We start from the raw sequence: 55,873 nt of genomic DNA on the forward strand, positions 1-55,873 counted from the left end.
GCCAGAAGGCGTCGAGCCGGCCCTTGCCGGTGTGGGGTCCCCCCGGGGACCGGATCAGTCGGTGCCGAACTCCATCGCGGCGCGGTCCAGCAGCTCGTCGTCGCCGGAGACCTCGCCGCGGGAGGCGATGGCCTGCGCGCCGCCCTCCGGCATGGCGCCGATCAGCCCGGTCGAGGCGGCCTGGGCGGCACCGATGGCGGGGTTGGCGGTGCCGATCAGACCGAGCCCGGCGTACTGCTCCAGCTTGGCGCGGGAGTCGGCGATGTCGAGGTTGCGCATGGTGAGCTGGCCGATCCGGTCCACCGGGCCGAACGCGGAGTCCTCGGTGCGCTCCATCGACAGCTTGTCCGGGTGGTAGCTGAACGCCGGGCCCGTGGTGTCGAGGATCGAGTAGTCCTCACCGCGCCGCAGCCGCAGCGTGACCTCGCCGGTGACCGCCGAGCCGACCCAGCGCTGCAGCGACTCCCGGATCATCAGCGACTGCGGGTCCAGCCAGCGGCCCTCGTACATCAGCCGGCCCAGGCGCCGTCCCTCGGCGTGGTACTGGGCGAGGGTGTCCTCGTTGTGGATCGCGTTGACGAGGCGCTCGTACGCCGCGTGCAGCAGGGCCATGCCGGGGGCCTCGTAGATGCCGCGGCTCTTCGCCTCGATGATCCGGTTCTCGATCTGGTCGGACATGCCCATGCCGTGCCGGCCGCCGATGGCGTTGGCCTCCATCACCAGGTCGACCGGGGAGGCGAACTCCTTGCCGTTGACCGTCACGGGGCGGCCCTGGTCGAAGCCGATCGTGACATCCTCGGCGGCGATCTCGACCGACGGGTCCCAGAACCGTACGCCCATGATCGGCTCCACGGTCTCCACGCCGGTGTCGAGGTGCTCCAGCGTCTTGGCCTCGTGGGTGGCGCCCCAGATGTTGGCGTCGGTGGAGTACGCCTTCTCCGTGGAGTCCCGGTAGGGGAGGTCGTGGGCGATGAGCCACTCCGACATCTCCTTGCGGCCGCCGAGCTCGGTGACGAAGTCGGCGTCCAGCCACGGCTTGTAGATCCGCAGCTGCGGGTTGGCGAGCAGACCGTACCGGTAGAACCGCTCGATGTCGTTGCCCTTGAACGTGGAGCCGTCGCCCCAGATCTGGACGTCGTCCTCGAGCATCGCCCGGACGAGGAGCGTGCCCGTGACGGCACGGCCGAGCGGCGTGGTGTTGAAGTAGGCACGCCCGCCCGAGCGGATGTGGAACGCCCCGCAGGTGAGCGCGGCCAGGCCCTCCTCGACCAGCGCCGCGCGGCAGTCGACCAGACGCGCGATCTCGGCGCCGTAGGCCTTGGCGCGGTCGGGCACCGAGGCGATGTCGGGCTCGTCGTACTGGCCGATGTCGGCGGTGTACGTGCAGGGGACGGCGCCCTTGTCACGCATCCACGCGACCGCGACCGAGGTGTCGAGGCCGCCCGAGAAGGCGATACCGACGCGCTCGCCGGTGGGGAGGGAGGTGAGGACCTTGGACATAGGAAGAGTATGCATGATTACGCATGACCATGCAAAGCCCGGTGGTCACCGCACTGCCGGCCCGGTGGTCACCGGGCCGGCATCGCGACGTACTGGTACTCCAGGAACTCCTCGATGCCCACCGTTCCGCCCTCGCGGCCCAGTCCCGACTGCTTGACGCCGCCGAAGGGCGCGGCCGGGTCGGAGACGAGGCCGGTGTTGAGGCCGACCATGCCGACCTCCAGGCGTTCGCTGACGCGCAGGGCGCGCTCGAGGCCCTCGGTGAAGACGTACCCGACGAGACCCCAGGGGGTGTCGTTGGCGCGGCGTACGACCTCGTCCTCGTCATCGAAGGTGAGGATCGCCGCCACGGGACCGAAGATCTCCGTGCCCATCAGGCGGCTGTCCGGACTGACGCCGGTGAGCACCGTGGGCGGGTAGAAGCGGCCGGGGCCCTCGGGCGTACGGCCGCCGACGAGCACCCGGGCGCCGCGCTCCACCGCGTCGGAGACCAGTTCCTCGACCTTGGCGCGTCCGGCGGCGTCGATGAGCGGGCCGACGTCGACGCCGTCCCGGGTGCCGGGGCCCACGACGAGCGAGCCCATCCGGGCGGCCAGGCGCCGCGCGAACTCCCCGGCCACGGACCGGTGGACGAAGAAGCGGTTCGCGGCGGTGCACGCCTCGCCCATGTTGCGCATCTTCGCGACCATCGCGCCGTCCACGGCCGCGTCCAGGTCCGCGTCGCCGAAGACGATGAACGGCGCGTTGCCGCCCAGTTCCATCGAGGCGCGGACGACGGTGTCGGCGCACTGGGCGAGCAGGAGCCGGCCGACCCGCGTGGAGCCGGTGAAGGACAGCTTGCGGATCAGTCCGCCGCGCAGCAGCGGCTCGCACACCTCCCCGGCCCGGGAGGTGGTGACGACGTTCAGCACGCCGTCCGGCAGTCCCGCCTCCTTGAGGATCGCGGCCAGGGCCAGGCTGGAGAGCGGGGTCTGCGGGGCGGGCTTGAGCACCATCGTGCAGCCGGCCGCGACCGCCGGGCCGATCTTGCGGGTGCCCATGGCCAGCGGGAAGTTCCAGGGAGTGATCAGCAGGCAGGGACCGACCGGGCGCCGGGAGAGCAGCATGCGGTTGCGTCCGTCGGGGAGGACACCGTGGCCACCGCCGACGCGGACGGCCTCCTCGGAGAACCAGCGGAAGAACTCGGCCGCGTACGCCACCTCTCCCCTGGCCTGAGCCAGCGGCTTGCCCATCTCGGACGTCATCAGGCTGGCGAGCTCGTCGGTGCGGTCGAGCACGATCTCGTACGCGCGGCGCAGGATCTCGCTGCGCGCCCGTGGTGCCGTACGGGCCCACTCCTCCTGGGCCTGGACCGCCGCGTCCTGGGCGAGCCGGGCGTCCTTCGGGCCGGCGTCGGCTACATGGCGGAGGATCTCGCCGGTCGCCGGGTCGTCGACGGGCATGGTGGCGCCGTCCGCGGCGTCCGCCCAGGCACCGCCGATGAACAACTGGGTCGGGGTGTCGGTCATGGGGTTCCTCCTGGTGCCCGGCCGGTGGGCCGGGCTCGGTCTCCGTGGGCCGGCGTGCGGTCGCCAGGTGCTGGTGTGGGGTGTGCCGGTGTGTGGTGAGTCGTGTGCGGTGTGCGGTGTGCGGTGTGCGGTGTGCGGTGTGCCGGTGTGCCGGTGTGCGGTCGTCGTTGCTCGGTACGGGCGCCACGACCCGTGCGGGCGCCGTGGTCCGTGCGCGGGCGCCGTGGTCCGTGCGGGCGCGTTGAACCGCTGCCGCCGTGGGCGGACGGCGGCAGCGGTTCAACGCGCCCGCCGTCACCGGTCCGCCGCCCCCGACGTACCGGCCTCGACCGCCGCGGCCCATGCCCGGAGCCCGTCGTCGACGGCCGACTCGTCGATCACCAGCGCCGGGATCATCCGGACCACCTGGTTCCAGGCACCGCAGAGCAGCAACAGCAGGCCCTCGTCGACGGCGGCCCGCTGGACGCGGGCGGCGGTCTCGGGGTCCGGGTCGCCGTCCTCGGTGACGAACTCACTCGCCAGCATCAGCCCCATCCCCCGTACGTCCCCGATGGCCGGCGTGCGGGCCGCCACCGCCTCCAGCCCGCCGCGCAGTCGCGCCCCCATGGCCTCGGCGTTCTCCACGAGCTTCTCGTCGCGTACGACGTCGAGCGTGGCGCAGGCCGCCGCGCACGCCACCGCGTTGGCGCCGTACGTGCCGCCCTGCGAGCCCGGCCACGCCTTGCGCATGAGTTCCTCGGGGGCGGCGATGCCGGACAGCGGAAAGCCGCTGGCCAGGCCCTTGGCGGTGATGAGGATGTCGGGCGTGACACCGAAGTGCCCGTGGCCCCAGAACCGGCCGGTGCGGCCCACACCGGTCTGCACCTCGTCGAGGATCAGCAGGAAACCGTGGCGGTCCGCGCGCTCCCGCAGGCCCTCCATGAAGGCGCGGGTCGCGGGTACGTACCCGCCCTCGCCGAGCACCGGTTCGACGATGACGGCGGCGGTGTCGGCGGGAGAGGAGATGGTCTGGAGGGTGTAGTCGAGTTCCCGGAGGGCGAATCGGGTGGCGGTCTCCTCGTCCCAGCCGTAGCGGAAGGCCGTCGGGAACGGGGTGACGACTACACCGCTCATCAGCGGTGAGAAGCCGGACCGGAAGCGGGTGCCGGAGGTGGTCATCGAGGCGGCGGCCACGGTCCGGCCGTGGAATCCGCCGTGGCAGACCAGGACGTTCGGCCGGCCGGTGGCCTGGCGGGCCAGTCGCAGCGCCGCTTCCACGGCCTCGCTGCCGGAGTTCATGAAGAACAGGCTGTCCAGGCCGTCCGGCAGCACCTCGCCGAGCTTGTCGACGAGGTGCCGCAGCGGCTGGTGCATGACGGTCGTGTACTGGCCGTGCACCAGCGTGCCCACCTGTTCCCGGGCGGCGGCGACGACCCTCGGGTGACAGTGCCCGGTGCTGGTGACGCCGATGCCGGCGGTGAAGTCGAGATAGCGGCGGCCGTCCTCACCATGGAGGTGGACGCCCTCCCCCCGGACCGCCACGACGGGCGTGGCCTGGCGAAGGTGCGGCGACAGTGCGGTCATGCTCGTCTCCCGGCCTGATCGTCGGTCTGCTGCTCCCCCGAGCCTTCCCGGGGCGCGGGGCCCGGCAACGCGTGATGTGTCCGGCCGGGCCGCGGTATCCGGACGTTGTGTCAACCATTCGGGTCCCGCCGCGCGCCCGGGAAGTGCCACGGCCGCCGTCCGAGCGCTCTTGCGCAGGTCAGTGACGCTTGTCAGAGTGACGCCAGGCGCGCGAGGAGGCACTGTGGGCGAGAAGCGGCACCCGGGCCCGGTGGGACATTCCCTCACCGTGGCCGACGTGCTGGCCCTGCCCGTCCTCGCCGCGGGAGAACCGCGGGTGGTCACCGGCCTGGATCACATCGGCCGGCCGGTCCGCTGGGTGCACATCACCGAGCTGACGGACCCGGCCTCCTTCCTCAAGGGCGGTGAACTCGTCCTCACCACCGGCATGCCCCTGCCCGACGACCCCACCGCTGTACGCCGCTACGTCGACGAACTCTCCGCGGTCGGTGCCGCGGCCCTGGTCATCGAACTCGTACGCCGCTATCACCGGCCGCCCGACGCCCTCGTCGACGCCTGCCGGACCCGTGGCCTGCCTCTGGTCACGCTCGCCAAGGACGTCAACTTCCTGGAGGTCACCCAGGTCGTCCACACCCTGATCCTCGGCAACCAGGCGGACGCGATGCGCAGGACCCAGCGCGTCCACGAGGCGTTCACCGCCCTCACCCTGCGCGGCGCCGGTCCGCAGGACGTGCTGCGTGCCGCGGCGGAGATGTGCGGCCGCACGGTCGTGCTGGAGAGCCTGGTCCACCGGGCGCTGCTCTGCGAGCCCTTGGGCGCTGCGACGGAAGCGGCGCTCACCGACTGGGAACAGCGCTCCCGGGCCACCCCGCCGGCCGACCGTACGGGGCTCTTCGGCCCCGAGGGCTGGCTCGTGGCCCCGGTGGAGTACCAGGGTGAGGACTGGGGGCGGGTGGTCATGCTGCCCGGTCCGCCCAGCGCGTCCGGCACGTCCGCGTCCGAGGTCTTCGGCCCCGAGGACGTCACCGTGCTGGAGAGGACCGCGATGGCTCTCACCATCGCTCGCCTCACCCACCCCACTTCCTGGGAACGCACCGCACACCGCAACGCCCTGCGGGACCTCGTCGAGCAGCGGCACCGCTCCCCCGCGGACGCGCGCGCCCGGGTGGCGGCACTGGGGCTGCCGACGGAGCGCGCCCGTTTCGTCGCCGTCCTCGCGGACGTGCCGGCGGAAGAGGACACCGTGAGGGCCGAGACCCGCATCGCCGAGGAGCTGGGGCCGACGGGGGCCCAGGCGCTCGTCGGCCGCCTCGCGCCCACCCGCCTCGGAGTCCTGCTGGCGCTGCGCCCGTCCGGGCCCTGGCGGCAGGCCGTGGAGCGGCTGAGCCGCACCGCCCGGGACGCGGTACCGGGCACGACCATGAGCGTCGGCTCCCCGGCCTCGGACCTCGCGGACGTCGCCCGTTCGTTCCGCGAGGCGGCCCGGGTGGCCGAGGCCACCGAGCCCGGTCAGCCCCTCCCACCGGACCGCTCCTTCCACGAACGGTCCGACATCGGCCTGCGCCGCCTGCTCTTCGCGCTCCGCGACGACCCCCGGGTCCAGGACTACGCGGAACGGCAGCTGGGCCCGCTCCTCGACCACGACGCCCGGCACGGCACCGACCTCCTGGCCACCCTGCGCGGCTACCTGGACGCCGCCGGCAACAAGACCGTCGCCGCGCGCGCCGGCGGCCTGTCCCGGGAGACCGTCTACCAACGACTGCGCACGATCGAACGGTTGCTCGGCCGCGACCTCGAATCCGGCGGGCAGCGCACCGAAGTCCACGTGGCGCTGCACGCACTCGACGCCCTGCGCGGCCGCTGACCGCTCACCGCCCTCCACGTCGCCCGTTCACCCAGCCGAGCAGGACCATCGAGCACACCGCCGCGAACGCGCACCACGTCGAGACGAACTCCAGCCGCCACAGGGCCCAGCAGATCGGCGCGCCCGCGCCGGTCAGGTACCCGAGCACGCGCAGGCCCCGGTCGCCGGACAGCAGCAGGGAGCCGACCGTGGCCACCAGGTAGCCCACGACCAGCGGCCCGGCGTGGGGCAGGTCCACCGCGTAGCCGACGGTGTGGCCGCGGATCTCCGCCCGCACGGGGCGCGTGGCGAGTACGTACGAGAGCACCGTCGCCGTCGCGGCTCCGGCGGCGAGCGGCACGGCGAGTCGACGCCGTGCGGACCGCGGCGCGGCGCACAGCACGCCCGCCGGCACCCACAGGGCCAGCAGTGGGAGGGCCATCACCGTCCAGGCCAGGGTGGCCTGACCGGTCCCTCCGTCCGAGGCCCAGACGGCCGCCTCGACCATCTGATGGGCTCCGAGCAGCAGGGGCAGCGCGGCCAGCGGAAGGTCACGGCCCCGTCGGGTCCGCGCCACGCAGGCCACGCCGACGGTGGCGACCGCGACGCCCGCGACGAGGTCGGCCTCCGCGCTCCAGCACATCCTCGCGTCCTCGGGTCGGCCGACGGGCCCCCATCCTCACCGATCCGGCGGGACACGACCGTGTCGACACGGCCGCGCCTCCGAGAGTCGCCCCGCCTGCCCGCCGTCCCTCCGGCCGGCCACCCCGGAACGAGCGGTGCCACCCGGGAGTCACCGGGTGGCACCGCTCGTAGAACTGCCGGCGGATCAGGCGTCGGCGGTGGCTCCCTGGTCGAACGCGGCGTGCAGCCGCCGCGTGTGGTCGACACGGCGTTCCGGGCCGGTGAGGGTCACCGTCGCCGTCAGGAGCGCGTCGGTACTGGACGCGGCGAGCCGCAGTTCCAGGTCGCCCGGCTCGACGACACGGTGGCCGTCGCGCCCGGTGAAGGAGGCCAGGTCGGCCGGGACCGTGACGCGCACGCGGCGTCCCTCGCCGGGGGCCAGCGGCACCCGCGTGTAGCCGACGAGGCGCTGTACCGGCTGGACGACGGTGGCGACCGGGTCGTGCAGGTAGAGCTGGACGACCTCGGTTCCGTGCCGTTCACCCGTGTTGCGGACGGTGAGTTCCAGCTGGAACTCGCCGTCGGTGGGCGCCTCCTCGGTGTCCACCGTGAGGTCGCTCCAGGCGAACGTCGTGTAGGTGAGGCCGTGCCCGAAACCGAAGGCCGGTGTCGGGTCGATGTTGGACACCTCGCTCGCGTGGGCGAGCCGCGCTCCGAGATAGGTGGTCGGCTGGGAGCCCGCCCCGCGCGGCACGCTGACGGGCAGCCTGCCGGTGGGGCTGGTGCGCCCGCTGAGCACACCGGCGATGGCGGCGGTGCCCTCCTCACCGGGGAAGAACGACTGCACGATCGCGGCGGACTCGGCCACGGCGCGGCCCAGGGCGTAGGGCCGCCCGGCGAGCAGCACCGTCACCACCGGCTTTCGGGTGTCCAGCAGCGCGTCGAGGAGCTGCTGCTGGGCGCCGGGCAGGGCCAGCGACTCGACGTCGCAGCCCTCTCCACTGGTGCCGCGGCCGAACAGTCCGGCGCGGTCGCCCAGGACGGCGACGACGACATCCGCGTCGCGGGCGGCCCGGACGGCCTCGGGGATGCCGAAGACGTCCCCGTCGTCGACCCCCGTGCCGCGCACGAGAGTGATCTCGGCGTCGGGGAACTCGGCTGCCAGGGTGTCGCGCAGGGTGGGCAGTTCGATGCCGACCGGGTTCTCGGGGTGGTGGACGCCGATGTGCTGGGGGAAGGAGTAGCAGCCCAGCACGGCGGTGGCCTCGTCCGCGTTGGGGCCGACCAGGGCGATGCGGCGCGGCCGGTCCAGGGGCAGGGTGCCGTCGTTGCTCAGCAGCACCACCGCTTCCTCGGCGACCTCGCGGGCCAGCTCGCGGTTGTCCGGGCCGTCGAGGTCGATCCTGCCGCGCAGGGCGTCCGGGTCGTCCAGGTCGACGCCGTCGAGCGCGGGCGGCAGCGGGTCCCAGTCCGGGTCGAGCAGCCCGAGCGCCGCCTTCTGGGTGAGTACCCGGCGCAGGGCGCGGTCGATCACCGTCTCCGGCACGCGGCCGTCGGCGACCGCTTCGACCAGGGTCGCCCCGAACGTCTTGACCGTGGGTAGTTCGACGTCCACGCCCGCCCGCAGCGCGGCGCCGGCGGCGCCCGCCCAGTCGGCGGCGATGCCGTGCAGCGTCTTGAGGAAGGCGATGCCGAAGTAGTCGGCGACGACGGTGCCGTCGAAGCCCCATGTGTCGCGCAGCAGCCCGGTGAGGAGGTCCTCGTCGGCGGCGGCGGGCATGCCGTCGATGTCGGTGTAGGCGTGCATCACCGATCGGGCGCCGCCCTCGCGGATCGCCATCTCGAAGGGGGGCAGCAGAACGTCGGCCCGCTCCCGGGGGCCCACGGAGGAGGGCGCGAGATTACGTCCGGCGCGGGAGGCCGAGTAGCCGACGAAGTGCTTGAGGGTGGCGACGACACCGGCGTCCTCCAGGCCCCGCACATAGGCGGTGCCGATGGTGCCGACGAGGTACGGGTCCTCGCCGATCGTCTCCTCCACCCGGCCCCAGCGGGCGTCGCGCACCACGTCCAGGACGGGTGCGAGACCCTGGTGGACTCCGACGGCCCGCATGTCGCGGCCGATGGCGAGGGCCATGCGGGCGACCAGGTCCGGGTCGAAGGTGGCGCCCCAGGACAGCGGGACGGGGTAGGCGGTCGCTCCCCAGGTGGCGAAGCCGGCCAGGCACTCCTCGTGCGCGACGGCGGGGATGCCGAAGCGGTTCTCGGAGGCGATGCGGGCCTGGGTGCGCATGAGGGAGAGCGCGCCGAGCGCCGGGTCGACGGGGGCGGTGCCGAAGGGGCGGGTGAGTTGGCCCAGTCCGGTGGGCAGGAGGGCGTCGAGGTCGACGGCCTCCTCCATGTCGTGCTGATGGGGGGCGACGTCTCCGCCCTCGTTGGACGCGCCGACCCACACGCCGTACAGCTGGGCGATCTTCTCCTCGGGGGTCATCGCCTCGATCAGCGCGGACACCCGGTCGGTGAGGGATCGGTCGGGGTCGTTCCAGAGGGGGACTTCGGGGGTGGTCTCTACGGCCACGTTGGCGGTCACTTTCCTCCGGCACCCATCAGGCCCTGGACCAGGGCGCGACGGGCGAACAGGTAGACGAGCAGGATGGGCACCATGGACAGCACCACGGCTCCCAGCAGACCGGGGATGTCGATGCCGTGGGCGGTCTGGAAGTTGTACAGGCCCAGGGTGACCACCTTGGTGGACTCGGACTGGGTCAGGACGAGCGGGAACAGGAAGCCGTTCCACGCCTGGAGCGCGGAGAACACCACGATGGTGGACAGTCCGCCGCGGGACAGCGGCAGGACGAGCTGGAAGAACACGCGGCGCGGGCTGGCGCCGTCCATCGCCATGGCCTCGTACAGCTCCTGCGAGATGTCACGCATCGCGCCGCTGAGGATCAGGGCGGACATCGGCAGGCAGAACGCGGCCGTGGGCAGGATGACGCCGAGGAGGTTGTCGTACAGCCCGGCTTCGCTGATCAGGTAGAACATCGGCACGATCACGGCCTGGGCCGGGATGGCGAGGCCGAGCAGGAACAGCCGGAAGATCGCCGACGTGGTCCTGCCGCGGCTGCGGACGATCGCGTAGGCGAGCGGCGGGACCAGCAGCAGCACGATGCCGATCACGGAGGCGGTGACGAGCAGGGTGTTGAGGAAGTACTGGCCGAAGCCCGAGTCGAAGGCACCGGTGAAGTTGTCCAGCGTGAAGCTGTCCGGGAACGAGACCGGGCCGTTCTCGGCGTAGTCCTGGCGGGTGCGCAGGGTCGCGGAGAGCATCACGTACAGCGGCAGGCCGACCAGGAGGAGCCAGAAGAGCGAGCCGGCGCCGGCCAGGTAGTTCGGTCGGCGTCTCATGACACACCCTCCGCTGAGCCGCGCATCTTGTCGTAGCCGGAGACCCGGACGACGATCAGCGAGATGATCGTGGCGGCGACGACCAGGGCAAGGGCGATCGCGGAGCCGGTGCCGTAGTCGAAGCTCTTGAACGCCTTGTCGTACATGTAGTAGGCGCTGATGGTGGTGTCGGTGCCGGGGCCGCCCTGGGTCAGGATGAGGACCGTCTCGAACGTGGTCAGACCGCCGACGATCATCAGGATCCCCGAGGTGACCATGGAGGTGCGCAGCTGCGGCAGCGTGATGTGGAAGAACTGCCGGTAGCGGCCCGCCCCGTCGATCTCCGCGGCCTGGTACAGCACCGGCGGGATCGCGCGGGCGGCACCCTGGTAGATCAGCGTGTGGAACGGGGTGAACTGCCAGGTGCTGACGAACGCCAGTACCCCGATGGCCGTGGCCTGTTCACCGAACAGGTTGCCGTCGCCGAACAGCCAGGTGGCCTCGGCCGGGATGCCGAAGTTCGGGTCGAGCAGCGCCCGCCACAGCACGGAGACGGCCGTCGCGGACAGCAGCAGGGGGATGAAGTAGATGACCGACAGGACGGCGCGGTTGCGCTGGTGACCGGCGGCCCAGACGCCGAGCAGGATGCTCAGCGGGGTCTGGAGGACCACGCCGAGCGCGGTCAGCAGCAGGGTCAGCCAGATGCTCTTGAGCATGACCGGGTCATCGATGAGGCGCGACCAGTTGTCGGTGCCGACGAACTCGGGCGAGCTGAGCCCGTCCCAGCTCATGAAGGACAGCACCGCCACCATGATCAGCGGGACGATCGCGAAGAGGGCGAAGAAGACCGCGGCGGGCAGCGCCCAGGCGAAGCTCGGGCGGCCTATCTTCGTTGCGGACGAGGCGGGCGGCCGCCGCCGGGACCCCTTGCGGGGTTCGGCGGGCGGCCGGGCGCTCGTGGTCTGTGTGGTCATGAGCCGTTCGTCACTCGGTCGGGAGGGCCTGCATGGCCTTGATGAAGCCGTCCGTGTCGAGCTGTCCGTTGAAGAACTGCTGGATGGCCTTGTGCATGTCCGAGCTCGCCTTCTGCGGGAACGCCTGGTCCCAGGAGAGCTGGAACGACGGGGCGTCGGAGACGAGGTCGTACTGGAAGCGCGAGTACTCGGGGGTGCCCGAGGTGTCGATGAACTTGTCGGTGTTGGTCGTGGTCGGCAGGTTGCCGATCTCCAGCTGCGCCTTGACGAAGTCGTCGGAGTACATGAGCTTCAGGAACTCGGCGACGGCCTCGGGGTGCTTGGTCTTCTTCATCACCGAGTAGTAGTTGTTGGTGTTGCCGGCGACGTTGCCCGGGTCGCCCTTGCCTCCCTCGACGGCCGGGAAGGCGGTGTAGCCGAGGTCCTTCTCGGCGAAGTCCGGGTGGTCCGTCAGCTGCTGGGAGTAGTACCAGGAGCCCATCAGCTCGAAGCCGGCCTTGCCCGAGGCCACCAGCTGGACCGAGCCGCCGTTGGTGTACTTGACGGAGTCGTAGTTCTTGCCGAAGGCGCCGGCGTCGACGAGCTCCCGGATCTTGTCCAGGGCCTGCTTGCTCTCCGCGCTCTCCCAGGCGGCCTTGTCGCCCCCGACCGCCTTCGCGAACAGCTCCGGACCGGCTATGCGGTCGTAGAGGTACTGGAACCACATCTGGGTGGGCCAGACGTCGCCGCCGCCGAGCGCGATCGGCGTGACGCCCTCGTCCTTGAGCTTCTCCACCGCGGCGAGCAGTTCGTCCCAGGTCTTCGGCGGCTGGACGCCGGCCTTGCCGAGGACCGCCTTGTTGTGGAAGAGCAGGACCGGCTGGGTGCCGCGCATCGGGATGCCGTACGGCTTGCCGTCGACGACCGCGCTCTCGAAGACGTTCGGCAGGAACTTCTTCTCCAGGTCCGGGTTCTTCTTGATGAAGTCGTCGAGCGGCAGCAGCAGGTCGGCCTTGACGAACGGCTTGATGCTGCCGCCGCCCCAGTTGAAGAAGACGTCCGGGGCCTGGGGGGTGTTGATGATCGTCTGTAGCTTCTTCTGGTAGTCCGCACCCGGGATGGTGTCGAGGACGACCTTGACGTCGGACGTCTTGTTGAACGTGTCGACGAGCTTCTTCTCGACCTTGTTGGTGGCGTCCCCGTAGACCAGGACATGGATCTTGCCGTCGTCGGACGACGCCCCGCCGCTCCCGTCACCGCAGGCGGACAGGCTCAGCGCCATGGCGAGCGTCGCACCGGTGGCGACCAGTCTGGGCAAGCGCGCACGTGTCTTCATCGTTCGCCTTTCGAAAGTTTCGGCATCATCACCGAAAGTCCATGCTGGTCGGACAGTAAAGTCAGTCGGGATTTCCGGTCAATGGTCGTGCGGGTGCCGACTCAAAACGTTATCGATCGGATGGCCTATCCTTCCTGCATGCACGATGAAGTTGAGGTGGGAGCGAGGGTCACCCTGGCCGAGGTGGCGAAAGAAGCAGGGGTCTCCCCTCCGACAGTTTCGAAGGTCCTCAACGGTCGTTCGGACGTCTCCAGCACCACCCGCGTCAAGGTGGAGCGGCTGCTGGAGGCCCATGGCTACCGTCGCCGTACCTCGAACCCGTCACGCTCCCCGCTCGTCGAACTCGTCTTCCACGAGCTGGACAGCGTCTGGGCGATGGAACTCGTCCGGGGTGTGGAGGACGCCGCCAAGGCGAACCGGGCGACCGTCGTGCTCACCAGGAGCGGCACCCGGCACGCACCCGCGCCCGACTGGATCGAGGGGGTGCTCCGGCGCAGGCCACTGGGCGTGGTGCTGGTCTTCTCGTCACTCCCCGCCGAGATGAAACACCGGCTCCGGTCGCGGGACATTCCCTTCGTCATCGTCGACCCGGCCGGCGACCCGGACCCCGACGTGCCGTCCGTGGGCTCCGCCAACTGGGCCGGAGGCCTCGCCGCGACGCGTCATCTCACCGACCACGGGCACGAACGCGTCGCGATCATCACCGGGTTCGAGGACATGCTGTGCTCACTGGCCCGTCTCGACGGGTACCGGTCGGCGATGACCATGGCGGGCCTGACGATCGACCAGCGCCTCGTCCGCTTCGGCGACTTCGACGTGCAGAGCGGTTTCGAACACGGCATGGACCTGCTGGACGGCCCGGACAGACCGACGGCGATCTTCGCGGGCAGTGATCTGCACGCCCTCGGCGTGCTGGAGGCGGCCCGGGTCAGGGGCCTGCGCGTACCCGAGGACCTCTCGGTCGTCGGCTACGACGACGTACCGCTGGCCCAGTGGTCGAGCCCGCCGCTGACCACGGTCCACCAGCCGCTGCGGCACATGGCCGAGGAAGCGACCCGCATGCTCTTCCGCCCGGACGGCCCGGGCCGCGCCGCCCAGCGCATCGAACTGGCCACGCACCTCGTCGTACGGCAGAGCACGGCGCCACCGGGAGGAGTCGCCGCCGGCGCGTGACGACGACCCGCCGGTCACTGCCGCCGCTGTCGGTGGATGGCTCCCGGGCCGATCACGGCACCGCGCAGTGCGCCACCGCACGGTGCGCCACCACGCCGTCACGCCGTCACGCCGTCACGCGGACCGTGAGCGGCCCGGACCGGTCCGGGAGGCCACAGCGAGCCATCCGGCCGACGCGCCGACCGCGTACCAGAACAGGTCGGGTGCGTTGAAGGTGGAACCGAGGACCAGGCGGGCGACGGCGCTGTGCCGGGACAGCTCCGCCGGCACCCCACTGAGCTGCGAGAACTCCACCACCCAGCTGAACGCCAGGGCGACCGCGCCGGCTTTCCACGCTGTCATCCGCGGCGCCCCCAGGACGACGAGGGCGACGATCAGCAGGGTGTACAGGGCGTCTCCGCCGTACTTGGCCACGTCTCCCGCCGCCACGGCCCTGAGCCCCAGCCCCGCCCCCACGGTCGCCAGGGCGGCCGCAGCCGCCGCGAGGCGGATCCGGTTCCCTTCGCTGTCGACACCCGCACCGGTCTTGGGAGGAGAGGCCATGCGGTCATTCTGCGGGACCGGCTCCGCTCCGCTCCTCGGCGGGGCGGGTGCGGCCCGTCCTTGTCATGGCGTACGGCGTCATGGCGTACGGCGTCATGGCCTGCGGCGCGGACCTCGCTCCACGCGAGAGAGCGGCGGGGACGGACAACCCAGCTTCGTTCCTCGGTCCTTGTGCGGGAGGCGTCAGCCCTTGCGCGGGGAGGTGCGCGGGGAGGCGTCGTGTTCGCGGAGAACCTCGATGACCTCGTCGTCGCTCACCTGCTCGAAGTCCTCGTACCAGTGGCCGACCGCCCGGAAGTCCGGCGGCCGGTGCGGACAGACCACGTCATCGGCCTCCGATTCCATCTCGGCGGCGGTCTCGGGGGCGCTGACGGGAACGGCGAGGACCAGCCGCGCGGTACGCAGACGGCGCAGGTGCCGCAGGGCGGCGCGGGCGGTGGCGCCGGTGGCCAGTCCGTCGTCGACCAGGATCACGGTCCGGCCCTCGACCCGGGGCGGCGGCCGGTCGCCCCGGTACAGCAGCGCGCGACGGTGCAGTTCGGTGCGCTCGCGGGCCACGTCCGGGAGGAGGCGGTCCTCGTCCAGGCCGAGCATGTCGAGCGCCCGCCGGTCGAACAGCGGCGGGTCGTCGCCCACGATCGCGCCGATGCCCGTCTCGGGTCGGCCGGGAAGGCCGATCTTCCGTACGACCAGCACGTCCAGCGGCACTCCGAGCGCCCGGGCGACCTGGGCGGCCACGGGGACGCCGCCCCGGGGCAGCGCGAGCAGGAAGGGGTCGGGGAGGTCGCCGCCGGAAGCCCGTTCCATGAGGCGGGCGGCGAGTTCCTGGCCGGCTTCCCGGCGGTCGTGGAATCGCATGAGCGGGTATCCGCCTTTCTCACGAGGGAGAGGGGCCTCGGACGGGGTTGCGTGACCGACCGGAGCGCTCGTCGTCCGCCCGCTCGGTCAGGTGGTCACGGAACCAGCCGGCGGCGGCCTCGGTGACCTGATCCAGGGCACCGGGTTCGGGGAAGAGGTGCGTGGCCCCGGCTACGACGTGAGTCCGGTGAGGTACGGACAGTCTCCCCGCGGCTTCGCGGTTGAGATCGAGCACCACCGGGTCGCTGCCGCCGACGACGAGCAGGACCGGGGCCACGACCATCGGCAGCACGTCGCCGGCGAGATCCGGCCGTCCACCCCGCGACACCACCGCCGCGACCTGCTTCGGCCGCTCCGCCGCGGCCACCAGGGCGGCCGCCGCGCCGGTACTCGCCCCGAACAGACCCACGGGGAGGTCCGCGGTGTCCGGGCGACGCTCCAGCCAGTCGACGGCATCCACGAGTCGCCGGGCCAGCAGCGCGATGTCGAAGCGATGCCCGGCCGTGGCCACGTCCTCGCGCTCCTCGTCCCCGGTCAGCAGGTCCAGCAGCAACGTGCCGAAGGCCGCCCGGCGCAGTCCGGTGGCGACCTCCCGGTTACGGGGACTGAGGCGCGAACTGCCGCTTCCGTGCGCGAACAGGACGAGTCCCCGCGCCCCACCAGGGACGATCAGGTCCCCGTCCAGCGTCACGTCGCCCGAGGGGACCAGTACGGATTCGGAGATCACGCGTGTTCATCTCCCCTGGTGCTGTCCGATGGCCGCTCACGGGTACCCGGTCGAACGACAGGACACACCGGGACACACCGGATATGTGGGAAGCACCGGACTGCCCCGACGCTCGACCCCGCCCCGTTCCCGTCCCCGTCCCCGTCCCCGTCCCCGTCCCCGGCTTCCGGTGTAGCGGCGGAACTCCGGGTACTCGCCCCTTGCCCAGCTACCGGCTCTCTCGGCCGGAACGCACCATGAGGAAGGACGCCCACCTCATGCAGCATGACGAGATGATCGGAAAAGTTCAGGCGCTCGCTCAGTTGCCCGACCGGGGTTCTGCCGAACAGGCGACGCGGGCCGTACTGGAGACACTGGCCGAGCGGCTGCCGTCAGGGCTCGCGGATCACACGGCCGCCCAACTGCCTCCCCCGTTGGCCACCACCATGCGACAGGTGACGGGCTCCTTCCCCGACGGTCACTCGGACACGTCGGCCGAACGATTCGACCTCACCGTCTTCGCCGGCCGGATCGCGGGCCGCGCGGCGACGGACGAGGACCAGGCCCTGCGCGAGGCCGCCGCCGTGCTGGAGGTGCTCGACGCCGCCCTCACTCCGGAGTTGACGGAGAAGGTGGCCGGGGCGCTGCCCGCGGACATCCGCGAACTCCTGCCCGTGGGCCGCACCGTGGACGGCGACTGAACCGCGACCGCGCCACCGCGCCCGGCGCCCGGCCCGGCTCCTGAGCCGTCACCGGGTCCTCGTGCGACGTCGAGGTCTTCCGGACGGGCTTGGTGCAGGAACCCCCTTCCTAGGAAGACCTCGACGCCTACCCGGCCACCGACGCGGGGTGAGCTGCCACCTCCGGTGTGACACAGCGCTGGGGCATTCAGCGACCGATGACGTCCAGCTCGGTCAAGTCCTCCTGAGAGAGGGAGAGTCCCGCGCCGGAGATGTTCTCGCGCAGGTGAGCTGTCGATGACGTGCCGGCGATGAGCAGGATGTTCGGTGATCGCCGCAGCAGCCAGGCCAGTGCGACGGACATCGGCGACGCCTCCAGTCGAGCGGCTACCGCCGAGAGCGCCGAGGACTGAAGCGGGGTAAAGCCGCCGAGGGGGAAGAAGGGCACGTACGCGACGCCTTCGGTTGCGAGCCGGTCGATGAGCTGGTCGTCGTGGCGGTGGGCGAGGTTGTACATGTTCTGCACGCACACGATCGGCGCGATGCTCTGTGCCTCGGTGACCTGCTCCCCGGTGGCGTTGCTGACCCCGAGATGGCGGATCAGGCCCTGCTGCTGCAGTTCCACGAGCGTCTCGAACGCCTCGGCGAGCGAGCCGGGCTGAGGACCTTCGGCGTTGCCGAGTCTGAGGTTGACCAGGTCGAGCACGTCGAGCCGGAGGGACTTGAGATTGTCGTGGACCTGGCGGCGCAGATCTTCGGGTCGCCGGGCCGCGGGCCAGCCACCCTGTTCGTCGCGGGTCGCGCCCACCTTGGTCACGATGTGCAGCGACTCGGGATAGGGGCGCAGCGCCTCACGGATCAACTCGTTGGTGACGCGTGGCCCGTAGGCGTCGCTGGTGTCGATGTGTGTGATACCGAGGTCGACCGCTTCACGCAGAACGGCCAGGGCACCCTCGCGATCGGCAGGCGGCCCCATGACCCACGGGCCGGCCAGTTGCATGGCGCCGTAGCCGAACCGGGTGACGGTCAGGTCACCCAGAGGCCAGGTACCGCCGGGAAGGGAGAGGGAGGGTGTGCTCATTTGTCGCCTTTCGTCGTGCGCTTGGGGGTGGCGTCTGCTGCCTCCCTGCCTCAGCATTGGAGAGAAACTCCCTGCTGGGAAGTAGGCACCTGAGAGTGCGTAACCCACCCATCCGTGAGAGGTGCGACCAGTGACGACGATGAAGGCAGCCCAGAAGAGGGCTCAGGCCAAGGTGGAGTACAACGCGTTTCTGGCAGGGTGCCCCAGCCGACAACTGCTCGACCGCATCTCGGACAAGTGGGTCATCCTGATCCTGTGCGCGCTGGGGGGCGACAACAGCCCCGGCCAGTCCGGTGCAGCACACGCAGACGCTCCGAAGGCGATGCGTTACTCCGAGATCTCTCGCCTTCTGGCCGGGGTCAGCCAGAAGATGCTGACCCAGACGCTACGGTCGCTGGAGCACGATGGTGTGCTCACCCGTACCGTGACGCCAACCGTCCCTGTCACCGTCTCCTACGAGCTGACCGACCTCGGCCTCTCGCTCCATCACATGACGCGCGGGCTCAGAGACTGGGCGCAGACGCACATGGCCGAGGTCCTCGCAAACCGCGAGAACTACGACGCTCGCACCTCCTGACGCCTCACATCCGACCGTCCAGCAGCGCTACGTTCCCGGCCTCACACCCTCAACTCCGAAGAGCCGGTGCACGCGAACGACGACTCATCCGACCAGGGCTAGGACCTGCGGTTTTCCATGATTCCGGCCTTCGAGGTCAGCACGGAACCAGCACGGGGCCCGTGGCGTGTCGACTCGGTGCCGGCCGACCTGCGTCGCAGCGTGCTCCCCTGCCCCGACGGCCTCCAAACACGGTTACCCAGTGTCACCAACAACCCGAGCCGACAGGGATAAGCCAACCGCCCGTGCCGTAGATCTGGCGTTGGGCGAGGACCTGGCCGCATCGGGTCATCGTGGCGAGCAGGGCGGTGGCCGGCTGTTTCGTGGTGCGAGAGCCGCGGAGTGTCTTGCCGTCGACGGCGATCACCTTTCGTCCGAGGGCCGGGACCTGGCGTTCCCGGAGGAAGTGACCGATGGCCTGGCCCAGGGCATCGCCGTCCGCGGCGGCCAGGAGGAGGCGGAAAGACCGTGTCCTACGTGGTGAGGCATCGTTGAACTCAGTCATCTGGTTACGGTGCCCTGATCGAGGGCCTGTCGAGGCATCCGTCACCCGTGGACAGCCCTGCTCACCGATGCGGCCTGCGCCGTCCTGTCCGGCGCCGCCTCGATCACAGCGATCGGCGAGTGGATTGCCGATCCCCGCAGCGTGTTCTGGCCCTGCTCGGATTCCCGCCCGACCCGCTGACCGGCCTGATCCACCCGCCCCACGCCACGACCAAGGTATCCGTAAGAGCGGTCCCTCCCCAGCGACGCTCTAATCCTGGTCTCAGGTTGATCGGGGACAATGAGCGGCAAAAACATCGACTGGAAGAGGGCGGGCCGGCGTGCGGATCATGATCGCGGATGATGAAGCGGCCATCCGTGAGTCGCTGGAGCGGGTGCTCCAGGTCGAGGGTTACGACACCAGCACCGTCGCCAACGGTTTCGCCGTGCTCGACGGGGTCGTTGGGGCCGGCGGTGACACGCTGGATCTGCTGATCCTCGACGTGATGATGCCTCGCCTCGGCGGGTTGGAGACCTGCCGGCGGTTGCGGGCCGCGGGTCGGGATCTGCCGGTGCTGATGCTGACCGCCCGTGACCAGGTCTCCGACCGGGTCACGGGGCTGGACGCGGGCGCCGACGACTACCTTCCCAAGCCGTTCGCCACCGAGGAGTTGCTGGCCCGGGTGCGGGCCCTGCTGCGCCGGCGCACGCCGGCCGACGGGGAGTCGCAGATCCTGTCGTTCGCCGACGTCCGGCTCGATCCCGACAGGTTCGAGGCGTGGCGGGGCGGGCGGCCGCTGCGCCTGACCCGGACCGAGTTCTCCCTCCTGCAGGTCCTCATGAGCAACGCGACCCGGGTCGTGACCCGCGACGCGCTGTTCGAGGCGATCTGGGGCTTCGACATGAGCGCCACCGCCAACAACCTCCAGGTATACGTGAGTTACCTGCGCCGCAAGCTGGAGGCCGAGAGTGAGCCGCGATTGATCTACACGCTGCGCGGCCTGGGATACACGTTGCGGGAGACTCCTCCGTGAGCAGGCCCGCCGGCCGGAAAGCGCGCCGACTGACCCGATGGTGGCGCCGGAGGTCCCTGCGGACCAGGCTGACGGTGATCGCGGCGACGGCCATCGCGGTCAGCGTGTTCGTGGCCTTCCAGGTGGCCAGCGAGCTACTGGACTGGGAGCTGCGGGACACCGCCGAGAATCAGCTACGCGCCGACTCCCGCATCCTGGCGGCGAACGCGCAGCGCGCCGGTCTGGCGCAGGTCCAGCTACCGCCGTATCCCGGATCCGGTCGGCTGGTGCGGGTCATCCTGCCCGACGGCTCGACCCGGACGCCGGCCGGCCAACCCGCGCTGCCCCCCGTCAGCGAGCACGCCGGCCGCGTGGCGCAGGGCGCGTCGGCCGACCTGATGGAGTCGAACGACAGCGAAGAGGGCTACCTCATCTACACGCTGCGGGCGGGCGACGGCGCGGTCCAGGTGGCCCAGGTCGCCGACGACAGCCCGATCAACCAGTTCGGGTTCGGCATGCTGCTGATCGGGCTGTTCTGCGTGGCCGGCGGCGCCCTTGTCGGGCGGACCGTGGCGCGGACCGGGCTGGCACCGATCGACCGGCTGACCGCCGCCGCGGTACGTGTCGCGCACACCCGGGATCTCGACGCCGACATCCCGGACGAGGGCGGTGGGGAGATCCGGCGGCTGATCCAGTCGATCAACGACATGCTCGCCGCGCTCCGGGACTCCCGGCGGGCCCAGCAGCTGCTCGCCGAGGACGCCGCCCACGAGCTCAAGACCCCGCTCACCAGCCTGCGCCTCAACGTCGAGCTGCTGATCCGGCTCGATCGGCGCGGCACCCTGGACAGCGCACTACCGGCGGAGAGCCGGACCCGGCTGCTGACCGATCTCGGCGCCCAGGTGGCCGAATTGAGCACCCTTGTCGCCGAGCTGACCGACCTGGCGCGCGGTGACGTCAGCGACGAGAACACCGAGCTGCTCGACCTCGCCGACGTGGTGGCGGCCGCCGCGACCCGGGCACGTTCCCGCACGCCCGACATCGAGGTCGCGCTCGACGTGACCTCCGTGTGGGTGAGCGGGCGTCCCGCTGCCCTCCAGCGGGCGGTGCTCAACCTCATCGACAACGCCGGCAAGTGGTCCCCCGCGGACCAGCCGGTCCAGGTCCGGCTCCGTGCCGAGGACGCGTCGGTGGTGCTCGAGGTCGACGACGCCGGGCCGGGCATCGACGCCGCCGACGTACCGCGGGTGTTCGACCGGTTCTACCGTGCCGACAGCGCCCGGGCGTTGCCGGGATCCGGTCTGGGGCTGTCGATCGTGCAGCGGGTCGTCGACGCCCACGGCGGCCGGGCCACCGTCGCCCGCTCCGCACGCGGTGGCGCGCTGCTTCGCTTCGACCTTCCGGCCGCTGCCCCACCCGCCCCGCCCGCGCGGCTCACCGGCGGGGAGGACACCGCGGCGTGCTGACCCGCCCCGGCGGCGCGGCGCGGGACAAGGGACGGCGGCCCTCGGCCATGGCCCCCCGCGGCTCACCACCGGGGCAGGACACCGCGACGCGCCGACCCCAACCCCGGCGCGTGGCGCAGGACCAGAGGGCGGCGGCCGTCGGGCCCACGAAAAGGATCCGGGACGGGCCTGGGTCCCCGTCCCGGATCTCGTCCGTGCCGCCGCGCTCACCGTTGCAGCGCGGGCTCCTCCTTACCGGCGAGCGGCTGTTGACCGTCCGGCAGCTTTGCCGCTGGACGGGACAGCCGGCTCGGCCACCACATCCGGCGGCCGATCAGCAAGGTAAGAGCGGGCACCAGGACCGACCGCACCAGCAGGGCGTCGAGCAGCACGCCGAAGGCCACCAGGAACCCGACCTCGACCAGCATCACCAGCGGAAGTGTGACGAGGACCCCGAACGTGGCCGCCAGGACCAGGCCTGCCGAGGTGATGACGCCACCGGTGGCCGAGAGGGCTTTGAGCATGCCCTCTCTGGTGCCGAGACGCACGGTCTCCTCCCGGGCCCGGCTGGCCAGGAAGATGTTGTAGTCGACGCCGAGCGCCACCAGGAACAGGAACGCCAGCAGCGGCACCGAATAGTCGATGCCCTTGAACCCGAGGATCGTGTCGAAGACGAACACGCTGCCGCCGAAGGCCGCGGCGAATGAGACGATGACGGTGGACATCAGGACCAGCGGGGCCAGGACCGCGCGCAGCAGCAGCCCGAGGACGATCAGGACGACGACGAGCACCAGCGGGATCACCAGCTTCTCGTCACGCCTGGTGGTCACCTCGGTGTCGAGGTTCTCCGCACTCGGCCCGCCGACGATCGCCTCCGCCCCGCTCACCGCGTGCACGGCGGTGCGCACCCGCTTGATCGTGTCGTACTCCGCGGCGGTGTCCGGCGCGTCCTTCGGGAACACGGAGATGTTGGCCCAGCCACCGACGGTCTCCTCCGGGACGGCCAGGGCCACACCGCGAGTGTCCTCGACGACGTCGAGCACCCGCTCCTGGTGCGCCGGCCGCGTGAAGATCGTCATCGGCTGGCCGCCGAGCTCCGGGAAGTGCTCGCGCACAACGGTGAAGCCGGTGACCGACTCCGGCGCGGACAGGAACTGGTCCTGCTCCCGCAGGGCGCCGGTGTTGTCCGCCAGCCCCAGGGCGAGCACGCCGAGCACTCCGAACGAGCCGAGCGTCGCCACCCACCGGCGGCGGCTGACGGCGGTGCCGAGCCGTCCCCACAGCCCCGGCTTCTCCTCCACGACCGTGCTGAACCGCGGGATGGCCGGCCAGAAGATCCGCCTGCCGAGCACCACGAGCACCGCCGGGAACAGCGTCAGCATGGCCACCAGCGCGCACAGGATGCCGGCCGCACCGATCGGGCCCAACCCGCTGGTGCTGTTCAGGTCCGCGACGAGCAGACACAGCAGGCCGGCGACCACGGTGGCCGCGGACGCGACGATGGCCGGCGCCGCGCCGCGCAGCGCGTGGACCATCGCGACCCGGACGTTCTCATGGTGGCGCAGTGCCTCCCGATATCGGGCGATGAGCAACAGCGCGTAGTCCGTTCCCACGCCGAACACCAGGATCGTCAGCAGCGCCGAGTTCTGGTCGTTGACCACGATGCCGGAGCCCTTGACGAGCAGGTAGACGGTCCCCATCGAGGTCAGTGCGGCCGCGCCGACGGCCACCAGCGGGATGATCCACAACACCGGGCTGCGGTAGGTGAGGATCAGCAGGAGCGTGACGACGGCAATGGTGGTGAGGAGGACCTGCTCGTCGATGCCGTCGAAGACGGCATCCATGTCACCGTCGATCGCGCCCGGTCCCGTCACCTCGAGTTCCAGACCGGAGGGGCGGTCCTTCGCGGCGTCACGCAACGGGCCGACGATCTCCTCCGGTGGGCCGTAGGCCGTGCTCACATCGAGGGTGAACGTCATCGCCTCGCGGTCGGTGGAGAGGCTCGTCGGTGAGCCCTCGTCGTCCTCGCCGGCCGCCTCCGTCGTCTTCGGCGGGTACCGTTTGGCAAGGGTGTCGTAGTGGCGCTCGACCGTCGCGCGGTCGGCGGCGGTCATGCCGCCGGCCCGGTGGTACACGAAGACGAACGTGCTGTCCTCACCACCGGGGAGACTGTCGTCCAGCGCCGCCACCCTGGTGGACTCGGCACCGGCCGGCAGGGTGTCCACGGCGCTGTCGGTGGTGACCGAACTCAACTTCCCGCTCAGCGGCACCATGCCCGCAGCCAGCACCAGCCACAGGCCGATCACCAACCATGGCACCCACCGGCCTGCCAACCGACCGGCCGGCGCTTTCCCGGACGGCGCTGTGTTGACTGCCATCACTAGCCTCCTACATGCGAGTTGCATCGCTCATCTGGATGCGCACTTCCTACTGAGCGAACCTGAGACGACCGTTAATGGGCTGCTCAGGCCGGTTGGCAGAACCATGTGCCCAGCGCGCGCGCCCGTGTGATGGCGTGGGACTGCTCCCACGGACAGGTGATGCCTGACCTGGTTTGCTGAGAGGCGGCCTGAAGTGTTCAAGCCGTAGCCGAAGGGGTTCCACGAAGGACGTCGTGCGGGTCGCGCGCAGCCGCGGGCCGGCGTCTCGCCAGAACAGATCGCCCCCGACTTCGGCGTCCACCCGATCACGCTGTCCAGGTGGCTGCGGCGCGCCACGCAGAGGAGGGCGCCGGGTGCGGCATATCCGTCGCAGGCGAACCTGCCGTCATGATGATGTACCCGCTCGTCCGCGAGATGGCCACCACCGCAGCCCTTCAGCTTGACTCTGTCGGGGATCTTGGAGTTTCCCGGTGCGACAGCATGATCGACGGGCATGCTCGGGTAGTTCCTCCGATCGATGCAGCTGTCGAGGTGCCCGTTGTCCCTCCGCCCCCGTTCCGGTGAGCATGTCCCGCCTCTGACCGCGCAGGTCGCGCAGGCGAGCAACACGGGTGGCACGACGGCGATATGGGTAGGTGACCGCCTCGATGGGCTGTGGTGCGACGAGGATTTCGCCGACTGGTACCCGCGGGACGGGCGTCCGGGTCTCTCGCCTGCTCAGCTGGCCACAGTCTGTGTGCTGCAGTTCCTGCTCGGCCTGTCGGACCGGCAGGCCGCCGAGGCGGTCCGCTGCCGCATCGACTTCGAGTACGCCATGGCCATGGAGCTGGACGATCCCGGTTCGTCCACCACATCGACAAGGCCGGAGACCGGCCCCGCATGGGCCTGTTCTTCCGTGCCCGCGCCTGGAGCGGCGAACCAGAACTGCGCGAACCGGACAAGTGCACCCAGTGGAAGTTCTGGGACCCCGTCACGCTGCCCGACAACCTCGTCCCCTACACCCGGGTGGCCATCGGAAAGATCCAGAACGGGGAGCTGTACAGCGAGACGGGATGGCCCGCATGACCGGCACACCGAGCGGCGCACACCGCCGTGTATCCACTGCAACCACGGCCGGCCGTCAGGACACCCACCTCGTGGTGATCCGCGGCAACTCGGCGTCAGGCAAGTCAAGCGTGGCCCAGGGCTTGCGAGATCACTACGGCCGCGGTATCGCGATCATCGGCCAGGACGTGATCCGCAGGAACGTGCTCAGGGAACACGACACCGCGCGCGGCGCCAACATCGCCCTGCTGGGCAGGATCGCACGCGACGCACTGAACGCCGGCTTTCACGTGGTGCTGGAGGGGATCCTGTACGCCGACCGCTACGGCCACATGATCACGTCTCTGGTACGCGACCACCGCGGCATCTCGAGCTGCTACTACCTGGACGTACCGCTGGAGGCAACGCTGGCCCGGCACGCCTCGAAGGCGGATGCCGCCTACCTGGAGCAAGTCACCGACGACCACCTCACCTCCTGGTACCGCGAGCTGGATCTGCTGCCCGGCGGTCTGGAGACCGTGGTCCCGGCCGACAGCACGCTGCAGGACACCATCGCGCGCATCCTGCGCGAAACCGACCTGGCCTCTGCCTCCCCCATCCCACCGCCGCAGTGCAAGCCGTCGCAGGGAGACTCGATGAGCAGTCCGGTGTTGATGTCCGATCCGCGGGTCGCCGCGGTCCCTGTGCGCGAGTGCGGGGAGCCGCTCGTCGACGTGCGTGACCACGGCTTCCGCGTCGATCCCCGCAAGCAGGATCCGTTGGGCGCGTTCGCCCACGTCCGGGAGGGCGTACTGGCCCGGCTGGAGCACGCCCGCTCGCTCCTGCCCGCCGGCACCGACCTTCTGTTCATCGAGGGCTACCGGCCGCCGGCCCTACAGCAGCGCTACTTCACCGAGTACCGGGACGAGTTGGCCGCCGCTCACCCCGACTGGGCAGCTGAGCAGCTGCACCAGGCCGCCAGCCGGTACGTGTCGCCGCCGGAGATCGCGCCCCACTCCGCGGGCGCGGCCGTGGACGTAACCCTCGTCGACCAGGACGGCCACGAACTCGACCTCGGCACCCGCGTCAATGCCTCCCCCGAGGAGAGCGACGGGGCCTGCTTCACTCAAGCCCCGAACCTCAGTGATCGCGCGCGCCACCACCGCACGCTGCTGCTCAACGCTATGGAGAACGCAGGTTTCACGAACTATGGAACCGAGTTCTGGCACTTCTCGGTAGCGGATCGGTACGGCGCGCTGATGCGGCAGGAGCCGCACGCGCGCTACGGACCGATCGAACTGCCCTAGCGAGCCGGCATCCTCGTCCACTTTCTCGCCACCCACGCCGGTCCGGAACCACAGGAGCGCGGCCACCGCACCCTGGCGCGCCTGCGATCCCAAGGCCGCAACGGACGGACCGCATCGAACGGAGGCACGTGTGCCTGACGACACCCAGCAGGCGATCCCAGCCGTCCCGAGTCCGGCGACCGGAGACGAACCACAAGAGCACCACATGCACCTGCTCGGGCGGTACTACCGCCAAGTGGAAGCAGGCCGCAAGACGATCGAAGTGAGGGTGGCCACCCCGCAGAAGCGCGCCGTCGCAGTCGGTGCCACGGTCGTCTTCCACGACCGGGACACCGGGCGGGAACTCGATGTCATCGTGCAGCGGATCACCCCGTACCACTCCTTCGAGGATCTGCTCAGCTCGGAGGACACCGTGCGCATCGACCCGGACGGGCCGCCCGGAGAGCTGCTCGCCCACCTCCGCAGCATCTACTCGCCGGCCAAGGAAGCCCTCGGCGTTCTCGCCCTCGCATTCGACCACCGCCCGGCCCGGCCCGGCCGCCCCATGCCGATGACGGCCGAGGAGTACGCGCAGACCGTCCCCCACCATACGGTGTACGGCTGCCTCTACATCCGCGACGAGCACGACCGGCCCGTCCAGCTCCGCTCGGTCTACGGCTCAAGACTCTGGCAGTTCCCGGGTGGCAACCTGGACGCCCCAGGTGAGGACCCGCTGCAGACCGCACGGCGAGAGGCGATCGAGGAGACGAGCCTCGAACTCGGCCTGGACACACCGAAGCTGCTCCTGACGCACTTCCTGCACGCCGGGCCGCGCCTGCCGCTGAACAAGGTGGGGCTCATCTTCGACGGAGGCCGGCTGACCGCCAGCCAGCTCGGCCGGATCCGCCTCGATCCCGCCGAGCACGACATGTGGGCCGTCCACGACCTCGCCACCTGGCAGGAGCTGATGGCACCGCGCGCCTTCGCCCGCCTCGACGCCATCGAACGAGCCCGGCGCGGCGAAGGCCCCGCCTACCTGATCACGCACACCTGACCCCCAGCACACCCACCAGGAGGCAGCCGTGCACGCCGAGGATGCTGGTAGTTCCGGCTATCAGAAGTTGCGCAATAGGTGCCCCGCGGGCGGCTCGTAGTGCCCGAGCTGCCCTTGTGTGCGACGGGTGGGAGTGGCACCTGCCCGGCCCCGGGCACGCTGCCGCGATTCACACGATTCGCAGGAGCAGGGTGGCGGCGCAGTGCTCGGCGATGGCCATGGTGGTGAGATTGGGGTTGGCGGAGGGGAGGGACGGCATCACCGAGGCGTCGATGACGTACAGGTTCTCGAGGCCGTGGACGGCACCGGTGGCTGACACGACCGCTTCGGGGTCGTCCGCCTGGCCCATGCGGCAGGTGCCCACCGGATGCTGGTAGGTGGCCAGGGTCTGCCGCAGCGCCTGCAGTAGCTGCTCGTCACTGGCGGAGGGCCCAGGGGTGGTTTCCTCGCCCAGCAAGCCCTGAAGCGGCGGGGTGTGCGCCAGGCGGCGGGCCACTCGCATTCCCTTCACCAGGCGTTCGCCGTCCCGTGGGTCGCTGAGGTAGCCCGGGTCGATGAGGGGCGACTGCCGGGGGGGCGGTTGAGCGCAGCAGCAGCCGGCCGCGGGAGTGGGGTCGCAGTAGCCCGACGAACAGGGTGAGCACGGCGTTCCCGTCCTCACCGGTCTCCGGGCCCAGGGGGAAGATGTGCAGGTCCGTCTCGCCTCCCGCAGTGGAGGAGCAGGTGAGGAACATCTGCAGGACGGCGGCGTGGGGGTCGGGCAGGTCGGTATCCGCGGGGAAGGAGAGGGTGACGGTCGGATGGTCGTGGAGGTGGGCGCCCACGCCCGGAAGGTCGGCCACGACGGGGATGCCGAGGTCGCGCAGGTGCCCGGCCGACCCGATCCCCGAGCGCAGGAGCAGAGGCGGGCTGCCGTAAGAACCGGCCGCGAGAACGACCTGCCGCGCCGCAGTAGGGACGCCTGCTCGTCCGCGAGCCGGACCCCGACCGCCCGGCCCCGCTCCACCACGACACGGTCCACGAGGGTTTGCGCCGGATGGTGAGGTTACGGCGCCCGCGAGCTTCAGGAACGGGCATGTCGGTGACGGTGAGCTCGTCAGGGGCGACGGGTCCGGACAGGAGGATGGCGTGCATGGTCTTGGGCATGACGGTGTTTTTCTTCCGGTGCTCGGGTGGCGTCAGGTTCCCTCGGGCCGCCGGCTGCGGGGAGCCGAGCCGAGTGCCAGGTCGTAGGAGTCGGTGACCAGGTTCTCGACGAGGGCGGCGGTGATGCCCGGGCCGGCGCCCACGGAGACCCAGTGCGTCTTGTCGAGGTAGCGCCCGGCGGTGATCGAGGGATGCGAGACCCGAAGGCTCCGTCCGTGTTCCGGATCGGCCTTGACCGTGATGATCCGCTCGTCGGGGTCGTCCGTGACGATCAGGAAGACCTTCCCGGCGACCTTGTAGACATCGAGCTTCTCGGTGAACGGGCGCCCGCTGCTGGTGCCGGGCAGTGCCTCGGCCGCGCGGCGTGCCGCCTGCTGCAGCCGCACCCCGGTGAGGGTCATCGCTGGGTCCGGTCATGCCCGGCGAACGTTGCCGGGTCCACCGGCTGCTGCGCCTTCGGGAGATTGGCGACCACCAGCAGATAGGAATCGGTCACCAGCTCCTCGACGAGACCGCGGTCGAGGGAGCCGCCGCCCTCCAGGGTGATCCAGTGCTTCTTGTTCATGTGGTAGCCGGGAGTGATCTCGGAGTGCTGCTCGCGCAGCGCCGCCGCCTCGTCGGGGGCGGACTTGACGATCACCATCGGCTCCCCGGTGACGTCGGTGATCAGCATGAAGACCTTGCCACGCACCTTGTGCACGTCCCACTCCGGACCGAAGGGGTGCTCCAGTGCTGTGCCGGGCAGGCCCTCGGCGCACTCGGCGGCCATCTGCTGCAGCTTCTTGCCGTTCATGATGTTCAGCTCCTTGCTCCCTGCGCGACGGGGCCCAGTGCTCGGCCAACCGTCGGCTCCGCTTTCCCGGCCCTTCTTTCGCAGACGCTCACGAGGAGGCCCCTGCTGCGCCGCAGAGGGGCGCACCCGCGGCCTGACACCCCAACGATTACCAGCCACCACGTGAACGATCAGGGTTCGCCAGGCCGGGCGATGCGCTCAGACGATTTCTTCAGCTGAGCCGAAGTCCATGTCCATGGGCCGAATGAAGGACCATGTGGAGTGGATGACGCGCCACTGCGAATCCTCCTCCTTCTGGTAGAGCTCGATGCAGTTGTACTTCATGTCGATGAGGTTGGTGTCCGCGTACACCTGGAAGGTCAGCAACGCCATGTCGTCGCCGAACTGCACGCGCGGGCTGCGCATGTCGTAGGCATCAGCGTGAAGCTTCCCGTCCAGCTCGTCCAGGAACCCATCGATGCTTTCGTGGTCCTCCACCCGCTGCCGCCTTCCTGTCCGACGCCCGGGCGGCCACCGGTTCGATCAGGTCCTCCATGCGGCACTGGAGGATGTCCAGCAGCGCCATCAGCGTGGTCAGGCTCAGCCGTTCCGGACGCTCGACCACCAGCCGGTAGACCTGGCTGGCCGACAGGTCGATTCCGCGTTCAGCCAACAAGGGCCGCAGATCGGTGGTGGAGAACATGCCGCGGGTGGCCATGACCTCCCGCAGATGCCATCTGTAGTCCAGCTTCGTCGTCACGTCGTCTCCCTACTGTTCCTGGTGCAGGGCCTTGTCCAAGACCTTGCGCATCATCGTGTTCATGAAGTCCCCGCTCACCCCCGTGCAGAGCGCCGTCGTCGAGGCGTAGCGGTGACCGACCTGCCGTTGGACGAACGCCGGGTCGGCGCCGTCCTCAATCCGATGGGTGACGTGGCCGTGCCGCAGACAGTGCGGCACAAGATCGGAGTCCAGCCCAAGGGCGTCGCGGTACTCCGCGAAGCGGTCCTCGATCTCCCGGCTCTGCAGCCGGCCAGCGCGCTCGGTGGGCCACAGGGCCGCGCCAGCCGCGGCACGGTGGCGGGGTCGGATGTCGGTGACGTAGTCGTCGACCGCCTCCACGGCCCAGGGCATCACGCTCAGGACGGTCCGCCGACGGGGCGCAGAGCCCTTGGAGCGGGTTCCGGTGCACGATCCGACGACCGCGGCCGAGGAGTAGTACCCAGCGCGGCTACGGTGGTCGAGGGGCCCGGTACTGCGTCCCCCGTCGGTACCGGGCCCTTTCGCGCGCCGTCAGGCCCGGCCGCGGAGGCGCGCCCACATGGATGAGCGGGGCTGGGATACCGCTACGACGGCTTGTCCGAACGCTTCGAGGGCCGTCTCAAGCCGGGTGGTGTTCTTGATGTCACCGACGGCCGCAAGAAGTTCGTTCGTCGTCTCGACGACACGCTCCCACGGATGACCACCGCGTTCGGCGTACGTCGGCACTGCCCATGCCTACGCCACCACCATCGTCGACCACCTCTCAGTGGGCGCCCGGGCCGCGATTCCTCGCGACCCGTACGACTTCCTCGCGGAACTCTTCCGGATAGGGCTTGGGCACAGCGACATCCTTCCCACCCGCCCCACAGGGCGAGCCAGTTCAGATGTCACCCGATCGTGCAACAGACCCTTTCTCATGATGTACCGCCAGCGGACGAAGAACCTCCTGGGACCAGGATGCACCGCGCCCAGACACAGCGCCTTGCCCACGCCGACGGCGGCTGAGGGGCAAGCCGGTCTCGGTCTCTCAGTCCGGTCGCCTGCCATGCAACGACTCTGAGGCGATCAATCCCAGATGCCCGAGTTCCACGGAGCGTAGTCAGCACCAAACCAGCACGGGAGTCAGCACCGTACTGTCAAATCACCCTGAACTGCGCGTCCCGGACGGCACATCACAGGATTCCCCATCGCACGGTCGTCCCGGCAGCCCTGTGGAGAACCCGGACCGCCGAGGGCACCACCCGGCTCGGTGTGCGGGCCGCCCCTCTTGCTCAGTGCGCGGTCCAGCCGCCGTCCAGGACCAGTGAGGTGCCGGTGACGAAGGACGCCTGCGGGCCGCACAGGTAGGCCACGGCCTCGGCGACCTCCTCCGGTTCGATGAGCCGCCGCACGGCGCTGTCCCGCAGCAGTACGTCGGTCAGCACCTGCTCCTCGGGAATGCCGTGTGTCCGGGCCTGGTCGGTGATCTGCCGCTCGACGAGCGGGGTGCGCACGTAGGCGGGGTTGACGCAGTTCGAGGTGACGCCGTGGGGGGCGCCTTCGAGGGCGGCGGTCTTGGACAGTCCCTCCAGCCCGTGCTTGGCGGAGACGTAGGCCGCCTTGTAGGCCGAGGCCCGCAGGCCGTGGACGGAGGAGATGTTGACGATGCGGCCCCAGCCCTGCCCGTACATGTGGGGCAGGGCGCCGCGGATGAGCCGGAAGGGGGCCTCCAGCATCACGGTGAGCACGGTGTGGAAGACGTCCGGCGGGAACTCCTCGATCGGCCGCACCAGCTGCAGTCCGGCGTTGTTGACGAGGACGTCGGTGCCGGCGGCGGCGACTTCCGCGGCGTCCAGGTCGGTCAGGTCCAGGACGTGGGGTTCGACGCTGCCCGCGAGGCCCCCGCAGCTCCCGGCGAGGGCGTCCAGCCCGGCGGCGTCCCGGTCGATCGCCCGGACCTTGGCCCCCGCGGCGGCCAGCCGCTGCGCACAGGCACGGCCGATGCCGCCGGCGGCGCCGGTGACGAGGGCGGTACGGCCGGCGAGGTCGAGCGAGGAGGCGTGGGGGGCCGGAAGGACACTGGGCGAGGTCATGTTCCGACCCTAGGCAGGGCCCGCCCCGCTCCCCATGTGGGCGCGCCCCACACTTCAGACGGAACCAGTGGGGTCGAACCATGTGGGGGCGTCGGACAGTGCCTGCTTGACCCGGTCCTGCCCGAAGTTCCTGAGGTCCGGCAGGGCGTCCACGGCGAACCAGCCCACGTCCAGCGACTCGTCGTCGTTGACCCGGGCCTCGCCGCCGACGGCCCGGCAGCGGAAGGTGATGTCCATGTACTGGCAGACGTCACCGTTCTCGTACGTGACCGGGTTCAGCGCCTCGACGAGGACCACCCGCTCGACGGCGCACCGTACGGCCGTCTCCTCCTCGACCTCGCGCACGGCGCAGGCGGCGGGCTGCTCCCCCGGTTCCGGGATGCCGCCGATCAGGGACCAGCGGCGGTTGTCGGACCGCCGGTTCAGCAGTACCCGGCCCTCGTCGTCGAAGACGACGGCGGTGACTCCGGGGAGCCAGAGCAGCTGGTGTCCGGCCGTGGCGCGCAGGTCGCGGATGAAGTCGGGAGTAGCCATGCGTACGACCCTAACGGGCCCCTCGGGCAGCTCCCGGCGAGACCGCGGGGCGTGCGGCGGGCGTACGGCTACACGTCGCGGGCGCGTCGCCCGCGCACACCGGCACCGACGGCCCAGCCGAGTGCGCCGGCCGCGGCCAGTACCAGAGCGATCTCGGGTACCACTCCCAGCCGGGTGGCGGGCGTCTCGGAGGAGCGCAGGGGCACCTCCTGGACCAGGGAGTCCGCCACGAACATGCCGGTCTTCTGGGTGACCCTCCCGTCCGGCATGATGATCGCGCTGACCCCGCTGGTCACCGGCACGGTGACGGTCCGGCTGTGCTCGACCGCGCGGACGCGGGACATGGCGAGCTGCTGGTAGGTCATCTCGCTGCGGTCGAAGGTGGCGTTGTTGCTGGGCACGGAGATCATCTGGGCGCCGTCGGTGACCTCGGAGCGCACCGCCCAGTCGAAGGCGGCCTCGTAGCAGGTGACGAGCCCGACCTTGGTGCCGGCCATGGTGAACACGCCCGGTTCGGTGCCCCGGCTGAAGTCCTGGCTGACCATGGAGGTCCAGTCGTCGTTGATCGCTCCGATGAGCGAGCGCAGCGGGAGGTACTCGCCGAAGGGCTGGATCTGCCGCTTGTCGTAGGTGTCGACCGGGCCCTTGTCGGGGTCCCACAGGATCTGTTCGTTGAGCAGCTTGCCGTCGCGTTCCACGACGCCGCCGACCGAGATGGGCGCGCCGATCTCCTTGGCGGCCCGGTCGATGACGGCGCGGGCGTCGGGGTTGGCGAACGGGTCGATGTCCGAGGAGTTCTCCGGCCAGAGCACGAAGTCGGGCCGGTCGACCTTGCCGGCCTTGATCTCGGCGGCCAGGCGCCGCGTCTCGCGCGCGTGGTAGTCGAGTACGGCCCGCCGCTGGGCGTTGAAGTCGAGACCCGCGCGCGGCACGTTGCCCTGGATCACGGCGACGGTCGCGGTGCCGTCCTCCGCCTTGTCGCTGACCAGCGGCCGGGCGGCCACGGCGCCCACGACGGGTACGGCCACGCTGAGGAGGGCCACCGCGGCCGCGCCGCGCGGTACCTCTCGGGTGCGGCGTGCCCGGACGGCCAGGCGAACGGCTTCGCCGAGGCCGAACCCGCACAGGACGACGGCGAAGCCGAGCACCGGTGTGCCGCCGGCCGCGGCGAGCGGCAGGAAGACGCCGTCCGCCTGACCGAACGCGACCTTGCCCCAGGGGAAGCCTTCGAAGGGCACGCGCGCGCGTGCGGCTTCTCCCGCGGTCCACAGCGCCGCCGCCCACACGGGCCAGGCCGGCAGCTTAGACACCGCGGCGACACCCGCGCCGACCAGCGCGACGAAGATCGCCTCGATCGCGGCCAGGGCGAGCCATGGGCCGGGGCCGACCTCCACGCCGGTCCACACCAGCAGCGGCAGCAGGAAGCCGAGACCGAAGAGGTAACCGAGGCCGAGGCCCGCCTTCCAGCCGCGGCCGCGCAGCACCCGGCCGAGGACGGCGAAGGCGGGCAGGGCCAGCCACCACAGGGTGCGCGGCGGGAAGCTGACGTAGAGCAGCACTCCGGAGAGCGCGGCGGCAGCGGCCGGGAGGAGGCGCAGGAGCCGCGCGGCGACGCGCGAGGCGGGTGTGGTCTGCGGCTGTGTCCGGTCCGACTCGCCGACGGAGGTTGCGGTGGCTGTCACCCCCCGGAGTGTACGGCGGGTGACCGTGCAGCCGACAGCTCGGTCCGCGGTCGCCGCGAGGCCCTGGGCGACCGGTGCCGGCCGGTGCGACACGCGGTCGTGGAGCCGCTCCGCTCCGGGGCCTCGCGGCGGCTCAGCGCCGGGGTGCGCTCAGTGCGCCGGTCCCGGTGCCTTGGGCCGCAGCCGGTCCTTGATGACCTGGACGGCCGCTTCCGCGTCGTCCACGGTGATCGTGAAGGTGTGGCCGTCCCACAGCCGCAGGATCACGCCCTCCCCCCTCCGTACGACGACGGCGGTGCCCTTCTCCGGCCGCCATCGGTAGCCCCAGCCGCCCCAGTGGCGTGGGGTGACGTGCGGGGCGAACTCGGCGCCGACGACGTGCGAGAGGGGGATGCGGCGACGGGGCAGGCCGATGTGGCCGCAGCGCACTTCGAGGCATTCCTCGTCGACTCTCAGGGCGACGTGCACGAACGCCAGTGTGCCGAAGAGGACCAGCAGTCCCGCCGCGATGCAGCCGACGACCGCCATGGCCAGCGGGGCGACGCCCGACTCCCAGGCCGATTCGACGGCCAGCGCGATACCGAGTGCCACGCAGGCGGCGCCGATGAGCGCCAGCAACCACTGGACCCGGTTGGTGGCACGTCCGGTCCAGACGTCCGGCTGGGGGGTGGTCTCGCCGTGGCGATGCCTCATGGATATGAGGTTACTCATGTTTCGCTGCGCGGGTACCTCGTCGCGCAGGGTGACTGGGCCGACCGGGCGTCCCCGCCGGTCAGCGGGCCGGCGTCACAGCTCGCAGGAGCCGGCCCTCGTCGTAGGCCAGCGCGGGCGCGGGCAGCGGGCCCTCACGTCCGCTCAGCAGCACGGTGAGGGTGCCCTCGGCCGGCGCCCCGGGGTCGGGGCGGGCACCGATCCGGCGCAGCGCCTGGGCGGCGACCGCACCGGCGGAGCCGTGCAGGACGAGGCGCGGGGCGCCGGGGCGCTGCACGGCGGCGCGGATGCGTTCGGCGACCAGTTCGTAATGGGTGCAGCCCAGGACGACGGTCGTTACCGCGTCGGGTGTCAGGGCCGCCGCGGCGGCCACGGCCGCGGCGATCGCGTTCTCGTCCGCGTGTTCGACGGCGTCGGCGAGCCCCGGGCACGGCACCTCGGTGACCGTCGCTCCGTCGGCGAACCGCTCGATGAGACCGCGCTGGTAAGGACTGCCGGTGGTGGCGGGCGTGGCCCAGATCGCCACGGGGCCGCCACCGGCCGCGGCGGGCTTGATCGCCGGGACGGTGCCGATGACCGGCAGCGCGGGTTCCAGCCGGGCACGCAGTGCGGGCAGCGCGTGGACGGTGGCGGTGTTGCAGCCGACGATCAGGACGTCGGGACGGTGCGCGGCGGCGGCCTCGGCGACGGCGAGGGCCCGCTCGGTCAGGTCCTCGGGGGTGCGCGGTCCCCACGGCATGCCGTCGGGGTCCAGGGAGAGGATGAGATCGGCGTCCGGTCGCAGGCGCCGTACCGCGGCGGTGGCCGCCAGCAGACCGATTCCGGAGTCCATGAGAGCGATCTTCACCGAGCCACCATAGACGATGGGCCGCTGCGGGCCCCGGCCGTGGGGCAGACTGCGCACGTGAGCGCCGATGCGTGGACCTCCGTCGTGACCGTCGTGACCGCCCTGTCTCTCGCCGCCTGGCTGTGGCTGCTGCTCGCCCGGGGCTTCTTCTGGCGTACGGACGTCAGACTGCCGCTCCTGGAGGAGCCCGATGCCTGGCCCTCCGTGTGCGTCGTCGTCCCGGCACGTGACGAGGCGGCGATGCTGCCCGCGAGCCTGCCGCCGCTGCTCGCCCAGGACTATCCGGGGCGGGTGGAGGTCTTCCTGATCGACGACGGCAGCACGGACGGCACGGGGGAGCTGGCGTGCGAGCTGGCCCGGCGGCAGGAGGGTCTGCCGCTCACCGTGGCCTCGCCGGGGGAACCGCCCGCCGGCTGGACGGGCAAGTTGTGGGCGGTGCGCCACGGCATCGAGCTGGCGCGCGCGCGTGAGCCCGAGTACCTGCTGCTGACGGACGCCGACATCGCCCACGCGCCGGACAGTCTGCGCCGGCTGGTGGCGGCGGCCGGCGCCGGCGGTTTCGACGTCGTCTCGCAGATGGCCCGGCTGCGGGTGGAGAGCGTCTGGGAGCGGCTCGTGGTGCCTGCCTTCGTCTACTTCTTCGCGCAGCTGTACCCGTTCCGGTGGATCGGCGAGGACCGCACCGGCGCGAACGGGGGCACCGGGCCGACGCGGACACGGACGGCGGCAGCGGCGGGTGGCTGCGTGCTGCTGCGCACCGAGGCCGCCGAGCGGGCGCGGATTCCGGACGCCATCCGGCACGCCGTCATCGACGACGTGGCCCTGGCGAGGGCCGTGAAGGGCGGCGGCGGCCGCGTCTGGCTGGGGCTGGCCGACCGGGTGGACAGTGTGCGTCCGTATCCGCGGCTGCGCCACCTGTGGCGCATGGTCTCGCGCAGCGCGTACGCGCAACTGCGGCACAACCCCCTGTTGCTGGCCGCAACGGTCGCCGGCCTGGCGCTGGTGTACCTGGTGCCGCCGGTGGCGGTGGTCGTGGGCGCGGCGACGGGGAGTGCGACGGCTGCCGTCCTCGGCGCCGCCTCGTGGCTGGTGATGGCGGGGACGTACGTGCCGATGCTGCGTTACTACCGGCAGCCGGTGTGGCTCGCCCCGCTGCTGCCGTTCACCGCGTTCCTGTATCTCCTGATGACGGTCGACTCCGCGGTGCAGCACTACCGGGGGCGCGGTGCGGCGTGGAAGGGCCGCACCTACGCCCGGCCGGACGCCGTGCCCGAAGAAGGCTGAGCGCCTGGGCCCGGGGGTTCCTCACTTCCGGCCGGGGGTCCAGTTCATGCCCCATCCGTAGGCGTGGTCGACGGTTCGCTGCGGGCTCACGCCGCGTTCGGGCACCAGGTAGCGGGCCTCGCGCTGGACGACCAGGTCGCTGCCGGTGTTGGTGATCAGCGCGAGGGCGCACACCGTCGAGGGGACCGTGCACTCGTCGAGCGAGAAGTCGACCGGGGCGCCGTGCTGCGGCTGGAGGGTGACCGTGGCGTTCAGGTCGGCGAAGGAGCGCGCGCCCTGGTAGATGGTGACGAAGACGAGGACGCGCCGGAAGTACTGCTTGTGGTCGAGGTTGACGGTGAGGTTCTCGCCGGAGGACACCGCGCCGGTGCGGTCGTCGCCGTCGAGGTGGATGAAGGGTGGCTGCCGCAGGGACCCGAAGGCGTTGCCGAGGGCCTGGACGACTCCCTTGCTGCCGTCGGTGAGTTCGTACAGGCAGCACAGGTCGAGGTCGAGGTCGTCGTGCGTGGCGACCGGGCGGCCCAGTTTGCGGGCCCAGCCGGAGAACTGCTTGCGCACCTGCCAGTTGAGGTTGACGCGCAAGGCGCCCGAGGTGCCGCCCTGCTTGGTCAGCGACACGGAGGGTGCCGCCTTGGTGAGCGTGACCTTGGTCAGGCGGACCGGCTCGGCGGAGGGCGCCGTGGGCGGGGGCGGCGGGGTGGCGGTGGGCTGTGCCGCGTGAGGAGCCGGGGGTGTCGGCGAAGGCATGGTGACAGCGGGTGCCGGTGGGGCGGGCGGGGATGCCGGTGGGGCCGGCGGGGGCGCGTGCTGCGGCTCGTCCACCGAGATGCCGTAGTCCGTGGCCAGTCCCTCGAGCCCGCTGTCGTAACCCTGGCCGACGGCGCGGAACTTCCACGCGCCCTGGCGGCGGTAGAACTCGCCGAGCACGAAGGCCGTCTCGACGGTCGCGCCCGGGTTGTCGAAACGGGCCACCACGGTGTTCCGCCCGGCGTCGCGGACCTCGATGTACAGATCGGGGATCCGCCCGAACGGTCCGCCGTCCGAGGAGGCGGCGAGGAGCACGGTCTCGATCGCGGGCTCCACGCGTGCGAGGTCGACGAGGAGGCTGTCGGTCACCCGGCCGCCGGCGTCCCGCTTGCCCTCGTGGCGGACCGCCCCTGAGGAGTGCGCCGGCTGGTTGTAGAAGAGGAAGTCCGCGTCGGAGCGGACCTTCCCGCCCACCAGGAGCAGGGCCGAGGCGTCCGCGTCGGGCACGCCTGGACCGGATCGCCAGCCCAGTTCCACCCGCAGCGCCGTCGTGGGCACCGGCGTGTTCGACCCTTTCGACATTGACATGTCCGCCCCCCATCGCGTGTCACCGGACCGGGCCGCGCCCCGGCGGTTCGCCAAGTCCTCCGATCCCAACCTATTCCCCCCCGCCGCGCGCCCCTCACGCCGAGTACGGGAAGGCGCCCGGACAACCGCCGGTAACCTGCCCGGAACTCGGCCTTTACCCCAAGATCTCTTGACGTGACGCCCTATTTTGCGAAGTTCGCTCGTATTGGGGATGCCAGGTCACGGCGGACACGGAAAACAACCCTCTTATCGGTCTCCCCAACCAGCACATCGTGGGCTTAACTTATGTGCCATGACCTCCCCCCGCTCCACTTATGGCGGCGGCTATTACTCCGCCTCCTTCCCGGACACTCCGATCTACGACTCGCTCGTGGCCGAGCGGGGCACCCCGCAGATCGCCCCGATCCGGGTCCCCGCCGCGTACGACGCGCCGGGCAGCCACCTGCCCGCGCTTCCCTCGGCTCTGCCCGCCCTCCCGGCGGGCCCGTCCCAGCCCTCCTACGGCTACCCGCAGCAGGCACCGCAGCCCGCCCCGCTGCAGCAGGCCCCGGCCGCGTACATCCCGCACCAGGCGACCGCGCCGCGCGGGTACCCCGGCCCCCAGCAGCCACAGCAGCCACGCCCGGCCGCGCCCGGGCCCGCGGGGTACGAGGCGATGCGCCCCGCGGCTCCCCGGCCGGCCCCGGCGCCGTACCAGGACCCGTACAACCAGCAGCAGTACCGCGGCTACTGAGCCGTCCCCGGGGTCGCCGGTGCCACCTGGCACGATGACCTCATGGGGAACGCGCGACTGCAGTCGATTCACGTCCATCCGGTCAAGGCGTCCCGGAGCCTGTCGCTCCGGGAGGCCGTCGTGGAGCCCTGGGGGCTGACCGGAGACCGCCGCTGGATGCTGATCGACGACGGGGGAAAGGTCGTCACGCAACGCCAGCAGCCGCGCCTCGCCCTTGCCGCCGCCGAGCTTCTGCCCGGCGGCGGCGTACGGCTGTCCGCTCCCGGCCTGGAGCCGCTCACGGTGCCGGTCCCGCGCGCGGTGGGCACCGTCGTGGCGCAGATCTTCCGCGACAAGGTCGAGGTGCTCCCCGCCCAGGACGCGGCCGCGCATGCCTGGTGCAGCGCCTTCCTCGGAGCGGACGTGCGGCTGGTGTACCTGGACGATCCCGCCACGCGCCGGCCGGTGGACCCGCGGTACGCGCTGCCGGGCGAGACCGTCTCCTTCGCCGACGGCTTTCCGCTGCTGCTCGTGACGACGGCCTCCCTCGACGCCCTCAACTCCCTGATCGCCGAGGGCGAGCACGCGGCCGAGGGCCCACTGCCCATGAACCGCTTCCGGCCGAACGTGGTCGTCTCCGGCACCGCGCCGTGGGCCGAGGACGGCTGGTCCCGCATCGCCGTCGGTGAGGTCTCCTTCCGGGTCGTCAAGCCGTGCGGGCGATGCGTCGTGACGACCACCGACCAGGGCACCGCCGGGCGCGGCAGGGAGCCCCTGCACAGCCTCGGGCAGCACCGCCGCGTCGGCGGCAAGCTGGTCTTCGGGCAGAACCTGGTCCCGGTGGGCCGCGGCACCATCCGGGTCGACGACCCGGTCCGGGTCGTCGAGTGACGGCCGCTGTCCCTTCCGTGAGCCCGCCGGGAGCCCGTTTCCCCTCCCGAGGGCCCGTCGCGGGTAGCCGCCGATGGGCGGGAACCCGGTCCCGGGCCCGCGCGTTGAGCTTTATGAGACGTTCATGAGAAACCGGCCGGGAGGTGCCACCGAGAGGAGGTGGCGCGCGCTGCCTGACCGAACCGCGCGTGAACGGCTCGGCCGGGGGAGGCACGGAGCGGGAAGGGGGCGGGCGTCGTGCGGGCGATCACGGGGCTTCGGCGCTGGCGGCACAACCCGCTGTGCCGCACGACCGACCTGACCGAGGCGTGGGTGGCTCTGGCCGGACTGCTGCTGATCCTGTCGGTGGCGCCGCTGGCCGGCGCGCTCGTGGGTGGCGTCGCACAGGACGCCCTGCAGCGGTCGGTGCGCGAACAGCACGCGTCCCGGCACCGGGTGGCGGCCACCGTGATCCGTGTCCTGGAGCGTTCACAGCTGACGATCGATCCGGAGGGGACGTCCGCCGGGGGCCTGCGCGGCCGGGTCCTCGCCCACTGGACGGCACCGGACGGCTCGCGGCACGAGGCCCCCGTCCTGGTGGGCATCGAGGATCCGCGCGCCGGAGACCGGTTCGCGATATGGACGGACGCGCGGGGCCGGACGCTGGCCCGCCCACTGGACTCCGCGACCGCGACGACGCACGCCGTACTCGCCGGGGTCGGCGCCGCGGTGTCGGCCGCGGCCCTGGTCGAGACCGCCCGGCGGATCGTCGTGTGGCGCATGGTCCGCCACCGTCACGCCCGCCTGGAGCGGGAATGGGGGCGGGTGGGCCCGGACTGGGGCAGGACCGGCGCGGACAGTTGACGGGCTTCCGCCTCCGGTCAACTCACCACCTGTGCGCACGCTACGGTGGACCGGCCGAACGAAATCGGCGACAACCCGCGTACGACGAGGTGGGGGCACGGCAACGCCATGGCACAGGGCACGGTCCAGGTGACGCACACCGGCACCTCGCGGTGGCGGCGCCGCACAGGTGAGTACGCATCGCTCGCCGCCGCCCTGGAGGCCGCGGCCGACGGTGACGTCCTCACCATCGCCCCCGGGACCTACCGGGAGAACCTCGTCGTCCAGCGGGCGGTGACCCTGCGCGGGCCCGAGGGCGCCCAGGGTTCCGTCCGGATCGCGCCCGTCGACGGCGTCCCGTTGACCGTGCGCGCCTCGGCGGTGGTCCAGGACCTGCACGTGGAGGGCCAGGACGCGGCGGCGCCCGCGGTGCTCGTCGAGGAGGGCACGCCGGAACTGCTGGGGCTGCGGGTGGTCACACGTTCCGCGTCCGGGATAGAGGTGCGCGGCAGCGCCCGTCCGACGGTGCGGCGTTGCAGCGTCGACAACCCCGCCGGTGTCGGCATCGCCGTCCTCGACGGCGGGGGCGGCGTCTTCGAGGAGTGCGAGGTCGTCTCGGCCGGTCAGGCGGGCGTCGCGGTGCGCTCCGGCGCGCACCCCCGGCTGGAGCGCTGCCGGGTCCACCACGCCGCGGGTTCCGGCCTGACGGCGACGGGCGAGGGATCCTCGCTGGAGGCCGTGGGCTGCGAGGTCTACGAGGTGCGGGGCAGCGGCGTGCAGGTCACCGGCCGGGCCACCGCCCACATGACCGACTGCGACGTGCACCGCACCACCGGCGACGGCGTCACGCTCGACACGGACGCGGTGCTCACGCTCGCCGACTGCCGTATCCACGAGATCCCGGAGAACGCGGTCGACCTGCGCTCCCGCTCCGTCCTCACCCTGACCCGCACCACCGTGCGGCAGTTCGGGCGCAACGGCCTGTCGGTATGGGATCCGGGCACGCGCGTGGACGCCAACCAGTGCGAGATCTTCGACAGCACGGGCGACTACCCGGCGGTCTGGGTCAGTGACGGCGCGACCGCGGTGCTCGACTCCTGCCGGGTGCACGACGTGCCCGACGCGCTGTTCGTCCTCGACCGCGGATCGCGCGCGGACGTCGTCGACAGCGACCTCTCCCAGGTGCGCAACACGGCCGTGTCGGTGAGCGACGGCGCGACCGCGCAGCTCGACGACTGCCGCATCCGGGACGCCGCCACGGGCGCCTGGTTCCGCGACCACGGCAGCGGCGGCACCCTGAACAACTGCACCCTGGACGGCAACCGCACCGGCGTGATCGTCACCAAGGGCGCCGACCCCACCATCGAGCGCTGCACGGTCGACTCCCCCTCGGAGGCGGGGGTCTACGTGTCGGCCGGAGGCCGCGGCAGCTTCCTGAACTGCCGCGTGACGGGCAGCACCGGCTACGGCTTCCATGTGATCGACGGCTGCCGTACGACACTGCGCAAGTGCCGTACGGAGCGGTGTGCGCGGGGCGGGTACGAGTTCGCGGACGGCGGACCGGACACGGCGTACGACTCCGGTCCGCTCGTCGAGGACTGCACCAGCGACGAGAGCGGCGGCCTGACCCCGCCCGCCGCGCCGGAACCGGTCGTACAGACGGCGAGCCACTCCCCCGGCCTGCTGGGCTCCATCCCCGGGCAGCGCAGCACCGAACAGGAGCCCCTGATCGCGGGCGCCGGGCCGCGGGAACCGGCCCGGACCTCGAAGGCCGTCCTCGGTGAACTGGACGCGCTGGTCGGTCTGGACAGCGTCAAGCGCGAGGTGCGGGCCCTGACCGACATGATCGAGGTTGGCCGGCGCCGGCGGCAGGCGGGGCTGAAGGCCGCGTCGGTCAAACGGCACCTGGTCTTCACCGGCTCCCCGGGCACCGGAAAGACCACGGTCGCCCGGCTGTACGGCGAGATACTCGCCTCCCTCGGCGTCCTGGACAAGGGGCACCTCGTCGAGGTGTCGCGGGTCGACCTGGTCGGCGAGCACATCGGCTCCACGGCGATCCGCACCCAGGAGGCTTTCCAGCGGGCGCACGGCGGCGTGCTGTTCATCGACGAGGCGTACGCGCTGTCCCCCGAGGACGCGGGGCGGGACTTCGGCAAGGAGGCCATCGACACGCTGGTGAAGCTGATGGAGGACCAGCGGGACGCGGTCGTGGTGATCGTCGCGGGGTACACGGCGGAGATGGAGCGTTTCCTGTCCGTCAACCCGGGTGTGGCGTCCCGGTTCTCACGGACCATCACCTTCGGCGACTACGGGCCCGAGGAGCTGCTGCGGATCGTGGAGCAGCAGGCCGACGAGCACGAGTACCGGCTGGCGCCGGGTGCGGCCGAGGCGCTGACGAAGTACTTCACGGCGATCCCGAAGGGCCCGGCCTTCGGCAACGGCCGCACCGCCCGCCAGACGTTCGAGGCGATGGTGGAGCGGCACGCGAGCCGGGTCGCCCAGGTGGCCGACCCCAGCACGGATGACCTGACCCTGCTCTACGCCGAGGACCTGCCGGAGCTTCCGTAGCGGGGCCCGCCGGGACCGCCGCGGTCAGCGACCCCGGCGGGTGCGCGTCCGAGCGCCTCAGCGGTCCCCGGCTCCGTCGTCCGCCGGGGCGGCGGGCGCCGGCCGGTCGGTGTGGCGCGGCGCCGGTACTTCGGGGCGCAGCCGGGCCAGCAGGCGCTGCCGTTCCTCGGCGAAGGCCGGGTCGGCCTGGTAGTCGGAGTGGCCGAGGATCGGCGCGGGCAGCGGGTGGAGTGCGGTGCGGCCGTAGGTGAGCGGGTCCTTGAGGGGCGCGCGGTCCACCGCGGGGCCCGAGTCGCCGGGCAGCCGCATCGGGCCGCCGATGGGGTCGGTGCGCCGGTAGAGGTTGCGCCAGCAGTCGACCTCCTCGTGCAGCGAGCCGAGCGCGGCCGGTCCGAAGTGGGCCGGGAACCAGCGGCCGTACAGCCGCTCCAGTGGTGAGCCGTAGGTGAGCAGGGCGACCCGTTTGCGGGCGGACGGCTCCAGTTGCCAGGCCGCGGAGGCGGCGAGGACGCTGCCCTGCGAGTGCCCGGAGATGACCAGCCGCCCGCCGGTGGCCCGGGTCCAGGTCGCCATCCGCCAGGTGAGGTCGGGCACCGCGCGCTCCGCGTAGCAGGGCGGTGCGAAGGGGTGGGCGGCGCGCGGCCAGAAGGTGCCGACGTCCCACAGGATGCCGATGGTGCGCCGCGCGGAGGCGTCCTTGTAGGCACGCCTGCCCCAGGTGACAAACAGTATGAAGCCGAGGCCGATGAGCCAGGAGCCCAGCGCCTGCGCGGTCTGCGCGGCGCCGTGCACGACGGCGTACGTGCCGCGCGCGGCCTCGCCGGGCACCCGGTCGGTCGCCAGGGCGCCCACCAGGGCTCCGGCACCGAGCAGCAGGGTGGCGGCGGAGGTGATGGCGACGAGGAGGGGGGCCCGGTCGGTGAGGGTGGCCATGGCGCGGGTGAGCGCGATGCGCCGGGTGCGTCCCGGGTCCCCGGCCTCCCCGGCGAGGTCGCCCTCCACGGCGTCCCGTTCGGCGCGGGCGAGGCGCCAGGTGTGCCGGGCGAGCGCGGCGCACAGCAGCAGTACGACGACGAGCAGCGGCGGGATGACGGACGCCTGCCAGGTCAGCAGGACGGGCGGGCCGTCGATGGAGGTGCCGGTGCCGTCCAGCCAGTCCGACACCCGCTGGGAGACGCCGCCGGACATCACGCCGCCCAGGGCGCAGGCCAGCATGGCGACGGCGGGGCCGCCGAGGCCGCGCATCGCGACGCGGGCGTCGGGGAGGCTGCGGTGGAGGACGTGGGCGACCACGGCGAGGGCGATGACCAGCAGTCCCTGCACCAGGGTGATGCCGCCGAACGTCATGTCCCCCGGCAGCCGCCCGGCCGACGTCCACTCCGGGCGGGCCCAGCCGCCGTACAGCACAGCGAGGACGAGCAGGGCGAGGGCGGCGAGCGGCAGGCGTCGTACGAGGTGTTCGTCGAGTTCCCGGTCGAGACGGTTCTCGCTGCGGCCCCGGCGGCAGACCACCGCCACCACGGTGACCGCCCCGGCGGCCAGCGCCGTCTCCAGGACCCAGCCCAGCGTGTCGAGCGGCGCGGATCCCCCCGCCCCGCGGTCGAAGCGTGCCGCCGGTGCGCCGACCGCCGCGGCGACCGTCAGCAGGGCCGCGGCGGTGTGCGCGGCGCGCAGCCGGGCCACCAGGCGGCGCCCGTACCAGAACCCGGGCCGGCCCAGGGCGGTGCGACCGGGGTCCTCCTCGGGGCCGGACTCGCGGTCCGTCGGCGGCTGGGACTCGTACGCCCGCCAGGTGCGCAACGACAGGTACCACAACAGGCCGGTGAGCGCGGCGGGCACCACGGCCGCGAGGGCGAGCCTGCGGCCGGGCGTGCTCCACCAGCCGCCGTCCGACATCTGCGGCGACAGGAAGCCCAGCCAGGAGTGCCGCTCGGCACACGCGCGCGTGCCCGCGCACTGCCACGCCACGAGGTCGAGGGCGACCTCGCAGGCCGCGGCGACCAGCAGCACCGTCAGGGTCAGGCCCACGAGCCGCACCAGCAGCCCGTACAGGCGCACCGCCCGGGTCCGGCCCTGGGCGGTGGGCCGCATCCAGTGGGCGAGGTTGACCACCATGAAGGGCAGAAGCAGCAGCCACAGGGCGCGGGTGCCGTTGCCGGAGGTGAGGTTGCACCAGACGTAGGCCTCGGGCACCGGCCGTCCCCGGTAGTCCTTTGGCCGGGACTCGGCGTCGGCGTCCTCGGTGCGCCGGAAGACGGCCGCGATGTGGTCGCCGGTGACCCGCACGGTCCGCGGGTCGTCCAGCATCTCGGCGGGTGTCGTGCCGCCCACTCCGTGCACCAGGAGTTCCAGGGCGGTGCCGGTCCTCCCCTCTCCCCCGCCTTTCCCCCGCGCGCCGTCTCTCCCGTTCGCCCCGTCTGTCCCGTCGCGCGGTCCGGGGGCGTCCTGTCCGCCCGTACCGGCCGATTCCTGCGCCTGCTCCACTGTCCGCACTCCCCCGTGACGCGCCGTCGGCTCTGCCCGTGCGGGCACCAGGATCTCCGCTGAGCGGGCGGCGCACACCCCTCGGCACGGAATCTCCCCGAACCGTGCGCCAGGTGACGCCGGAAGGGGACGGAAGGGACGGGTGCGCGGCTGACAGGCGGTGGCGCGGCCCCGGGCGTGGCGTGCGAGGATGGGACGTCCGCGCACAGGAGTGGGGAGTAGTCCTCATCAGAGCGAGTGCGTCGGCGTGTCGGGCGGTTTTGCGGCGAAAGGACCGAAGCGTACGTGAGTGAGAATCCGAACCTCCTCGCGGAGCAGCGTCGCGCCCTGATCCTCGACGAGGTGCGCCGCCGGGGCGGGGTCCGGGTCAACGAGCTGACCCGCAAGCTCGGGGTGTCGGACATGACGGTCCGCCGCGACCTCGACGCGCTGGCCCGGCAGGGCGTGCTGGAGAAGGTGCACGGCGGCGCGGTCCCGGTGGTCGAGGCGAGTACGCACGAGCCGGGGTTCGAGGCGAAGTCGGGTCTGGAGCCGACCGCCAAGGAGGACATCGCGCGGGCCGCGGCGGAACTGGTCGCGCCGGGCGCCGCGATCGCCCTGTCGGGCGGTACGACCACGTACGCGCTGGCGCACCGGCTGCTGGACGTGCCGGATCTGACGGTGGTCACCAACTCGGTGCGGGTCGCCGACGTGTTCCACGTCGCGCAGCGCACCTCGGGTGCGCGGCAGGGTGCGGCGACGGTGGTACTCACGGGTGGTGTGCGCACTCCCTCCGACTCCCTGGTGGGCCCGGTCGCCGACCAGGCGATCGCCACGCTCCACTTCGACGTGCTGTTCCTCGGTGTGCACGGGATATCGGCCGAGGCAGGCCTGTCGACCCCGAATCTCGCGGAGGCCGAGACCAACCGGCGGCTGGTGCAGTCGGCCCGGCGTGTCGTGGTGGTCGCCGACCACACCAAGTGGGGTGTCGTGGGCCTGAGTTCCTTCGCGGCGCTGGAGCAGGTGGACACGCTGGTGACCGACGCGGGTCTGCCGGCGGACGCCCGCACGGAGATCGCGGAGCACCTGGGACTGGTCGTGGCGGGCGAGCCGGAGACGACCGGCTGACCTCGGCGGACGCCGGTCCCCGCCCGTGGTCCCGCTGACACCCGGCGCGAGCCCGGCTATCGTGACGCCTCCCGGACGACCGTCCGCATGCGTGGTTTCGCTCAAGGGGGTTGTGCGCATGGCGCACCGTCTGCGTCCGGTGGGCCTCGACTTCGTCGAGACGGCGCCGGTTCGGCTGGTCTTCGCGCGGGAGATCTCCGCCGCTCCGGGTCCGGTCTTCCGCGCGCTCGCCGAGGACGTGCCGGGCTGGACCACCTGGTTCTCGGCGGTGACGTTCGCGCGGCCCATCGGTGAGGGAGCGGGGCGGGAGATCCGGCTCAGGGGCGGTACGCGCTTCGTGGAGACGGTGCTGGCTGCCGAGCGGCCCGAGGTGTACGCCTATCGCGTGGACGTCACCAACGCGCCCGGCGCCCGGGCCATGGTCGAGGAGTGGCGGCTGGCGCCCGCCGGGGCCGGAACGCGCGTGCGGTGGACGTTCGCCGTGGACGGTACGGCGCCGTTCCGTTTCGTGCTGAACCGCGCGCGTCCGGGTCTGGGGCGGGCCTTCCGGGACGCGGTCACCTCGCTGGACCGGCGGCTCACCCGCCCGTAGGCGTATTGATCCGCGCGGCCCGCGACTCATGGGTCCTCGGTCAGCCGGGCCAGGCGCCCGTGTGCAGCAGGGACTCGATCGCCGCCGTGTACGGGCCGATGTCGAGGCCCTGTTCGGCGAGCCAGGCGTCCGAGTAGTACTTGTCGAGGTACCGGTCCCCCGGATCGCACAGCAGCGTCACCACACTGCCCCGGCGTCCCTCGGCCACCATCTCGGCGACGATCTTCAGCGCGCTCCACAGCCCGGTGCCCGTGGAGCCGCCCGCCTTGCGGCCGATGGCCTGTTCCAGGGCCCGGACGGCAGCCACGCTCGCCGCGTCCGGCACCTTCATCATGCGGTCGATCGCGCCGGGCACGAAGCTCGGTTCCATACGCGGCCTGCCGATGCCCTCGATCCGGGAGCCGCGGTCGCAGGCGACGTCCGGATCGCCGGTGGTCCAGCCCTCGAAGAAGCAGGAGTTCTCCGGGTCGGCGACGCAGACGCGGGTGTCGTGCTGCATGTAGTGCACATAGCGCGCGAGGGTCGCCGAGGTCCCGCCGGTGCCGGCCGTGGCGACGATCCACGCCGGTTCGGGGAACCTCTCCAGCCGCAGCTGCCGGAAGATCGACTCGGCGATGTTGTTGTTGCCGCGCCAGTCAGTGGCGCGCTCGGCGTAGGTGAACTGGTCCATGTAGTGGCCGCCGGTCTCGGCCGCGAGGCGGGCGGACTCCTCGTACATCCGGCGGGAGTCGTCCACGAAGTGGCACCGTCCGCCGTGGAACTCGATCAGGCGGATCTTCTCCGCGCTGGTCGTGCGCGGCATGACGGCGATGAAGGGCACGCCGATCAGCTTCGCGAAGTACGCCTCGGAGACGGCCGTCGAGCCGCTGGACGCCTCGATCACCGGCCGGTCCGGCCGGATCCAGCCGTTGCACAGGCCGTAGAGGAACAGCGAGCGGGCGAGGCGGTGTTTGAGGCTGCCGGTGGGGTGGGTCGACTCGTCCTTCAGGTACAGGTCGATGCCCCACCGCTCGGGCAGCGGGAAGAGGAGCAGGTGGGTGTCGGCCGAGCGGTTGGCGTCCGCCTGGACCTTGCGTACGGCTTCTTTCAGCCATGCGCGGTAGGCGGTGTCGCTGTGATCGACGTCGAGGGTGGCGCCGGTGCGGGACTGCTGGGGGGTGCTCACGACGGGGCTCCTTAGGCTGCGCGCCGACGGCGCGTCGCGCGGCCGACGCATCGATCATAAGCACCTTCCACACGCTTCTCACCTGCATAAACACACCTTTGGGCGTCTCAAAGGCACCCCTGGGGGCGGGCACCCGGTCCGGTGGGGGCGCATTCGCGCGAGTGCTCCGGTCGCCGCCGGAAAGGAGCGGCGCGTACTGGTGCTCGGCGCGCGGTGCGGGCAGACTGCCAGCGGGCGGGACCGGGTTCCCGCCGCGGGCGCACACTGGAGCACGAAACGAGCCGGTACCGGTCGCACCGATGTGCACGGTCCGGCAACCGACGCGCACGAGGGGGCGACGGCATGGCGGAGCCGGAGTTCAGGGCGACGGGGGTGCGGATAGGCAAGCGGCTGCGCTCGCTCACCCGGGCCGGCACGGTCCGGATCAGCGGTGGCAGGGTGGAGTTGCTCACCAGCTACGGCAGTGAGATCGACAGCGCGCCGGTGCAGGCGGTGCGCGCCTCCCGTCCGTGGTACGCCCCCGAGGACCGGGCCCTCGCCGACCTCAACGGCAAGCGGTACCTGCTGACGCTCGGCGAGCGGGACCCCGCGCCGGGCGAGCCGGGTCCGCCCGCGGCCCGCCGTTTCATCGAGGCGGTGCGCAGGGCTGCCGGGCACCGCGTGTGAGATGTCCGTAAGTTGCGGTGCCTCACCCCTTGCGTCACGCTGGTCTCACGTCACTCTGGGTTTACCGGCGATAACGCTGCGAACCAGCCCGCCGGCCAAGACAGCAGGCGGCGATGCGCCGCGTGCGCCCTGCTGGATCCGAACTCCGTGTTCTTCCGGACCTCTATGTCGGGGAGTCGCAGCCGTGATCAGTCACCCAAGCAGACACTGCACGGTGGAGCTCCAAGCCCTGCCGTCGCGGATCGGCCAGGTCCGCAGAATCGTATCTGCGCAATTGCGCTACTGGCATATGGATCCCCTGATCGACCGGGCCGCGCTCGGCGTGACGGAGTTGTTGACCAACGTCCACCTGCATGCCCGGCCCGACAAGACGTGCACCGTGGAGATAGAGCTGATCCTGGACCGGCTCACCGTCTCGGTGCGCGACCATGATCCGCGTCTTCCCGTGGTGGACGACGCCGAGCCGCTCGCGACCTGCGGGCGCGGGCTCTCCATGGTGGCCGCGATGAGCGAGAGCTGGGGCGTCCGGCCGGACGGCGAGTCCGGCAAGGTCGTCTGGTTCACGCTCCCGACGGCCGTCTCCGTGGCGCCGCCCCCGGCGTCACCCGTCGCCGCGCGCCCACCGCGGCGCCTGGTCGGTGAGGTGCCGGCCGCCGCGTTCGCGGAGGTCGAGCAGACGGCGGACCTGGGCAGATCCCAACCCGCTCCCGCCCGGTCGGCCGTTGCCGGCTGACCGGGCGGTGACCGTTCGCTGCCGCGGGCCGTGCGGGCGCGTGCGTGCCCACCGCCGCTCGGTGGGCGGGCCCGGCGGGCGCGGGGCGGCCCGCGGCCGCCGCGCGGCGCGGGGGCCGGTGGTACGCCGCTCCGCTCCGGCTCCACGGCCGGTCGTGAACCGGACAGCGGCGGCTGGTCCGCAGGTTGTGCGCACGCGTTGCGCGCGCCCGTTGTGTGCACCGGCGACAGTCGGGCGACGCGGGCGCCGGAGCCCGCCTGTCCGTCTTCAACGGGTCAGGTGGTCGCGGTCATGCCGCACCTCCCTTGCCCGTCCGGCCGAACCGCTCGTCCAGCACGGACAGTCGGCGCCAGTACTCGTCCTCGTCGATCTCGCCGGAGGCGAACCGGTGGCCGAGTACGGCGATGGGTGAGTTCTCGTCGACGGCGAACCGTCCGGGGCCGCGGTGCCCGCGCCGGACGGTACGGCGCAGCAAGGTGATGCCTCCGCCGATGACCAGCGCCCAGATCAGCAAAATGAGCAGGATCCACGGGCCGGGGCCGCCGTCGCCGAAGTGTGCCAGGGTCTGCATGTCGTCCAACTCCTCGGTGGCCGGGTTCTTCGTGATGTCCTCGGTGACGTCCTGACGTCCTTGGTGACGTCTTGTTCGACTCTTCCGAGCGTCGCCCTCGAGGTGGGTCCGGGGCGTCGTACGGCCGGCGGCGGTGTGCGTACCTCACGGGGAGTACGCGGTCCGCCCGCCGCTGCTTCCCGGGCAGCCGACGCCTAGGCTCGGCCCATGCTGAGAATCGGTATCCCTGTCATCGGCGTCACGGACGTGCCCCGTGCGGTGGCGTTCTGGACGGCTGCGCTGGATCTGGTCGCCACCGAGGAGTGGGCGAGCGAGACGTGGCGGACGCTCGATCACGCCGACGGTTCCGGGCGGGCCCTCGGCCTGCTGCGCAGCGAGTCACCGGCCGAGTCGCGGCCCCGTCTCCACCTGGACCTGTTCACGGACACGGCGGAGGAACAGCGGGCGGAGGTGCGGCGGCTGACCGGTCTCGGCGCGCGGACCGTCGACTGGGACCTGTACCCGCCCGACCCCGACTTCGTCGTCCTCGCCGACCCGGACGGCAACATCTTCTGCGTCGTCGACCTCAGTCACGCCCCGAGCGGCGGCGACCGGCCGGCCGGCTGAGCCGGCCCGGCCGGGCACGGGCCGCTACGCCAGCGCGCCCAGCGGATCGTCCAGCACCGGCTGCCAGGCCAGTTCGGCCGCGCCGACCAGGCTGTTGTGGTCCAGGCCGCACGGCAGGATGGGTACGCCGCCGCTCTGGCCCCACAGGCTTCGGCCGGCGACGACCGCGCGCAGACGCCCGGGGTCGGCGTCGAGGAGTTCCCGGTGGAGTCCGCCGAGGACGATGCGGTCGGGGTTGAGGATGTTCACCAGGCCGGCGAGGCCCAGCCCGAGACGGTCGATGAGGGTCTCGGTGGCGGCGCGGACGGCCGGGTCGGCGTACTGGTCACGGATCAGGTCCTTGGACCGCTGGAGCAGGGACACCTCGGGTCCGGGCTCGCGGCCTGCCGCCGTGAGGAACGCCAGGGGGTCGGTCTCCACGTCCAGGCAGCCGTGGCCCCCGCAGTGGCAGGGGCGGCCCTCCGGGTTGACGGTGAGGTGGCCGACCTCCAGCGCGAGACCCGAACTGCCCGTGTGCAGACGGCCGTCGAGGACCAGCGCGCCGCCGACCCCGCGGTGGCCGGTGGCCACGCAGAGCAGGTCGCGGGCTCCGCGCCCGGCCCCGTGCCGGTGCTCGGCGAGCGCGGCGAGGTTGACGTCGTTCGCGGCGAACGCGGGGCCGTCGATCCCGGCGGCGCGCACCTGCTCGGCGAAGATCCGCCGCACGGGCGCGCCGGCCGGCCAGGCCAGGTGGAGCGGGTTCAGGGCCAGGCCGTCCGGTTCCGCCACGGCTGACGGTACGGCGAGGCCCGCGCCGACGCAGCGGCGTCCGGTCTCTCTCAGGAGTTCCGCGCCCGCCTCGACGACGGAGCCGAGCACCTTCGCCGGATCGGCGTCGACGACCTCTCGGCCGGGCGCGGTGGCGACGATCCGGCCGCCGAGGCCGACCAGGGCGGCCCGGAAGCCATCGGCGTGGACCTGGGCGGCGAGGGCGACGGGTCCGTCCTCGGCGACCGCGAGGCGGTGCGAGGGACGGCCCTGGGAACCGGCCGCCGCGGCGGGACGGGCGTCGACCCGGATCAGGCCGAGCGCCTCCAGTTCGGCGGCGACCGCGCCGGCCGTGGCCCGGGTCACGCCGAGTTCGGCGGTGAGGACGGCCCGGGTGGGGGCGCGTCCGGTGTGCACGAGCTCCAACGCGGGTCCGAGCGCGCCGCGCCCCCGGTCCAGCCGCGCCCTCGAGGTGGTCCCTTCCCCCGCCGTCCGGGGGTCCGCCTTGCCGCTCATGAGGGGGAGTCTCCCATGATCCGCCAGGGGCGCGGAGCCTGGATGCCGCTGACCCGGAGCGTGATGTTCAGCCGCCCGGTGAGCCCCAACTCGGGCGGCGCGGTGCCCGCGTGCACCCGGGGCACCCCGTGGTACGCGAGCCGGGACGGCCCGCCGAAGACGAACAGGTCGCCGCTGCGCAGCTCGACGTCGGTGTAGGGGCGGGTCCGGGTCGCGGGGTTGCCGAAGCGGAAGACGCAGGTGTCGCCGAGGCTGAGGGACACCACGGGCGCGTCGGACCTCTCGTCGGCGTCACGGTGCAGGCCCATGCGGGCGTCGGAGTCGTAGAAGTTGATCAACGCGATGTCGTACGGCTCCTCCGGCACCGCGTCGGCGCCGAGCGCGTCGGTCACCGCCCGGCGGGCCAGGTCGCCGAGCCGGTCCGGGAAGGGCTTCACGGGGGTGCCGTCGCCGTCGACGACGGTGGAGGCGTAGGCGTACGGGTACCAGTGCCACCCGAGGCACACCTGCCGGGCGGTCATCGTGCCGCCGCCGGGGGTGCGGACCGTGCGCAGTCCGGCCGGTGGCCGGGCCCACTCCCGGCAGGCGTACAGCAGCTCGCGCTGCCGTTCCGGGTCCAGCCAGTCCGGCACGTGGACGGCGCCGGGCGCGGCCTCGGCACGGGTCCTGGGGAACAGCTCGGCGTCCATGCCGTACATCCTGCCCGGGTCCTGACTCACTCCGCCCGGCACGGCCTGAGCTGCGGCTCGGCTAGCCTGGACGCACGATGAACGACCGCAGCGACCGTATGACGACGCCCTGGGGCGAGCATGTGCTGGCCCGCTTCCCCGAGGACCCGCGCGACCGGCTCCGCGCCTGGGACGCCTCCGACGAGTATCTGCTCGGGCACCTCGCGGAGCGGGAGGTCCCGCTGTCCGGCACCGTCGTGGTCGTCGGCGACCGCTGGGGCGCGCTGGTGACGGCGCTGGCGGCGCACCGGCCGGCGCAGATCACCGACTCCCACCTCGCACGGGAGGCGACACGCGCCAACCTGGAGCGCAACGGCGTCGAGCCGGCCTCCGTTCGCCTGCTCACCACGCAGGACCCGCCACCGGAGCGCGTCGACGTGCTGCTGGTGCGCGTACCGAAGAGCCTGGCACTGCTGGAGGACCAGCTGCTGAGGCTGGCGCCCGCGCTGCACGAGGGCACGGTCGTCGTCGGCACGGGGATGGTCAAGGAGATCCACACCTCGACGCTCAGACTGTTCGAGCGGATCGTCGGGCCGACCCGGACCTCGCTGGCCGAGAAGAAGGCCCGGCTCGTCTTCGCCACGCCCGACCTCTCACTGAGGCGGCCCGCCAACCCCTGGCCGCTCGCCTACCGGCTCCCCGACGACGCCGGGCCGCTCTCCGGCCGGACCGTCGTCAACCACGCCGGTGTGTTCTGCGCCGACCGGCTCGACATCGGCACCCGTTTCTTCCTCCAGCACCTGCCGGACGCCGGCGGATCCCGGCGGGTGGTCGACCTCGGCTGCGGCAACGGTGTGGTCGGTACGGCGGTGGCGCTGGCCGACCCGGCGGCCGAGGTGCTGTTCACCGACGAGTCCTTCCAGGCCGTCGCCTCGGCCGAGGCGACGTACAAGGCGAACGGGGCGGCGGGGCGGGCGGAGTTCCGGGTCGGTGACGGGCTGGCCGGGGTGCCGGACGGCAGCGTCGACCTGGTGCTCAACAACCCGCCGTTCCACTCCCATCAGGCGACGACCGACGCCACGGCGTGGCGGATGTTCACCGGGGCGCGGCGTGTGCTGCGTCCCGGTGGTGAGCTGTGGGTGGTCGGCAACCGGCATCTGGGCTACCACGTCAAGCTGCGGCGCCTGTTCGGCAACAGTCACCTGGTGGCGAGTGACCGGAAGTTCGTGGTGCTGAAGGCCGTCAGGAAGTAGTCACCGTCAGGAGACGGTCCGGGCGACCACCTGGATGATCGTCGCCACCGTCCGTGCCATGGCCTCCCTTCCCGCGGTGAGGTAGCCGCGGGAGTCGACCGCTTCGGGTCGGGCGGCCAGGAACTCCCTGATCGCGCCGGTCATGGCGAGATTGAGCGCGGTGCCGACGTTGACCTTGGAGATGCCTCCCGCGACGGCCGCGGCGAGTTCGCCGTCCGGGACTCCGGAGGAGCCGTGCAGCACGAGCGGCACGTCCAGCGCGCCCGAGACTTCCTTGAGCAGGTCGTGGTCGAGGGCGGCGGTGCGCGTGGTCATGGCGTGGGAGCTGCCGACCGCGACGGCCAGGGCGTCCACGCCGGAGTCGGCGACGAAGGCGCGCGCCTCGGTGGGGTCGGTGCGGGCTCCGGGTGCGTGGGCGTCGAGCGGCGGTGCGCCGTTCTTGCCGCCGACCTCCCCCAGCTCTGCCTCGATCCACAGTCCCCGGGCGTGTGCCCAGTCGGCGGCGGCCCGGGTCGCGGCGAGGTTCTCGGCGTACGGCAGCCGGGAGGCGTCGTACATCACGGAGCTGAATCCGGCGTCCGGGGCCTGGCGCAGCAGGCCGTCGCTCTGGACGTGGTCGAGGTGCAGGGCGACGGGTACGGCGGCGCCCTCGGCCGCCGCTACGGCCGCGCGGGCCAGGGGCAGCAGCCGGCCGTAGCGGTACTTCACGGCGTTCTCGCTGACCTGGAGGACGACGGGGGTGTGCACGGACTCGGCGCCGGCGACGACGGCCTCGATGTGCTCCAGGGTGATGATGTTGAAGGCGGCGACGGCGGAGCGCGCGGCCGCGGCACGGCCGACCAGGTCGCCGGTGGTGGCGAGGGGCACGGTCTCTCCCTTCCCGGGAGTCGGAGCGCGGGTGTCGGGGCAGGTGTCCTTGAAGCCGGCGTCAGGGGGCGAGGATCACCGAGCGGGTGAGATGGCGGGGCCGGTCCGGGTCGAGGCCGCGGGCGGCCGCGACGGCGACCGCGAGGCGCTGGGCGCGGACCAGTTCGGCGAGCGGGTCGAGCTCCCCGGGCACCCACAGCGCGCCGGTGTCGCGGACCTGGCCGGCCAGCCCCTCGGGCGCCTCGCCGAACATCCAGGTTGCCGTTGTGGCCGTGCTGATGCTGATGGGGCCGTGTCGGTACTCCATGGCCGGGTAGGCCTCGGTCCAGGACAGGGAGGCTTCTCGCATCTTCAGGCCGGCCTCGTTGGCGAGGCCGACGGTCCAGCCCTGGCCGAGGAAGGTGAACTGGGTGCGCTCGACGAGCCCTTCGGGCAGCTCTGCCGCGAGTGCGGTGCGCGCGTCGGCGACGACCGCGTCGGTGTGCAGTCCCAGGTGGGCGCGGAGCAGGGTGAGGGCGGTGGTCGCGAACCGGGTCTGCACGACCGACCGTTCGTCCGCGAAGTCGAGGACCACCACGTCGTCCGCGGCGGTCATCACGGGCGTGTCCGGGTCCGCGGTGAGCGCGACGGTACGAGCGCGGCCCCGCAACTCCGTGAGCAGCTCCAGCACTTCGGTGGTGGTCCCGGAGCGGGTGAGGGCGACGACACGGTC

Annotated in this window: 54 protein-coding genes and 4 pseudogenes (1 of these 58 cut by a window edge); 23 read left to right on the forward strand and 35 right to left on the reverse strand. The window is 71.9% G+C overall.

Features of this window, described 5'->3' with window-relative positions; genetic code table 11:
- Nucleotides 1–54: 54 nt before the first annotated feature.
- The 3 genes from argG to QC283_RS20180 form a co-directional block, all read right to left on the reverse strand.
- Nucleotides 55–1,500 (reverse strand): argininosuccinate synthase, encoded by a 1,446-nt coding sequence (argG, locus tag QC283_RS20170; protein ID WP_279562984.1) that lies wholly within the window; start codon nt 1,498–1,500, stop codon nt 55–57.
- A 68-nt stretch (nt 1,501–1,568) separates the two neighbouring features.
- The gene (locus QC283_RS20175; RefSeq protein WP_279562985.1) at nt 1,569–3,008 is read right to left on the reverse strand and encodes an NAD-dependent succinate-semialdehyde dehydrogenase; all 1,440 of its coding nucleotides are present in this window, start codon (nt 3,006–3,008) and stop codon (nt 1,569–1,571) included.
- 294 nt (nt 3,009–3,302) lie between these two features.
- Nucleotides 3,303–4,571, reverse strand: a complete 1,269-nt coding sequence (locus tag QC283_RS20180) for an aspartate aminotransferase family protein (protein WP_279562986.1) — start codon at nt 4,569–4,571, stop codon at nt 3,303–3,305.
- Between the two features lie 223 nt (nt 4,572–4,794).
- Between QC283_RS20180 and QC283_RS20185 the strand changes: the two genes are divergently transcribed.
- Nucleotides 4,795–6,435: a PucR family transcriptional regulator gene (locus QC283_RS20185; protein WP_279562987.1), complete on the forward strand. Its 1,641-nt coding sequence runs from the start codon at nt 4,795–4,797 to the stop codon at nt 6,433–6,435.
- Nucleotides 6,436–6,439: 4 nt separating this feature from the next.
- Here the strand turns inward: QC283_RS20185 and QC283_RS20190 are convergent, their stop codons facing one another.
- The 5 genes from QC283_RS20190 to QC283_RS20210 form a co-directional block, all read right to left on the reverse strand.
- Nucleotides 6,440–7,057: a DUF6629 family protein gene (locus QC283_RS20190; protein ID WP_279562988.1), complete on the reverse strand. Its 618-nt coding sequence runs from the start codon at nt 7,055–7,057 to the stop codon at nt 6,440–6,442.
- Between the two features lie 186 nt (nt 7,058–7,243).
- Entirely contained in the window at nt 7,244–9,625 is a 2,382-nt protein-coding gene (locus QC283_RS20195) for a glycoside hydrolase family 3 N-terminal domain-containing protein (RefSeq protein WP_279562989.1), read from the reverse strand.
- The gene (locus QC283_RS20200) at nt 9,622–10,440 is read right to left on the reverse strand and encodes a carbohydrate ABC transporter permease (RefSeq protein WP_279562990.1); all 819 of its coding nucleotides are present in this window, start codon (nt 10,438–10,440) and stop codon (nt 9,622–9,624) included. The genes QC283_RS20195 and QC283_RS20200 overlap by 4 nt, the downstream gene beginning before the upstream one ends.
- Nucleotides 10,437–11,393 (reverse strand): carbohydrate ABC transporter permease, encoded by a 957-nt coding sequence (locus tag QC283_RS20205; protein WP_279562991.1) that lies wholly within the window; start codon nt 11,391–11,393, stop codon nt 10,437–10,439. The genes QC283_RS20200 and QC283_RS20205 overlap by 4 nt, the downstream gene beginning before the upstream one ends.
- 10 nt (nt 11,394–11,403) lie before the next feature.
- Nucleotides 11,404–12,708: an ABC transporter substrate-binding protein gene (locus tag QC283_RS20210; protein WP_279562992.1), complete on the reverse strand. Its 1,305-nt coding sequence runs from the start codon at nt 12,706–12,708 to the stop codon at nt 11,404–11,406.
- 138 nt (nt 12,709–12,846) lie between these two features.
- On the opposite strand from QC283_RS20210, the gene QC283_RS20215 reads away from it, so the two are divergent.
- Nucleotides 12,847–13,881: a LacI family DNA-binding transcriptional regulator gene (locus tag QC283_RS20215; protein ID WP_279562993.1), complete on the forward strand. Its 1,035-nt coding sequence runs from the start codon at nt 12,847–12,849 to the stop codon at nt 13,879–13,881.
- 114 nt (nt 13,882–13,995) lie between these two features.
- On the opposite strand, the gene QC283_RS20220 is transcribed toward QC283_RS20215, so the two are convergent.
- From QC283_RS20220 to QC283_RS20230, 3 genes are all read right to left on the reverse strand, one after another.
- A complete protein-coding gene (locus tag QC283_RS20220; RefSeq protein ID WP_279562994.1) occupies nt 13,996–14,424 on the reverse strand; it encodes a ribosomal maturation YjgA family protein in 429 nt (142 codons plus the stop codon).
- 183 nt (nt 14,425–14,607) lie between these two features.
- Nucleotides 14,608–15,282: a phosphoribosyltransferase gene (locus QC283_RS20225; RefSeq protein WP_279562995.1), complete on the reverse strand. Its 675-nt coding sequence runs from the start codon at nt 15,280–15,282 to the stop codon at nt 14,608–14,610.
- A 19-nt stretch (nt 15,283–15,301) separates the two neighbouring features.
- Nucleotides 15,302–16,009: a dienelactone hydrolase family protein gene (locus tag QC283_RS20230; RefSeq protein WP_279562996.1), complete on the reverse strand. Its 708-nt coding sequence runs from the start codon at nt 16,007–16,009 to the stop codon at nt 15,302–15,304.
- Nucleotides 16,010–16,266: 257 nt separating this feature from the next.
- Between QC283_RS20230 and QC283_RS20235 the strand changes: the two genes are divergently transcribed.
- Nucleotides 16,267–16,689 carry a DUF2267 domain-containing protein gene (locus QC283_RS20235; protein ID WP_279562997.1) on the forward strand — a complete coding sequence of 141 codons (423 nt, stop codon included), beginning with the start codon at nt 16,267–16,269 and terminating at the stop codon, nt 16,687–16,689.
- A 187-nt stretch (nt 16,690–16,876) separates the two neighbouring features.
- Here QC283_RS20235 and QC283_RS20240 read toward each other — a convergent pair whose 3' ends face one another.
- Nucleotides 16,877–17,749 (reverse strand): aldo/keto reductase family oxidoreductase, encoded by an 873-nt coding sequence (locus QC283_RS20240; RefSeq protein ID WP_279562998.1) that lies wholly within the window; start codon nt 17,747–17,749, stop codon nt 16,877–16,879.
- Between the two features lie 139 nt (nt 17,750–17,888).
- Here QC283_RS20240 and QC283_RS20245 point away from each other — a divergent pair, with 139 nt between their 5' ends.
- Nucleotides 17,889–18,326, forward strand: coding sequence for a winged helix-turn-helix transcriptional regulator (locus tag QC283_RS20245; RefSeq protein WP_443032656.1), 438 nt, complete (start codon nt 17,889–17,891; stop codon nt 18,324–18,326).
- Nucleotides 18,327–18,570: 244 nt separating this feature from the next.
- Here the strand turns inward: QC283_RS20245 and QC283_RS20250 are convergent, their stop codons facing one another.
- Nucleotides 18,571–18,870 (reverse strand): hypothetical protein, encoded by a 300-nt coding sequence (locus QC283_RS20250; protein ID WP_279563000.1) that lies wholly within the window; start codon nt 18,868–18,870, stop codon nt 18,571–18,573.
- Between the two features lie 33 nt (nt 18,871–18,903).
- Here QC283_RS20250 and QC283_RS39625 point away from each other — a divergent pair.
- From QC283_RS39625 to QC283_RS20260, 3 genes and pseudogenes are all read left to right on the forward strand, one after another.
- A pseudogene (locus QC283_RS39625) lies at nt 18,904–19,050 on the forward strand (hypothetical protein); the annotation flags it as partial.
- Nucleotides 19,051–19,189: 139 nt separating this feature from the next.
- Nucleotides 19,190–19,882 (forward strand): response regulator transcription factor, encoded by a 693-nt coding sequence (locus QC283_RS20255; protein ID WP_279563001.1) that lies wholly within the window; start codon nt 19,190–19,192, stop codon nt 19,880–19,882.
- Nucleotides 19,879–21,327, forward strand: coding sequence for a HAMP domain-containing sensor histidine kinase (locus tag QC283_RS20260; RefSeq protein ID WP_279563002.1), 1,449 nt, complete (start codon nt 19,879–19,881; stop codon nt 21,325–21,327). The genes QC283_RS20255 and QC283_RS20260 overlap by 4 nt, the downstream gene beginning before the upstream one ends.
- Nucleotides 21,328–21,533: 206 nt before the next feature.
- On the opposite strand, the gene QC283_RS20265 is transcribed toward QC283_RS20260, so the two are convergent.
- Entirely contained in the window at nt 21,534–23,684 is a 2,151-nt protein-coding gene (locus QC283_RS20265; protein WP_279563003.1) for an MMPL family transporter, read from the reverse strand.
- 268 nt (nt 23,685–23,952) lie between these two features.
- On the opposite strand from QC283_RS20265, the pseudogene QC283_RS39630 reads away from it, so the two are divergent.
- The 5 genes and pseudogenes from QC283_RS39630 to QC283_RS20285 form a co-directional block, all read left to right on the forward strand.
- Nucleotides 23,953–24,078 (forward strand): annotated as a pseudogene (locus QC283_RS39630) (hypothetical protein); the annotation flags it as partial.
- Nucleotides 24,079–24,204: 126 nt separating this feature from the next.
- A pseudogene (locus tag QC283_RS20270) lies at nt 24,205–24,468 on the forward strand (transposase); the annotation flags it as partial.
- A gap of 98 nt (nt 24,469–24,566) precedes the next feature.
- The gene (locus tag QC283_RS20275; protein WP_279563004.1) at nt 24,567–24,752 is read left to right on the forward strand and encodes a hypothetical protein; all 186 of its coding nucleotides are present in this window, start codon (nt 24,567–24,569) and stop codon (nt 24,750–24,752) included.
- On the forward strand, nt 24,749–26,017 hold the full coding sequence (locus QC283_RS20280; protein ID WP_279563005.1) for a M15 family metallopeptidase: 1,269 nt from the start codon (nt 24,749–24,751) through the stop codon (nt 26,015–26,017). The genes QC283_RS20275 and QC283_RS20280 overlap by 4 nt, the downstream gene beginning before the upstream one ends.
- 130 nt (nt 26,018–26,147) lie before the next feature.
- On the forward strand, nt 26,148–27,050 hold the full coding sequence (locus QC283_RS20285; protein ID WP_279563006.1) for an NUDIX domain-containing protein: 903 nt from the start codon (nt 26,148–26,150) through the stop codon (nt 27,048–27,050).
- A gap of 169 nt (nt 27,051–27,219) precedes the next feature.
- On the opposite strand, the gene QC283_RS20290 is transcribed toward QC283_RS20285, so the two are convergent.
- The 13 genes and pseudogenes from QC283_RS20290 to QC283_RS20345 form a co-directional block, all read right to left on the reverse strand.
- On the reverse strand, nt 27,220–27,711 hold the full coding sequence (locus tag QC283_RS20290) for a GMC family oxidoreductase (RefSeq protein ID WP_279563007.1): 492 nt from the start codon (nt 27,709–27,711) through the stop codon (nt 27,220–27,222).
- A 148-nt stretch (nt 27,712–27,859) separates the two neighbouring features.
- A pseudogene (locus QC283_RS39460) lies at nt 27,860–28,150 on the reverse strand (GMC family oxidoreductase N-terminal domain-containing protein); the annotation flags it as partial.
- Nucleotides 28,151–28,228: 78 nt separating this feature from the next.
- The gene (locus QC283_RS20295; protein WP_279563008.1) at nt 28,229–28,597 is read right to left on the reverse strand and encodes an MmcQ/YjbR family DNA-binding protein; all 369 of its coding nucleotides are present in this window, start codon (nt 28,595–28,597) and stop codon (nt 28,229–28,231) included.
- On the reverse strand, nt 28,594–28,989 hold the full coding sequence (locus QC283_RS20300; protein ID WP_279563009.1) for an MmcQ/YjbR family DNA-binding protein: 396 nt from the start codon (nt 28,987–28,989) through the stop codon (nt 28,594–28,596). Before QC283_RS20300 ends, QC283_RS20295 begins: the two co-directional genes overlap by 4 nt.
- Before the next feature lie 198 nt (nt 28,990–29,187).
- Nucleotides 29,188–29,466 (reverse strand): hypothetical protein, encoded by a 279-nt coding sequence (locus tag QC283_RS20305; protein WP_279563199.1) that lies wholly within the window; start codon nt 29,464–29,466, stop codon nt 29,188–29,190.
- A complete protein-coding gene (locus tag QC283_RS20310) occupies nt 29,405–29,728 on the reverse strand; it encodes a helix-turn-helix domain-containing protein (RefSeq protein ID WP_279563010.1) in 324 nt (107 codons plus the stop codon). Before QC283_RS20310 ends, QC283_RS20305 begins: the two co-directional genes overlap by 62 nt.
- A 9-nt stretch (nt 29,729–29,737) precedes the next feature.
- A complete protein-coding gene (locus QC283_RS20315) occupies nt 29,738–30,100 on the reverse strand; it encodes a tyrosine-type recombinase/integrase (RefSeq protein ID WP_336620656.1) in 363 nt (120 codons plus the stop codon).
- 159 nt (nt 30,101–30,259) lie between these two features.
- Entirely contained in the window at nt 30,260–30,454 is a 195-nt protein-coding gene (locus tag QC283_RS20320) for a hypothetical protein (protein ID WP_279563011.1), read from the reverse strand.
- 545 nt (nt 30,455–30,999) lie between these two features.
- Entirely contained in the window at nt 31,000–31,800 is an 801-nt protein-coding gene (locus tag QC283_RS20325; RefSeq protein ID WP_279563012.1) for a 3-hydroxybutyrate dehydrogenase, read from the reverse strand.
- Between the two features lie 54 nt (nt 31,801–31,854).
- The gene (locus tag QC283_RS20330; RefSeq protein WP_279563013.1) at nt 31,855–32,334 is read right to left on the reverse strand and encodes an NUDIX hydrolase; all 480 of its coding nucleotides are present in this window, start codon (nt 32,332–32,334) and stop codon (nt 31,855–31,857) included.
- 68 nt (nt 32,335–32,402) lie between these two features.
- Nucleotides 32,403–34,016, reverse strand: coding sequence for an apolipoprotein N-acyltransferase (gene lnt / locus QC283_RS20335; RefSeq protein WP_279563014.1), 1,614 nt, complete (start codon nt 34,014–34,016; stop codon nt 32,403–32,405).
- A gap of 150 nt (nt 34,017–34,166) precedes the next feature.
- Nucleotides 34,167–34,709, reverse strand: coding sequence for a hypothetical protein (locus QC283_RS20340; protein WP_279563015.1), 543 nt, complete (start codon nt 34,707–34,709; stop codon nt 34,167–34,169).
- Between the two features lie 79 nt (nt 34,710–34,788).
- Nucleotides 34,789–35,574 carry a glutamate racemase gene (locus QC283_RS20345; protein WP_279563016.1) on the reverse strand — a complete coding sequence of 262 codons (786 nt, stop codon included), beginning with the start codon at nt 35,572–35,574 and terminating at the stop codon, nt 34,789–34,791.
- 57 nt (nt 35,575–35,631) lie between these two features.
- On the opposite strand from QC283_RS20345, the gene QC283_RS20350 reads away from it, so the two are divergent.
- The gene (locus QC283_RS20350; protein ID WP_279563017.1) at nt 35,632–36,858 is read left to right on the forward strand and encodes a glycosyltransferase; all 1,227 of its coding nucleotides are present in this window, start codon (nt 35,632–35,634) and stop codon (nt 36,856–36,858) included.
- A gap of 21 nt (nt 36,859–36,879) precedes the next feature.
- Here QC283_RS20350 and QC283_RS20355 read toward each other — a convergent pair whose 3' ends face one another.
- The gene (locus tag QC283_RS20355) at nt 36,880–38,187 is read right to left on the reverse strand and encodes a TerD family protein (protein WP_279563192.1); all 1,308 of its coding nucleotides are present in this window, start codon (nt 38,185–38,187) and stop codon (nt 36,880–36,882) included.
- Between the two features lie 298 nt (nt 38,188–38,485).
- On the opposite strand from QC283_RS20355, the gene QC283_RS20360 reads away from it, so the two are divergent.
- The 4 genes from QC283_RS20360 to QC283_RS20375 all read left to right on the forward strand — a co-directional run bounded on the left by QC283_RS20360 (nt 38,486) and on the right by QC283_RS20375 (nt 43,186).
- Nucleotides 38,486–38,926 carry a DUF6643 family protein gene (locus tag QC283_RS20360; RefSeq protein WP_279563018.1) on the forward strand — a complete coding sequence of 147 codons (441 nt, stop codon included), beginning with the start codon at nt 38,486–38,488 and terminating at the stop codon, nt 38,924–38,926.
- A gap of 42 nt (nt 38,927–38,968) precedes the next feature.
- A complete protein-coding gene (locus QC283_RS20365; protein WP_279563019.1) occupies nt 38,969–39,796 on the forward strand; it encodes an MOSC domain-containing protein in 828 nt (275 codons plus the stop codon).
- Nucleotides 39,797–40,033: 237 nt separating this feature from the next.
- Complete coding sequence (locus QC283_RS20370) at nt 40,034–40,639, forward strand: Rv1733c family protein (protein ID WP_279563020.1); 606 nt, start codon at nt 40,034–40,036, stop codon at nt 40,637–40,639.
- 108 nt (nt 40,640–40,747) lie between these two features.
- Nucleotides 40,748–43,186, forward strand: a complete 2,439-nt coding sequence (locus QC283_RS20375; RefSeq protein ID WP_279563021.1) for a right-handed parallel beta-helix repeat-containing protein — start codon at nt 40,748–40,750, stop codon at nt 43,184–43,186.
- A 57-nt stretch (nt 43,187–43,243) separates the two neighbouring features.
- On the opposite strand, the gene QC283_RS20380 is transcribed toward QC283_RS20375, so the two are convergent.
- The gene (locus QC283_RS20380) at nt 43,244–45,670 is read right to left on the reverse strand and encodes a hypothetical protein (protein ID WP_279563022.1); all 2,427 of its coding nucleotides are present in this window, start codon (nt 45,668–45,670) and stop codon (nt 43,244–43,246) included.
- A gap of 285 nt (nt 45,671–45,955) precedes the next feature.
- On the opposite strand from QC283_RS20380, the gene QC283_RS20385 reads away from it, so the two are divergent.
- Both QC283_RS20385 and QC283_RS20390 read left to right on the forward strand, forming a co-directional pair.
- The gene (locus QC283_RS20385; protein ID WP_279563023.1) at nt 45,956–46,777 is read left to right on the forward strand and encodes a DeoR/GlpR family DNA-binding transcription regulator; all 822 of its coding nucleotides are present in this window, start codon (nt 45,956–45,958) and stop codon (nt 46,775–46,777) included.
- A gap of 118 nt (nt 46,778–46,895) precedes the next feature.
- The gene (locus QC283_RS20390; protein WP_279563024.1) at nt 46,896–47,369 is read left to right on the forward strand and encodes an SRPBCC family protein; all 474 of its coding nucleotides are present in this window, start codon (nt 46,896–46,898) and stop codon (nt 47,367–47,369) included.
- A 40-nt stretch (nt 47,370–47,409) separates the two neighbouring features.
- On the opposite strand, the gene QC283_RS20395 is transcribed toward QC283_RS20390, so the two are convergent.
- Nucleotides 47,410–48,534: a PLP-dependent cysteine synthase family protein gene (locus tag QC283_RS20395; protein WP_279563025.1), complete on the reverse strand. Its 1,125-nt coding sequence runs from the start codon at nt 48,532–48,534 to the stop codon at nt 47,410–47,412.
- 342 nt (nt 48,535–48,876) lie between these two features.
- On the opposite strand from QC283_RS20395, the gene QC283_RS20400 reads away from it, so the two are divergent.
- Nucleotides 48,877–49,200 carry a hypothetical protein gene (locus QC283_RS20400; protein ID WP_279563026.1) on the forward strand — a complete coding sequence of 108 codons (324 nt, stop codon included), beginning with the start codon at nt 48,877–48,879 and terminating at the stop codon, nt 49,198–49,200.
- 184 nt (nt 49,201–49,384) lie between these two features.
- Nucleotides 49,385–49,933 (forward strand): ATP-binding protein, encoded by a 549-nt coding sequence (locus QC283_RS20405; RefSeq protein ID WP_279563027.1) that lies wholly within the window; start codon nt 49,385–49,387, stop codon nt 49,931–49,933.
- 289 nt (nt 49,934–50,222) lie between these two features.
- On the opposite strand, the gene QC283_RS20410 is transcribed toward QC283_RS20405, so the two are convergent.
- Nucleotides 50,223–50,504, reverse strand: a complete 282-nt coding sequence (locus QC283_RS20410) for an SHOCT domain-containing protein (RefSeq protein WP_279563028.1) — start codon at nt 50,502–50,504, stop codon at nt 50,223–50,225.
- 207 nt (nt 50,505–50,711) lie between these two features.
- Here QC283_RS20410 and QC283_RS20415 point away from each other — a divergent pair, with 207 nt between their 5' ends.
- Nucleotides 50,712–51,110, forward strand: a complete 399-nt coding sequence (locus QC283_RS20415) for a VOC family protein (RefSeq protein WP_279563029.1) — start codon at nt 50,712–50,714, stop codon at nt 51,108–51,110.
- A gap of 24 nt (nt 51,111–51,134) precedes the next feature.
- Here QC283_RS20415 and QC283_RS20420 read toward each other — a convergent pair whose 3' ends face one another.
- Nucleotides 51,135–52,373: an ROK family protein gene (locus QC283_RS20420; RefSeq protein ID WP_279563030.1), complete on the reverse strand. Its 1,239-nt coding sequence runs from the start codon at nt 52,371–52,373 to the stop codon at nt 51,135–51,137.
- A complete protein-coding gene (locus QC283_RS20425; RefSeq protein WP_279563031.1) occupies nt 52,370–53,062 on the reverse strand; it encodes an alpha-ketoglutarate-dependent dioxygenase AlkB family protein in 693 nt (230 codons plus the stop codon). The genes QC283_RS20420 and QC283_RS20425 overlap by 4 nt, the downstream gene beginning before the upstream one ends.
- Before the next feature lie 98 nt (nt 53,063–53,160).
- On the opposite strand from QC283_RS20425, the gene QC283_RS20430 reads away from it, so the two are divergent.
- Complete coding sequence (locus tag QC283_RS20430; RefSeq protein WP_279563193.1) at nt 53,161–54,294, forward strand: methyltransferase; 1,134 nt, start codon at nt 53,161–53,163, stop codon at nt 54,292–54,294.
- A 6-nt stretch (nt 54,295–54,300) separates the two neighbouring features.
- Here the strand turns inward: QC283_RS20430 and QC283_RS20435 are convergent, their stop codons facing one another.
- Both QC283_RS20435 and QC283_RS20440 read right to left on the reverse strand, forming a co-directional pair.
- Entirely contained in the window at nt 54,301–55,161 is an 861-nt protein-coding gene (locus QC283_RS20435) for a class II fructose-bisphosphate aldolase (RefSeq protein WP_279563032.1), read from the reverse strand.
- A 61-nt stretch (nt 55,162–55,222) separates the two neighbouring features.
- Nucleotides 55,223–55,873, reverse strand: the 3' portion of a protein-coding gene (locus QC283_RS20440) for an SIS domain-containing protein (RefSeq protein WP_279563033.1). 231 nt of this gene lie beyond the right edge of the window; only the last 651 of its 882 coding nucleotides appear in the window; its start codon lies beyond the right edge, outside the window; its stop codon occupies nt 55,223–55,225.

This window comes from Streptomyces sp. DH41 (assembly GCF_029813785.1).
Classification (GTDB): Bacteria; Actinomycetota; Actinomycetes; order Streptomycetales; family Streptomycetaceae; genus Streptomyces.

Bases quoted from the DNA above. Each gene is read 5' to 3' on its own strand.
- QC283_RS20240 (WP_279562998.1), bottom strand. From the start codon at position 17,749: ATGAGCACACCCTCCCTCTCCCTTCCCGGCGGTACCTGGCCTCTGGGT.
- QC283_RS20250 (WP_279563000.1), bottom strand. From the start codon at position 18,870: ATGACTGAGTTCAACGATGCCTCACCACGTAGGACACGGTCTTTCCGC.
- QC283_RS20280 (WP_279563005.1), top strand. From the start codon at position 24,749: ATGACCGGCACACCGAGCGGCGCACACCGCCGTGTATCCACTGCAACC.
- QC283_RS20430 (WP_279563193.1), top strand. From the start codon at position 53,161: ATGACGACGCCCTGGGGCGAGCATGTGCTGGCCCGCTTCCCCGAGGAC.
- QC283_RS20275 (WP_279563004.1), top strand. From the start codon at position 24,567: ATGGGCCTGTTCTTCCGTGCCCGCGCCTGGAGCGGCGAACCAGAACTG.
- QC283_RS20410 (WP_279563028.1), bottom strand. From the start codon at position 50,504: ATGCAGACCCTGGCACACTTCGGCGACGGCGGCCCCGGCCCGTGGATC.
- QC283_RS20300 (WP_279563009.1), bottom strand. From the start codon at position 28,989: ATGAACGGCAAGAAGCTGCAGCAGATGGCCGCCGAGTGCGCCGAGGGC.
- QC283_RS20210 (WP_279562992.1), bottom strand. From the start codon at position 12,708: ATGAAGACACGTGCGCGCTTGCCCAGACTGGTCGCCACCGGTGCGACG.
- argG (WP_279562984.1), bottom strand. From the start codon at position 1,500: ATGTCCAAGGTCCTCACCTCCCTCCCCACCGGCGAGCGCGTCGGTATC.
- QC283_RS20400 (WP_279563026.1), top strand. From the start codon at position 48,877: ATGGCGGAGCCGGAGTTCAGGGCGACGGGGGTGCGGATAGGCAAGCGG.
- QC283_RS20390 (WP_279563024.1), top strand. From the start codon at position 46,896: ATGGCGCACCGTCTGCGTCCGGTGGGCCTCGACTTCGTCGAGACGGCG.
- QC283_RS20365 (WP_279563019.1), top strand. From the start codon at position 38,969: ATGGGGAACGCGCGACTGCAGTCGATTCACGTCCATCCGGTCAAGGCG.
- QC283_RS20425 (WP_279563031.1), bottom strand. From the start codon at position 53,062: ATGGACGCCGAGCTGTTCCCCAGGACCCGTGCCGAGGCCGCGCCCGGC.
- QC283_RS20245 (WP_443032656.1), top strand. From the start codon at position 17,889: ATGAAGGCAGCCCAGAAGAGGGCTCAGGCCAAGGTGGAGTACAACGCG.
- QC283_RS20220 (WP_279562994.1), bottom strand. From the start codon at position 14,424: ATGGCCTCTCCTCCCAAGACCGGTGCGGGTGTCGACAGCGAAGGGAAC.
- QC283_RS20360 (WP_279563018.1), top strand. From the start codon at position 38,486: ATGACCTCCCCCCGCTCCACTTATGGCGGCGGCTATTACTCCGCCTCC.
- QC283_RS20355 (WP_279563192.1), bottom strand. From the start codon at position 38,187: ATGTCGAAAGGGTCGAACACGCCGGTGCCCACGACGGCGCTGCGGGTG.
- QC283_RS20180 (WP_279562986.1), bottom strand. From the start codon at position 4,571: ATGACCGCACTGTCGCCGCACCTTCGCCAGGCCACGCCCGTCGTGGCG.
- QC283_RS20205 (WP_279562991.1), bottom strand. From the start codon at position 11,393: ATGACCACACAGACCACGAGCGCCCGGCCGCCCGCCGAACCCCGCAAG.
- QC283_RS20325 (WP_279563012.1), bottom strand. From the start codon at position 31,800: ATGACCTCGCCCAGTGTCCTTCCGGCCCCCCACGCCTCCTCGCTCGAC.
- QC283_RS20190 (WP_279562988.1), bottom strand. From the start codon at position 7,057: ATGTGCTGGAGCGCGGAGGCCGACCTCGTCGCGGGCGTCGCGGTCGCC.
- QC283_RS20200 (WP_279562990.1), bottom strand. From the start codon at position 10,440: ATGAGACGCCGACCGAACTACCTGGCCGGCGCCGGCTCGCTCTTCTGG.
- QC283_RS20225 (WP_279562995.1), bottom strand. From the start codon at position 15,282: ATGCGATTCCACGACCGCCGGGAAGCCGGCCAGGAACTCGCCGCCCGC.
- QC283_RS20340 (WP_279563015.1), bottom strand. From the start codon at position 34,709: ATGAGGCATCGCCACGGCGAGACCACCCCCCAGCCGGACGTCTGGACC.
- QC283_RS20235 (WP_279562997.1), top strand. From the start codon at position 16,267: ATGCAGCATGACGAGATGATCGGAAAAGTTCAGGCGCTCGCTCAGTTG.
- QC283_RS20295 (WP_279563008.1), bottom strand. From the start codon at position 28,597: ATGACCCTCACCGGGGTGCGGCTGCAGCAGGCGGCACGCCGCGCGGCC.
- QC283_RS20330 (WP_279563013.1), bottom strand. From the start codon at position 32,334: ATGGCTACTCCCGACTTCATCCGCGACCTGCGCGCCACGGCCGGACAC.
- QC283_RS20175 (WP_279562985.1), bottom strand. From the start codon at position 3,008: ATGACCGACACCCCGACCCAGTTGTTCATCGGCGGTGCCTGGGCGGAC.
- QC283_RS20375 (WP_279563021.1), top strand. From the start codon at position 40,748: ATGGCACAGGGCACGGTCCAGGTGACGCACACCGGCACCTCGCGGTGG.
- QC283_RS20265 (WP_279563003.1), bottom strand. From the start codon at position 23,684: ATGGCAGTCAACACAGCGCCGTCCGGGAAAGCGCCGGCCGGTCGGTTG.
- QC283_RS20315 (WP_336620656.1), bottom strand. From the start codon at position 30,100: ATGCCCTGGGCCGTGGAGGCGGTCGACGACTACGTCACCGACATCCGA.
- QC283_RS20415 (WP_279563029.1), top strand. From the start codon at position 50,712: ATGCTGAGAATCGGTATCCCTGTCATCGGCGTCACGGACGTGCCCCGT.
- QC283_RS20215 (WP_279562993.1), top strand. From the start codon at position 12,847: ATGCACGATGAAGTTGAGGTGGGAGCGAGGGTCACCCTGGCCGAGGTG.
- QC283_RS20420 (WP_279563030.1), bottom strand. From the start codon at position 52,373: ATGAGCGGCAAGGCGGACCCCCGGACGGCGGGGGAAGGGACCACCTCG.